The sequence below is a fragment of the Microbacterium sp. ZW T5_45 genome (assembly GCF_044987415.1).
Classification (GTDB): Bacteria; Actinomycetota; Actinomycetes; order Actinomycetales; family Microbacteriaceae; genus Microbacterium.
The window spans coordinates 1-44,436 of record NZ_JBJDRJ010000034.1; the positions used below are offsets into that span (position 1 = coordinate 1).

At 68.9% G+C, this 44,436-nt stretch carries 46 protein-coding genes; 30 read left to right on the forward strand and 16 right to left on the reverse strand.

Translation table 11 applies throughout. The annotated features are described in order from the left end of the window. Positions 1-431 (reverse strand): low molecular weight protein-tyrosine-phosphatase (locus tag ACI3KS_RS15330; RefSeq protein WP_404919450.1); only part of this gene is annotated, 431 nt, incomplete at its 3' end. A gap of 200 nt (positions 432-631) precedes the next feature. Between ACI3KS_RS15330 and ACI3KS_RS15335 the strand changes: the two genes are divergently transcribed. Together ACI3KS_RS15335 and ACI3KS_RS15340 are read left to right on the forward strand one after the other, a co-directional pair. Further along, on the forward strand, positions 632-895 hold the full coding sequence (locus ACI3KS_RS15335) for a hypothetical protein (RefSeq protein WP_404919408.1): 264 nt from the start codon (positions 632-634) through the stop codon (positions 893-895). Then, positions 892-2,178, forward strand: a complete 1,287-nt coding sequence (locus ACI3KS_RS15340) for a hypothetical protein (protein WP_404919409.1) — start codon at positions 892-894, stop codon at positions 2,176-2,178. Before ACI3KS_RS15335 ends, ACI3KS_RS15340 begins: the two co-directional genes overlap by 4 nt. A 21-nt stretch (positions 2,179-2,199) precedes the next feature. Here ACI3KS_RS15340 and ACI3KS_RS15345 read toward each other — a convergent pair whose 3' ends face one another. After that, on the reverse strand, positions 2,200-2,604 hold the full coding sequence (locus ACI3KS_RS15345; protein WP_404919410.1) for a phage holin family protein: 405 nt from the start codon (positions 2,602-2,604) through the stop codon (positions 2,200-2,202). Between the two features lie 185 nt (positions 2,605-2,789). On the opposite strand from ACI3KS_RS15345, the gene ACI3KS_RS15350 reads away from it, so the two are divergent. The 8 genes from ACI3KS_RS15350 to ACI3KS_RS15385 all read left to right on the forward strand — a co-directional run bounded on the left by ACI3KS_RS15350 (position 2,790) and on the right by ACI3KS_RS15385 (position 11,160). Then, positions 2,790-3,857 (forward strand): histidinol-phosphate transaminase, encoded by a 1,068-nt coding sequence (locus ACI3KS_RS15350; protein ID WP_404919411.1) that lies wholly within the window; start codon positions 2,790-2,792, stop codon positions 3,855-3,857. Positions 3,858-4,043: 186 nt separating this feature from the next. After that, positions 4,044-5,255: an MFS transporter gene (locus tag ACI3KS_RS15355; RefSeq protein ID WP_404919412.1), complete on the forward strand. Its 1,212-nt coding sequence runs from the start codon at positions 4,044-4,046 to the stop codon at positions 5,253-5,255. Positions 5,256-5,396: 141 nt separating this feature from the next. Continuing rightward, a complete protein-coding gene (locus tag ACI3KS_RS15360; RefSeq protein WP_404919413.1) occupies positions 5,397-5,807 on the forward strand; it encodes a GntR family transcriptional regulator in 411 nt (136 codons plus the stop codon). Continuing rightward, positions 5,804-6,508, forward strand: coding sequence for an ABC transporter ATP-binding protein (locus ACI3KS_RS15365; protein WP_404919414.1), 705 nt, complete (start codon positions 5,804-5,806; stop codon positions 6,506-6,508). The genes ACI3KS_RS15360 and ACI3KS_RS15365 overlap by 4 nt, the downstream gene beginning before the upstream one ends. Next, complete coding sequence (locus tag ACI3KS_RS15370) at positions 6,505-7,338, forward strand: hypothetical protein (protein ID WP_404919415.1); 834 nt, start codon at positions 6,505-6,507, stop codon at positions 7,336-7,338. The genes ACI3KS_RS15365 and ACI3KS_RS15370 overlap by 4 nt, the downstream gene beginning before the upstream one ends. Before the next feature lie 76 nt (positions 7,339-7,414). Then, on the forward strand, positions 7,415-8,578 hold the full coding sequence (gene pdhA, locus ACI3KS_RS15375; protein WP_404919416.1) for a pyruvate dehydrogenase (acetyl-transferring) E1 component subunit alpha: 1,164 nt from the start codon (positions 7,415-7,417) through the stop codon (positions 8,576-8,578). A gap of 133 nt (positions 8,579-8,711) precedes the next feature. After that, a complete protein-coding gene (locus ACI3KS_RS15380) occupies positions 8,712-9,692 on the forward strand; it encodes an alpha-ketoacid dehydrogenase subunit beta (RefSeq protein ID WP_404919417.1) in 981 nt (326 codons plus the stop codon). A gap of 112 nt (positions 9,693-9,804) precedes the next feature. After that, entirely contained in the window at positions 9,805-11,160 is a 1,356-nt protein-coding gene (locus tag ACI3KS_RS15385; RefSeq protein WP_404919418.1) for a dihydrolipoamide acetyltransferase family protein, read from the forward strand. Between the two features lie 25 nt (positions 11,161-11,185). Here ACI3KS_RS15385 and ACI3KS_RS15390 read toward each other — a convergent pair whose 3' ends face one another. The 10 genes from ACI3KS_RS15390 to ACI3KS_RS15435 all read right to left on the reverse strand — a co-directional run bounded on the left by ACI3KS_RS15390 (position 11,186) and on the right by ACI3KS_RS15435 (position 21,023). Further along, positions 11,186-11,725: a GNAT family N-acetyltransferase gene (locus ACI3KS_RS15390; protein ID WP_404919419.1), complete on the reverse strand. Its 540-nt coding sequence runs from the start codon at positions 11,723-11,725 to the stop codon at positions 11,186-11,188. Positions 11,726-11,747: 22 nt separating this feature from the next. Beyond that, positions 11,748-12,599, reverse strand: coding sequence for a siderophore-interacting protein (locus tag ACI3KS_RS15395; protein WP_404919420.1), 852 nt, complete (start codon positions 12,597-12,599; stop codon positions 11,748-11,750). Further along, the gene (locus ACI3KS_RS15400) at positions 12,596-13,414 is read right to left on the reverse strand and encodes an ABC transporter ATP-binding protein (protein ID WP_404919421.1); all 819 of its coding nucleotides are present in this window, start codon (positions 13,412-13,414) and stop codon (positions 12,596-12,598) included. Before ACI3KS_RS15400 ends, ACI3KS_RS15395 begins: the two co-directional genes overlap by 4 nt. Next, complete coding sequence (locus ACI3KS_RS15405) at positions 13,407-14,447, reverse strand: FecCD family ABC transporter permease (protein WP_404919422.1); 1,041 nt, start codon at positions 14,445-14,447, stop codon at positions 13,407-13,409. Before ACI3KS_RS15405 ends, ACI3KS_RS15400 begins: the two co-directional genes overlap by 8 nt. Then, on the reverse strand, positions 14,444-15,490 hold the full coding sequence (locus ACI3KS_RS15410) for a FecCD family ABC transporter permease (RefSeq protein WP_404919423.1): 1,047 nt from the start codon (positions 15,488-15,490) through the stop codon (positions 14,444-14,446). Before ACI3KS_RS15410 ends, ACI3KS_RS15405 begins: the two co-directional genes overlap by 4 nt. Beyond that, positions 15,487-16,425 (reverse strand): ABC transporter substrate-binding protein, encoded by a 939-nt coding sequence (locus ACI3KS_RS15415; RefSeq protein WP_404919424.1) that lies wholly within the window; start codon positions 16,423-16,425, stop codon positions 15,487-15,489. Before ACI3KS_RS15415 ends, ACI3KS_RS15410 begins: the two co-directional genes overlap by 4 nt. Before the next feature lie 122 nt (positions 16,426-16,547). Beyond that, a complete protein-coding gene (locus ACI3KS_RS15420) occupies positions 16,548-17,402 on the reverse strand; it encodes a fumarylacetoacetate hydrolase family protein (protein WP_404919425.1) in 855 nt (284 codons plus the stop codon). 25 nt (positions 17,403-17,427) lie between these two features. After that, positions 17,428-18,606, reverse strand: a complete 1,179-nt coding sequence (gene rhmD / locus ACI3KS_RS15425) for an L-rhamnonate dehydratase (RefSeq protein ID WP_404919426.1) — start codon at positions 18,604-18,606, stop codon at positions 17,428-17,430. Next, a complete protein-coding gene (locus tag ACI3KS_RS15430; RefSeq protein WP_404919427.1) occupies positions 18,603-19,640 on the reverse strand; it encodes a zinc-binding dehydrogenase in 1,038 nt (345 codons plus the stop codon). Before ACI3KS_RS15430 ends, rhmD begins: the two co-directional genes overlap by 4 nt. Before the next feature lie 39 nt (positions 19,641-19,679). Next, complete coding sequence (locus ACI3KS_RS15435) at positions 19,680-21,023, reverse strand: MFS transporter (protein ID WP_404919428.1); 1,344 nt, start codon at positions 21,021-21,023, stop codon at positions 19,680-19,682. Between the two features lie 122 nt (positions 21,024-21,145). Here ACI3KS_RS15435 and ACI3KS_RS15440 point away from each other — a divergent pair, with 122 nt between their 5' ends. Then, positions 21,146-21,943, forward strand: a complete 798-nt coding sequence (locus ACI3KS_RS15440; RefSeq protein WP_404919429.1) for an IclR family transcriptional regulator — start codon at positions 21,146-21,148, stop codon at positions 21,941-21,943. A gap of 43 nt (positions 21,944-21,986) precedes the next feature. Here the strand turns inward: ACI3KS_RS15440 and ACI3KS_RS15445 are convergent, their stop codons facing one another. The 3 genes from ACI3KS_RS15445 to ACI3KS_RS15455 all read right to left on the reverse strand — a co-directional run bounded on the left by ACI3KS_RS15445 (position 21,987) and on the right by ACI3KS_RS15455 (position 24,855). Continuing rightward, on the reverse strand, positions 21,987-22,583 hold the full coding sequence (locus ACI3KS_RS15445) for a TetR/AcrR family transcriptional regulator (protein ID WP_404919430.1): 597 nt from the start codon (positions 22,581-22,583) through the stop codon (positions 21,987-21,989). 67 nt (positions 22,584-22,650) lie between these two features. Beyond that, positions 22,651-23,406, reverse strand: a complete 756-nt coding sequence (locus tag ACI3KS_RS15450; RefSeq protein ID WP_404919431.1) for an SDR family NAD(P)-dependent oxidoreductase — start codon at positions 23,404-23,406, stop codon at positions 22,651-22,653. Positions 23,407-23,631: 225 nt separating this feature from the next. After that, a complete protein-coding gene (locus tag ACI3KS_RS15455; RefSeq protein WP_404919432.1) occupies positions 23,632-24,855 on the reverse strand; it encodes an ROK family protein in 1,224 nt (407 codons plus the stop codon). A 79-nt stretch (positions 24,856-24,934) separates the two neighbouring features. Between ACI3KS_RS15455 and ACI3KS_RS15460 the strand changes: the two genes are divergently transcribed. The 16 genes from ACI3KS_RS15460 to ACI3KS_RS15535 all read left to right on the forward strand — a co-directional run bounded on the left by ACI3KS_RS15460 (position 24,935) and on the right by ACI3KS_RS15535 (position 39,964). After that, complete coding sequence (locus ACI3KS_RS15460; protein WP_404919433.1) at positions 24,935-26,242, forward strand: ABC transporter substrate-binding protein; 1,308 nt, start codon at positions 24,935-24,937, stop codon at positions 26,240-26,242. After that, positions 26,239-27,150 (forward strand): carbohydrate ABC transporter permease, encoded by a 912-nt coding sequence (locus ACI3KS_RS15465; protein ID WP_404919434.1) that lies wholly within the window; start codon positions 26,239-26,241, stop codon positions 27,148-27,150. Before ACI3KS_RS15460 ends, ACI3KS_RS15465 begins: the two co-directional genes overlap by 4 nt. Next, positions 27,150-28,028: a carbohydrate ABC transporter permease gene (locus ACI3KS_RS15470; RefSeq protein ID WP_404919435.1), complete on the forward strand. Its 879-nt coding sequence runs from the start codon at positions 27,150-27,152 to the stop codon at positions 28,026-28,028. The genes ACI3KS_RS15465 and ACI3KS_RS15470 overlap by 1 nt, the downstream gene beginning before the upstream one ends. Positions 28,029-28,102: 74 nt before the next feature. Then, positions 28,103-29,833, forward strand: coding sequence for a glycoside hydrolase family 13 protein (locus tag ACI3KS_RS15475; protein WP_404919436.1), 1,731 nt, complete (start codon positions 28,103-28,105; stop codon positions 29,831-29,833). Between the two features lie 328 nt (positions 29,834-30,161). After that, positions 30,162-31,136 carry a metal ABC transporter solute-binding protein, Zn/Mn family gene (locus ACI3KS_RS15480; protein ID WP_404919437.1) on the forward strand — a complete coding sequence of 325 codons (975 nt, stop codon included), beginning with the start codon at positions 30,162-30,164 and terminating at the stop codon, positions 31,134-31,136. Next, a complete protein-coding gene (locus ACI3KS_RS15485) occupies positions 31,133-31,963 on the forward strand; it encodes a metal ABC transporter ATP-binding protein (RefSeq protein ID WP_404919438.1) in 831 nt (276 codons plus the stop codon). The genes ACI3KS_RS15480 and ACI3KS_RS15485 overlap by 4 nt, the downstream gene beginning before the upstream one ends. 217 nt (positions 31,964-32,180) lie before the next feature. Then, on the forward strand, positions 32,181-33,074 hold the full coding sequence (locus ACI3KS_RS15490) for a metal ABC transporter permease (protein ID WP_404919439.1): 894 nt from the start codon (positions 32,181-32,183) through the stop codon (positions 33,072-33,074). Positions 33,075-33,286: 212 nt separating this feature from the next. Beyond that, positions 33,287-33,700 (forward strand): Fur family transcriptional regulator, encoded by a 414-nt coding sequence (locus tag ACI3KS_RS15495; RefSeq protein WP_404919440.1) that lies wholly within the window; start codon positions 33,287-33,289, stop codon positions 33,698-33,700. Further along, positions 33,697-34,722, forward strand: a complete 1,026-nt coding sequence (locus ACI3KS_RS15500; protein WP_404919441.1) for a permease — start codon at positions 33,697-33,699, stop codon at positions 34,720-34,722. The genes ACI3KS_RS15495 and ACI3KS_RS15500 overlap by 4 nt, the downstream gene beginning before the upstream one ends. Further along, positions 34,715-35,485, forward strand: a complete 771-nt coding sequence (locus ACI3KS_RS15505) for a TIGR03943 family putative permease subunit (protein ID WP_404919442.1) — start codon at positions 34,715-34,717, stop codon at positions 35,483-35,485. Before ACI3KS_RS15500 ends, ACI3KS_RS15505 begins: the two co-directional genes overlap by 8 nt. Beyond that, complete coding sequence (locus tag ACI3KS_RS15510) at positions 35,475-37,241, forward strand: Ig-like domain-containing protein (RefSeq protein WP_404919443.1); 1,767 nt, start codon at positions 35,475-35,477, stop codon at positions 37,239-37,241. Before ACI3KS_RS15505 ends, ACI3KS_RS15510 begins: the two co-directional genes overlap by 11 nt. Before the next feature lie 23 nt (positions 37,242-37,264). Further along, complete coding sequence (locus ACI3KS_RS15515) at positions 37,265-37,948, forward strand: DNA-3-methyladenine glycosylase (protein WP_404919444.1); 684 nt, start codon at positions 37,265-37,267, stop codon at positions 37,946-37,948. 214 nt (positions 37,949-38,162) lie between these two features. Further along, positions 38,163-38,399, forward strand: a complete 237-nt coding sequence (rpmB, locus tag ACI3KS_RS15520; protein WP_404919445.1) for a 50S ribosomal protein L28 — start codon at positions 38,163-38,165, stop codon at positions 38,397-38,399. Continuing rightward, positions 38,399-38,569, forward strand: coding sequence for a 50S ribosomal protein L33 (gene rpmG / locus ACI3KS_RS15525; RefSeq protein WP_045257250.1), 171 nt, complete (start codon positions 38,399-38,401; stop codon positions 38,567-38,569). Before rpmB ends, rpmG begins: the two co-directional genes overlap by 1 nt. A 3-nt stretch (positions 38,570-38,572) precedes the next feature. Beyond that, positions 38,573-38,878 carry a 30S ribosomal protein S14 gene (gene rpsN, locus ACI3KS_RS15530; protein ID WP_017829734.1) on the forward strand — a complete coding sequence of 102 codons (306 nt, stop codon included), beginning with the start codon at positions 38,573-38,575 and terminating at the stop codon, positions 38,876-38,878. A gap of 261 nt (positions 38,879-39,139) precedes the next feature. Beyond that, a complete protein-coding gene (locus ACI3KS_RS15535; RefSeq protein ID WP_404919446.1) occupies positions 39,140-39,964 on the forward strand; it encodes a DUF559 domain-containing protein in 825 nt (274 codons plus the stop codon). Between the two features lie 133 nt (positions 39,965-40,097). Here ACI3KS_RS15535 and ACI3KS_RS15540 read toward each other — a convergent pair whose 3' ends face one another. Further along, positions 40,098-40,925 (reverse strand): alpha/beta hydrolase, encoded by an 828-nt coding sequence (locus tag ACI3KS_RS15540; RefSeq protein WP_404919447.1) that lies wholly within the window; start codon positions 40,923-40,925, stop codon positions 40,098-40,100. A gap of 164 nt (positions 40,926-41,089) precedes the next feature. On the opposite strand from ACI3KS_RS15540, the gene ACI3KS_RS15545 reads away from it, so the two are divergent. From ACI3KS_RS15545 to ACI3KS_RS15555, 3 genes are all read left to right on the forward strand, one after another. Continuing rightward, positions 41,090-41,674, forward strand: coding sequence for a TetR/AcrR family transcriptional regulator (locus tag ACI3KS_RS15545; protein WP_404919448.1), 585 nt, complete (start codon positions 41,090-41,092; stop codon positions 41,672-41,674). Positions 41,675-41,990: 316 nt separating this feature from the next. Further along, positions 41,991-42,278 (forward strand): HU family DNA-binding protein, encoded by a 288-nt coding sequence (locus tag ACI3KS_RS15550; RefSeq protein ID WP_017203554.1) that lies wholly within the window; start codon positions 41,991-41,993, stop codon positions 42,276-42,278. 119 nt (positions 42,279-42,397) lie between these two features. Then, on the forward strand, positions 42,398-44,416 hold the full coding sequence (locus ACI3KS_RS15555) for a cytochrome c oxidase assembly protein (protein WP_404919449.1): 2,019 nt from the start codon (positions 42,398-42,400) through the stop codon (positions 44,414-44,416). The last annotated feature ends 20 nt before the right edge of the window (positions 44,417-44,436 follow it).

Below are 44,436 nucleotides of genomic sequence, written 5' to 3' on the forward strand. Positions count from 1 at the left end.
GACGGGCGGAGAGCCGGTTCGAGCTGGCCGAACAGGCCGTGAGTCGCCGTCTCGATCATAGCGAGCACGGCATCGAACATCTCGGGGCCGGCGTAGTAGGGGTCGGGCACGTCCTGCGTGCTCGCGTCCGGGTCGAAGGCGAGCAGGAGGGTGACCTTGCCCTCCTCGTCCTCGTCGCGCGCCCACTCGCGAAGGATGCGCTCGTGCGTGCGGTCGAGCGCGACCACGAGGTCGTTCTCGGCGAAGGACGCGGTCGTGAACTGCTTCGCGCGATGGCTCGATCCGTCGTAGCCCCGTCGGGCCAGGGCGTCGAGAGTGCGTTCGTCCGCCCGTTCGCCGAGGTGCCAGTCACCGGTTCCGGCGCTGCGCGAGACGATCCGCGACCCCAGTCCCTGCCGCGCCGCGAGGTCGCGGAACACCACCTCCGCCATGGGAGAGCGGCAGATGTTCCCCGTGCAGACGAAGACCACGCGGAAGGGATCCGGGGATGTCACGATTCCATTGTGCCGGTCTGGGGGCCAGATCGCAGAGTCCTCCTGCACAGTGCGCCCCGGATTCCGACTCTCCACGGCTCCCGGCGCATGCGCCCGTCGGCGCCGCGCGGGGGTGTCGAAGAGCGGATGCTGTCGCCATGTCCTCCTTCATGACCACCGGTACCGGCTCCTTCGACGAGATGTGGGCGCGGTTCCACGCGCAACAGGCGCTGGCCGGCGCCATCGACTCGCTCGATGCGGCCGGTGCCGCCCTGGTCTCGCTGACGGCCGACACGCAGTGGTCGGCCGACGGTGTGCGGGCGCTGAATCAGAAGCTCGGCGACGCGCAGAGCGCGGCGGGCGCCGAGGCTGCGCTCCTGCGGACGAGATCGTGGGAGCTCGATCAGGCGGCCGCATCGTGAGCGGGATCGAGATCGACCACGGCGGAGCGATCTCGGTCGATCCCGAGGCGTTGCGGGACGTCGCGACGAGGATGACCGCCCTGGCGACGGACTTCGCCGAGGCCAGATCATCGATCGAGACCGCGTATCGGCGGATCGTCGACGCCCCGGGGCTCGCCGAGCACGTCGACACGTCCGCGCTGTGGTCCAGCGGTGTGCATACCGAGGCGTTGCGCGAGGACATCGAATCCGCGGTGGTCGGGGTGAGGCTCATGGCCGATGTGTTCGAGTACGTCGACCTCAAGGCCGAGGCCGACGCGCTCGCCCTGACGGATGCCGTCGCCGCGGACGAGCTCCGAGCGCGCATGGACGAGATCGCGCAGGGTGATCCGCGCGTCCCGGACATGGCGACGATGCTCGTGCAGTCGTGGGTCGACGACCGCTTCGCCGGTCTCGACAACCAGTACACCGCCGGAGGACTGCTGAGTCCGCTCTTCTTCGGCGCAGCGGCCATGGGCGCGCACGCCGGACTCGGCAAGATCTGGCCGGGTATGACGCTCTCCGGTGCCGCCGACCCCGTCTCGGTGACCCCGGTCAAGACCTCGACACCGGCGACGGCACCGGGCAGCGCCTCGGAGGCGCTCGGACGGATGCCGAGCGGCTCGGGCGCGCAGATCGCGGTCGAGAAGTACACGATGCCCGACGGCTCGACGAAGTTCGTGACGTATCTCGTCGGCACGCAGAACTTCCTGCCGTGGCAGAGCGGCGGCAGCGAGCCGTGGGACATGAAGTCCAACGTCGAGCTCTACGGAGGCACGACATCGGCGTCGTATCAGGCGACGCTCGACGCGCTCGCCGCAGCGGGGGCGAGGCCCGGTGACGAGGTCGACGTCGTCGCGCACTCGCAGTCGGGCATGATCGCCGCCCACCTCGCGATGGAGAGCGAGTACGACGTGCAGGTACAGGTCACGGCGGGCAGCCCCGTCGAGCCGACGCTCGAGGACGACCAGACGCTGATCCAATTCCGGCACACCGACGATCTCGTCTCTGGCCTCGCCGGCGGGGGCGCGCCGGGTGGGACCGGTTCACCCGACAGTGTGACCGTGTCGCGGGAGGGCGACCCGGTGTCGGGGATCCAGGACGTGTGGCTGCAGACCCACCACCTCGACACCTACATCGAGACGGCGGAGCTCGCCGAAGAGTCGGGAGACCCCCGCATGGAATCCCTCGACGACTTCTGGGACGGCCTGGACGACGCGGTCGAGATCGAGCGCACCGAGTTCCACGCGGAGCGGGAGAAGTGACGCCGCTATCGACCGCGTGGATCAGTCGCGGCGCGACTTCTTCGACTGCGGTCGCAGGATGAAGCCGAAGATCCCGTTGATGATCGAGATCAGCAGTGCGGCGAGCACGCCCCACCAGAAGTTCCCGATCGTGAGCCCCCATCCGAACGGCTGCGTGATCACCGCGGTCAGCCACAGCAGGAAGCCGTTGATCACGAAACCGATCAGGCCGAAGGTGAGGATGTACAGCGGGAAGGCGACGATCTTGACCACGGTGCCCACGATCGTGTTCACGACGGCGAAGATCGCACCGATCGCGAGCAGCGTCAGCACGAGCTGCAGGGTCTCGCCGGGGGCGAAGGCGGTGACGACGACCTGCAGCGCGGGGATCAGCGTCACCACCCAGATGGCGAACGCATTCACGACGACTCTGATGACGAAGCGCATAGTCCCTTCAGTCTCACACGGCAGCCGCGGAGATATCAGCCGCACGCGTGAAGTTGTGTACATCGCCGACGGGGTGACGAGGCCCGCCGTCCGCAGGCCGATGGGCTGCGGGAGGTTCCCAGTTGTCGCAAGATCTGCGACAACTGCGCGGACGGCATGATCGCGGAATCCATAGACTCGGACTCGTGACCGACCCGATCCTGCCGCGCATCCGCCCCGCCATCGCCGCCCTCGCTCCGTACCGCCAGGGCAAGCAGGCAGGACCCGACGCGTTCAAGCTGTCGAGCAACGAGAACCCGTTCGACCCACTGCCCTCGGTCGTCGCCGCTCTCGAGCACACGACGCCGATCAACCGGTACCCCGACGCCACGGCGACCCGCCTGCGCGAGCGCCTCGGCGCGAAGTACGGCGTCGACACCGACCAGGTCCACGTGGCCGCCGGCAGCGTGTCGATCCTGCACCAGCTGATCCTCGCCACGTCATCTGTCGGCGACGAGGTGATCTACGCGTGGCGTTCCTTCGAGGCGTACCCGAGCCTGCCGCTCGTCGCCGGTGCGACCGGAGTGCAGGTGCCGCTCGCGCCCGGCTCCCGTCATGACCTCGACGCCATGGCGGATGCCGTCACCGAGCGCACGCGCGCGATCATCGTCTGCACCCCGAACAACCCGACCGGGCCGATCGTCACCTCGTCCGAGTTCGCGGCTTTCGTCGCCCGAGTGCCCTCCGACGTGCTGATCATCCTCGACGAGGCCTACGCCGAGTTCGTGACCGCGCCCGACGCCGTCGACGGACTCGCGGAGCGCGTGTTCGACACGCATCCGAACGTCGTGGTGCTGCGCACCTTCTCGAAGGCGTACGGCCTGGCGGGCCTGCGCATCGGCTACGCGATCGGGCACGAGAAGGTGCTCGACGCGGCACGTGCGACCGGCATCCCGCTGTCGGTCACCTCCTCCGCCGAGAACGCCGCGATCGCGAGCCTCGACGCCGAGGCGGAACTGCTCGAACGGGTCTCGGTGATCGTCGAGCGCCGCACCCGCCTCATCGGCGGTCTCCGCGCACAGGGCTGGAACGTCCCCGACTCGCAGGCCAACTTCGTGTGGCTCCCGACGGGCGGGAACACGGATGCCGCGGCGGCGACCTTCGTCGAGAACGACCTCATCGTGCGTCCGTTCTCGGGTGACGGCATCCGCATCTCCGTCGGCGAGGAGCAGTCGATCGATCGGGTTCTCGAGGTCGCCTCGCGACTGCGCTGACGGTCCCGCTCACGCCGGCGGCCCTGCCTGGTCCGTCTCATGGTCCGCGCGCGTTCCCGGATCGCCTAGAGTGTGCTCATGCTTCATGCCTGTGACTGATCGGTAGCTGCGACTTTCTGGTCGCGTCACCTCACCGATCCCTATTCACCAGCACGCTTCGCGTGCTCTTCAGCATGAGGTCTTTCCATGCCATCCACTTCGGAGGCACGTTACTTCGACGTGCTCACATTGCCCAGAGTCCCGGTCACGTTCGGGAGTGCACTCATCGGACGTGCGGCATACGCCCTCGTCTTTCTTCCCCTGTTGTACGCCGTAACCGACGCGACAGGCTCCATTGCTCAAGCCGGTGCCGCGATCGCGCTCTACGGTGCCGGTGCGAGTTTCCTCGCACCGGCACGAGCGTGGTTCATTGATCGATTCGGCGCCCGCAGGATCTTGACGATCTTGGTCGTCCTCTTCGCGACGGCGATCAGCGCGGTCGCCGTAGCGACTCTGTTCTCGGCGGGTGGGATCCTGCTGTTGGCGCTGAGCGCCGTGGCGGGAGTGGTCGCGCCGCCGCTCGGGCCGACGATGAGAGTCGCCTGGCCTTCGCTCGTCCCTGAAGGGGAGCTTCTCAAACGCGCCATGAGCCTGGACGCGGTCGTCGAAGAGCTGCTCTACCTGGCAGGCCCCGCAGTGGCGGGTGTCGCGCTGACTGTCGCGAGCCCGGGGGCTGTGTTGCTCGGCCCTGCCGTGCTGGTTCTCGTCGGAGGGCTGCTCTTCGTCTCCACCTCAGCAGTAGGTGAGATGGGGACGCGGACGAGGGCGGGGACGAGTGGCCGGGGCCAGCGTCCGCTGATCCTGGAGAGACGGTTCCTCGCGATCGTGCTCCCGGTGCTGATCGCGGGTGGCTTGTCCGGTGCGGTGGGCGTCGCCGTACCTGACATCCTCGCGGGGGACGGGGGCGCGACGGCAGCGGGTGTCGCGCTGGGTTGTTTCGCGGGCGGAAGCGCGATCGGCGGCCTGATCTTCGGGCGCCTTCGTCTGTCAGCGAGTCCCTTCCGTCAGCTCGCTGCACTCACGCTGTTGATGGCATCGGTGCTCATGGGGCTGGCCATCTTCTCCGGCGCGGTCGCCGTGGTGGTGATTCTGGTCGTCGCAGGTCTGTTCCTCTCACCGATCATGATCGTCGGATACATGACCGCTGGCACGATGGGTGGCGAGCATCGCCAGAACTCGGCGACGACCTGGGTGAATACCGGCCACAACCTCGGCTCAGCCGCCGGGAGCGCACTCATCGGCGTCGGACTGCAGTTGGCCGGCGCTCCACCCGCAATCGTCTGGAGCATCGCAGGCGCCGCTCTGCTTCTTCTCGTGGCGGGAGCGCTGAACGCGGGGCGGGACGAGGCCGTCGCCTAGTCAGCCGACATGGGCATGGAGCCGTCCACGATCGCAGGGCGGCTCCATGTCCGAGCGCCTGGAACAGCAAGCGCGTGAGGAACGCGACCACGATCGAACCCGCCTGGACATCTGTGTCACTGTTGTAATACAGTGATACGCATGCAGATCGATGACTCCCGTCCCATCTGGGCGCAGCTCGTAGACGAGTTCCGTCGGCGCATCGTCGCGGGCGAGTGGCCGGCCGGGGCGCGCGTGCCCTCTGTGCGCGAACTCGCCCTCGACCTCGGGGTCAACCCCAACACCGTGCAGAAGGCGCTCGGCGAGATCGACAGACTGGGCCTCACCGCGACCGAGCGCACAGCCGGTCGCTTCGTCACCGCCGACGACGGCACCGTCGCGGGCGGCCGTGCAGCCCTCGCCGAGTCCGCAGCGGATCGGTTCGCCGCCGAGGCGCACGGCATCGGAATGACCCTCGTCGAGGCGACGGAGCTGCTGTCCACGCGCTGGGCGACACACGGATACGCCGCACCCGCGGCCCCGCACGACATGACCGGAAAGGAAGCGCAATGACCACCCCGCTCGCGATCGAGGTCACCGGCCTCACCAAGTCCTATCGCGGACGCACCGTCCTGCACGGACTCGACCTGCGCCTGGCGCCCGGCCAGATCGTCGGCCTGATGGGCGACAACGGCTCGGGCAAGACCACGCTGCTGAAGATCCTCGCGGGTGTCCTCGCCGAGTGGGAGGGGGCGGTGCGCATTTCCGGACACGAACCGGGGCCGGAATCGAAGGCGCTGGTTTCGTTCCTGCCTGACGCGTCGTTCCTGCCGGACGCGCACCGCCCGGCTGACTCGATCGCTCTGTACTCGCGCTTCTTCGCCGACTTCGACGAGGCGAAGGCCCAGCAGATGGTGGACTTCTTCGGTCTGCCCTGGGATCGCACCCTGAAGGAGATGTCGAAGGGCATGCGCGAGAAGCTCCAGATCTCGCTCGCGATGTCCCGGCGGGCTCAGGTCTATCTGCTCGACGAGCCGATCTCCGGCGTCGACCCCGCCTCGCGCGACGTGATCCTGCGCGGCATCCTGTCGAACTTCGACGAAGACGCCCTGCTCCTCATCTCCACCCATCTCATCCAGGACGTCGAGCAGATCCTCGACTCCGTGCTGTTCCTCCGCGGCGGCGAGGTGCTGCTGCACGGCGGCGCCGACGAGCTCCGCGCCGAGCACGGCGCCAGCCTCGATGCCCTGTTCCGAAAGGTGTACAAGTCATGATCGGCACGCTCATCGCACAGGACTACCGTGCGACTAAGAAGGCCCTCGGTGCCACGATCGGCATCGCGCTGCTCGTCGCCGCCGTATCGCTGATGACCGCCGCGCTGCGTGTGCCGATCGTCGGCAGCATCGGGCTCGTCGTCGGGGTGATCGCCGCCGTGTCGATCGTCGTCGTCGCGTTCGGGGTGCTCGTGGGGTACTACTGGCGCACCATGTACGGGCGCGAGGGCTACTTCACGATGACCATCCCCGTGCCGGGGCGCACGCTGTTCGCCGCGAAGGTGCTGTACGCGTTGGCCGCAGCCGCGGTCGCCGCGCTGTTCACCGCCCTCGCGCTGGTGGGAGCGGCGATCGCCTTCTCGATCTCGCAGCACCATGATCCCCTCGACCTGCTGCGCACGGGCCTGGGCATGGTCGACCCGTGGATGGCCTGGCTGGCCGTCGCCTCCCTGCTGCTGCAGACCGTGTTCCTCGTCGTGGTCGGAGCGGCCGTGATGTCGATCGGAGCGCAGGCCCGCTTCAACCACCTGGGCTTCGGGGCGGCGGTGATCGGCGCGGTGATCGTCTACGTCGTCATGCAGGTGGTGACCTTCGCCGCCATCATGTTCGTCCCCGTCGGGCTGGTGCTTACAGGGCCGGATGCCGGCACCCTCGTCCCCCGGGGGATGCTGCCGGAGTTCATCGCCGCCCTCAGCAGGGGCGCGCAGGGCACGACGCCGGCGGCCACCGGCGTCCTCGGGCTCGGCTTCGTGCTCACCACCGTCCTGACGATCGGGATCGCCGCCTGGTGGGGAGCGCGCAGCGTCGAGCGGCGCACCTCGCTGCGCTGAAAGCTCCTGCTCTGAAACCTGCAACTGCCCGGATTCCTGCGGATTCCGGGCAGTTGCATGGACGTCCTAGGTATGCATGACGGGGCATGCGGGCGCGGGTAGCGTGGAGCGCGTGACTTCTCCTGAGACCCCTCTCGTGCGCGTCCTCGACGCAGATGGACGATACGCACCCACCCCCGCGGCCGAGCAGTACCTGCCCCTGATCGAGGCCATCGGTGACACCGAGCTCGAGCAGCTCTACCGGGACATGGTCGCCATCCGCGCGATCGACACCCAGGCGACGAACCTGCAGCGTCAGGGCCAGCTGGCGCTGTGGCCGCCGTCGCGCGGACAGGAGGCGGCGCAGGTCGGCTCCGGGCGCGCCGTCCGCGCCCAGGACACGATCTTCCCCTCGTACCGCGAGCACGTCGTCGCCCGCATCCGCGGCGTCGATCCCGTCGACATCATCAAGCTCATGCGCGGGGTCTCGCACGGCGGCTGGGATCCGACCGACCCGAAGAACGGCAACACCCGTCTGTACACCCTCGTGCTCGGATCGCAGACCCTGCACGCGGCGGGGTACGCGATGGGCCTGTCGTTCGACGGCCGCACCGGCACCGGTGACCCCGAGCGCGACGAGGCCGTCATCGTCTACTACGGCGACGGCGCGTCCAGCCAGGGCGACGTGCACGAGGCGATGGTCTTCGCCGCCAGCTACCAGGCGCCGACCGTCTTCTTCCTGCAGAACAACCACTGGGCGATCTCGGTGCCCGTGTCGACCCAGTCCCGCGTCCCGCTCGTCGAGCGCAGCGCCGGCTACGGCATCCCCAGCATCCGCGTCGACGGCAACGACGTGCTTGCCAGTTATGCCGTGTCGCGCGTCGCGCTCGACGAGGCACGGGCCGGCGGTGGACCACGCGCGATCGAGGCGGTCACCTACCGTCTCGGCGCGCACACCACGAGCGACGACCCGACCAAGTACCGCGGCTCCGACGAGGAGCAGTCCTGGGCCGAGCGCGACCCGATCGTGCGCATGCGTGCGTTCCTCGCGGGCAAGGGGGCCTCGGATGCCTTCTTCGCGGACGTCGATGCGGAGGCGGCGGATGCCGCGGAGGATCTGCGTGCACGCACCGTTGAGCTCGGCCCGCCCACGGCGGACAAGATCTTCGACCACGTGTACAGCGAGCCGCATCCGCTGATCGCCGAGCAGAAGGCGTGGCGCGAGCGCTACGAGGCGTCGTTCGAGGGAGGCCAGGCATGATGCGGCGGGTGAAGGCTCCGCGGGCGGCTCAGGTTCCGCGGGCGATCGCAGGTTCTGCGGCCGATTCAGCAGAACATGGCCGCAGAAGGTGCGGATGGCCGCAGAAGTTCGAGACCGATGGGAGGGCGCAGGCATGACGCTCGAGACGATGCCGTTCAGCAAGGCGCTGAACGCCGGTCTGCGCAAGGCCATGGAGGACGACGCCAAGGTCCTGCTCATGGGCGAGGACATCGGCAAGCTCGGCGGAGTCTTCCGCGTGACCGAGCACCTGCAGCGCGACTTCGGCGAGAGGCGCGTGCTCGACACCCCGCTCGCCGAGTCGGGCATCGTCGGCACCGCGATCGGTCTGGCGATGACGGGCTTCCGTCCCGTCATCGAGATCCAGTTCGACGGGTTCGTGTTCCCGGCCTTCGACCAGATCACGACGCAGCTCGCGAAGCTCACGAACCGGCACGAGGGCTCGCTGAGCCTGCCGATCGTCATCCGCATCCCCTACGGCGGTCACATCGGCGCCGTCGAGCACCACCAGGAGAGCCCGGAGGCGTACTTCGCGCACACCCCTGGTCTGCGCGTGGTCTCGCCGTCAACGCCGAACGACGCCTACTGGATGATCCAGGAGGCGATCCGCTCGAACGACCCCGTGATCTTCATGGAGCCCAAGAGTCGCTACTGGCCCAAGGGCGAGGTCGAGCTCGACGCATCCGCCCTTCCGCTGCACGCGTCGCGCGTCGTCCGCACCGGCACCGACGTGACCCTCGTCGGCCACGGAGCCATGGTGACGACGCTGCTGCAGGCGGCCGCGCTCGCCGAGGCCGAGGGCACGAGCTGCGAGGTCGTCGACGTGCGCTCGCTGTCGCCGATCGACTACGAGCCCATCCTCGGCTCCGTGCGCAAGACCGGGCGCATGGTCTACGCGCAGGAGGCGCAGGGGTTCGCGAGCCTCGGCAGTGAGGTCGCGGCGACCGTCATGGAGCGCGCGTTCTACGCTCTCGAAGCACCGGTGCTGCGGGTGTCGGGCTATGACACCCCGTTCCCGCCCGCGAAGCTCGAGGGCGCGTATCTCCCGGATGCCGACCGCATCCTCGAGGCCGTCGACCGCTCGCTGGCCTACTGATGTACAACTGGTCGTTGAGCGAGCGAAGCGAGACGAAACGCGCTCGGATGGATACGCATTTCGTCTCGTCGCTTCGCTCCTCGCTCAATGACCGGAATGGAAAGGACTCGCAATGAGCACGCAGAACTTCACCCTTCCCGATGTCGGCGAGGGCCTGACCGAGGCCGAGATCGTGACGTGGAAGGTCGCCCCGGGCGACACCGTCGCGATCAACGACGTGATCTGCGAGATCGAGACGGCCAAGTCGCTCGTCGAGCTGCCGTCGCCGCACGCCGGCGTGGTCGGCGAGCTGCTCGTCGCCGAGGGGACGACCGTCGAGGTCGGCTCGCCGATCATCACGTTCGTGACGGATGCGCGGGACGATGCCGGCGCCGGACACGTCGCGACCGCTGAGGCGCCCGCGCCCGAGGAGGGCGGCGGCTCGGTGCTCGTCGGTTACGGCAGCGGCGGCGGTGCGACCTCTCGTCGCAAGCGCCCTGCGGAGCGCCCCGTGCGCTCCTCGGTGGGCGTGATCGCGAAGCCGCCGATCCGCAAGCTCGCCCGGGATCTGGGCGTCGACCTCACCGCCGTGACCCCGACCGGCGCCGACGGCGAGGTCACCCGTGACGACGTCATGACCCATGCCTCGCAGGCGAGCGTCTTCCGCAACATCCAGACGCCCGAGTGGGGCGCCGTCCGTGAGGAGACCGTGCCCGCACCGCAGGCTGCGCCGGTCGGCCTCGCGCGCGGAGTCGCGCCGGCACCGGCATCCGCCTCGAACGACGCGGACCGCACCGAGTCGATCCCCGTCAAGGGCGTCCGCAAGGCGACGTCGTCGGCGATGGTGCAGAGCGCGTACTCGGCGCCGCATGTCACGGTGTGGAAGGAGGTCGATGCGAGCCGCACGATGGAGCTCGTCAAGCGCCTCAAGGCGGCTCCGGAGTACGCCGACATCCGTGTCTCGCCGCTGCTGATCATGGCGCGCGCCGTGATCTGGGCCGCCCGCCGCACTCCGATGATCAATGCCGCTTGGGTGGAGACCGAGAACGGCGCCGAGATCCGCGTGCGTCACTATGTGAACCTCGGCATCGCGGCGGCGACGCCGCGCGGCCTGCTCGTCCCGAACATCAAGGACGCCCAGGACCTCGGCATGAAGGACCTCGCCCGGGCGCTGAACCGCCTCACTCTGACGGCGCGCGAGGGCAAGACGAGCCCGGCCGATCAGCAGGGCGGCACGATCACGATCACCAACATCGGCGTGTTCGGGATGGATGCCGGCACCCCGATCATCAACCCCGGTGAGGCCGGCATCATCGCGATGGGCACGATCAGCCAGAAGCCGTGGGTCGTCGACGGCGAGGTGCGTCCGCGCTGGGTGACGACGGTGGCCGGATCGTTCGACCATCGCGTGGTCGACGGCGACGCCATGAGCCGCTTCGTCGCCGATGTCGCGAGCGTGCTGGAGGAGCCTGCGCTGCTCGTCGACTGACGCGCGCCGCACCGGCGACGGCGAATTAAGTCCACTCCGAGCGCAGCAGCGCCCAGACGTCGAGCGTCGACCACTCGCCCTTGAACCAGTCGGCATCCCGGTGCCGGGCCTCGTGGCGGAAGCCGAGAGCCTCGAAGAGGCGGGCCGATGCGAGGTTGCGGGCGTCCGCTTGGGCCATCACCCGGTGGGCGCCTTTCGCGAAGAGTGCTCCGACCACAGCCCGCACGGCTTCTCGGGCGAAGCCGTGACCCTGGTGGGAGCTCGCGAGCGTGACCCCGATCTCGAAGGTGTCGGGCTGGTCGGCGAGGGAGTGCACCGCGACGTCGCCCACGAGTCCACCGTCCTGCGCTCGCACCCCGATCTGGAGCCACTGCCCGTCCTCCGACACGAGCTCGGCGGGCTGACCCGCGAGCAGCGCATCGGCCTGTTCGGCGCTGTAGTCCGGTGTCCAGGACTGCCAGCGGGCCACCTCCGGGTCTTGTCGGTACGCGAGGAACGCCTCCCGATCGTCGGGCGCGAGCGGGCTCAGGACGAGTCGCGCGGTGCGCAGCGGGAAATCGATCACCTCAGGACGCTAGCAGGGGACCTCACCCGGTGAGCGGCCCGCCGACGCGCCAATAGCCGAGGAACGAGACGCGGTCCTTCGGGATGCCGATCTCTGAAGTGAGCATGCGGCGGATGCGCGTGGTCGTGCCGGTCTCCCCGGCGATCCAGGCGTAGAAGCACGGGTCGTCGCGCACCTCGGATCCGTGCCCGGCTGCCCAGTCGGCGACGGCCCGCTCGGCACCGGTCGGCACGGAACCTCCGCGCGGAACGACGCGGATGCCGACATCGGGGCCGGCGTCGGCCGAGACCGTGTCGTCGGCGGGGTCCTCGCACTCGAGGATGACGTCGGCGCGCGCGCCCTCCGGCAGCGCGCGGAGGATGTTGCGCACCGCGGGGAACGCCGTCTCATCCCCGATGAGCAGGAAGCGCGTCGCCTCTCCGGGAATCCAGTGCAGGCCGTATCCGGTCCATCCCATCCGTCGATCCGGCCCGTTGATCACGGCGGTATCGCCGGGACGCGCCGCCGCGGCCCAGGCGGATGCGGGACCGGCCGGATCGTGCAGATAGAAGTCGACGTCGACCTCCCGCGCCTCTGGGCGGATGCCGGAGGGCGTGTAGGTGCGCAGGACGTTGCGCTCGTTCTCGGGGAGCGCCTTCCACCGCGTGTACCAGTCGGAGGGGTGAGGCGTCGGCTCGTCGAGCAGGCCGAAGTCGGCGAACGTTCCGTCGGCGAGCGGAAGGACGAGCTTGATGCGCTGATCGGCACCCCACGGGGCGAAGTGCACGAGGTCGTGTCCCGCGAAGGTGAGGCGGATGAAGCCGGGGCTCAGCACCCTGCGGGCAGCGACGGTCACGCGGAAGGCGCTGTACGCCCATGGCCGTTCGAGGGTCACATGTTCTCCGTCCGTGCGGTGCCGCGCAGCGGCACGACGAGGGGGCCTCCGGTCACCGGGTCCTCGATCACGACGTTCGCCAGGCCGAAGACCTCGTGCACCCGCTCGCTCGTGATCACCTCGGCGGGCGGCCCCTCCGCGACGATGCGACCGGCGCGCATCGCGATGATGTGCGTCGCATAGCGAGCTGCGTGATTCAGGTCGTGCAGGACGGCGACGATGGTGCGTCCTCGACTGTTCAGGTCTGCGAACAGCTCCATCAGGTCGACCTGATGAGCGACGTCGAGGTAGGTGGTCGGCTCGTCGAGCAGCAGCAGATCCGTGTCCTGCGCGAGAGCCATCGACACCCAGACCCGCTGTCGCTGGCCGCCCGACAGCTCATCGACCGTGCGCCCGCTCAGCTCGGTCGACCCGGTCCAGGCGAGGGCCTCCTGCACGGCATCCTCGTCCTTCGTCGACCACTGCCGGAACATCGTCTGGTGCGGATATCGCCCACGGGCGACGAGGTCGGCGACGGTGATGCCGTCGGGCGCGATCGCGGTCTGCGGCAGCAGCCCCAGCCGACGGGCGAGCTCTTTCGCCGGAAGCGCCGAGATATCCGCCCCGTCGAGGATGACTGTCCCCGTGGTCGGGCGCAGCAGCCGTGACAGGCCCCGGAGCAGCGTCGACTTGCCGCAGGCGTTGGCGCCGATGATCACGGTGAACGACCCCGGCGGGATCTCCGTCGTGAGGTCGTGCACGATCTCGGTGCGGTCGTACGACAGGCTGATGCTCTCGGCCCGCAGGCGGGCGGCGGAAGGGATGACGTCAGGCACGGCGGCGGATCTCCAGGACGATCATGAGGACGAGGTAGGCGCCGCCGACCGAGACGGTGACGACGCCGACGGGAAGCACGACGGGGAGCAGATGCTGCGCGACGATGTCGGACGCGAGCAGGAGCACGGCTCCGACAAGCGCCGACAGCCCGGACGACAGGGATGCGGTGCGCGCGAGGAGCCGCGCGACCTGGGGTGCCGCGAGCGCGACGAAGGCCACGGGGCCTGCGACCGTCGTCGCGGCGGCCACGAGGACCACCCCGATGACGATCGCCCCGGTGCGGACCGCGGCGGGTCTCGCCCCGGTCGCCGCGGCGACGTCGTCGCCGAGATCGAGCTGGCGCAGCCGCGGTCCCAGCCCTGCGGAGGCGAGCACTGCGGGCGCCGCGCACAGGAGCGCGATGACGAGGGTCTGCGCCGTGACGCCGTTCAGCGACCCTGCGCCCCAGGCTGAGGCGAACATCGCCGTCTCGAGCTCGATCTGCAGCAGCATCCAGGTGTTCAGGGACGCGAGCATCGCCGAGACGCCGATGCCGACGATGATCAGCCGGAACCCCTGCACCCCGCCGCGGGCGGCGAGCAGCCAGATCAGGGCCGCGGCCACCAGCGCGCCGAGCAGGGCGCCGATCGTGCGTGCGGACGGGCTGGGCGAGACGAGCACGAGTGCGACGAGCATTCCGGTGAAGGCGCCGTTCGACAGCCCCAGGATGTCGGGACTGGCGAGCGGGTTGCGGGTGACGCTCTGGAACAGCGACCCGGCGATCGCCAGCATGGCGCCGACCGAGATCGCGGCGAGGGCGCGCGGCAGCCGCCACTCCAGGACGACGGTGCGGTCGAGGTCATCGCCGCCGCCGAGCAGGATGTCGACGACGGCTCCGGGGCTCAGGGGGAACGACCCCATCCCGAGCGAGATGACCAGCAGGACGATCAACGCGGCGATGCTCACGGCTGTGACCACGAGGCTGCGTGTGCGCACCGGCATCCGGATCGGGCCGACGCCCACGAGGATGCGGCCGGGGTGGGTGGCGCTCACAGCGAGCTCGCCTTCCGTCGACGTGCCAGCGCGATGAGCACCGGGGCGCCGATGAGCGCCGTCACGATGCCCACGGGTACCTCGGCGGGGGCGATGATCACCCGGCCGAGCACGTCGGCGAGCAGCACGATGACGGGTGCGAGCACGGCGGAGAGCGCGATGATGGTCCGCTGATCGACCCCGAAGACCCAGCGGATGGCGTGCGGCACCATGAGGCCGATGAACGAGATCGGGCCCGCGATCGCGGTGGCCCCTCCCGCGAGCAGGGTGACGGCCACGATGACGCCGATACGGATGCCGACGACGTTCGCCCCGTGACTGCGGGCGATGTCCTCGCCGAGGCTTACGGAGTTCAGGCCAGGGGCGAGGAATGCTGCCAGGATGACGCCCACGGCCAGGAGCAGCAGCACCGGGACCATCTCGGCGATGCCCGTGGACAGGAGGGATCCGGCGTTCCAACTGCGCATCGAGTCGAAGGCGTCGGGGTTGCTCAGGGTGAGTCCGGTCGTGATCCCCGACAGCACCGCGCCCAGCGCCACGCCGGCGAGTGTCAGGCGGATGGGGTCGGCGGCGCCGCGCCCCGACGATCCGACGAGGTAGACCGCCACGGTCACGACGACCGCGCCGAGGAACGCCAGCCAGACGTACTCCTGGGGGCCGTGCAATCCCAGCAGCGCGACGCCGAGGGCCACTGCCAGGGCGGCGCCCGCGTTGACGCCGAGGATCCCGGGGTCCGCGAGCGGGTTGCGGGTGTACGCCTGCACGAGGGCGCCGGCGACGCCGAGGGCGACCCCCGCCGCGATCCCTGCCACGGTGCGGGGGATGCGCAGTTCGACGAGAACGAAGCGCGTCTCGGAGGTGCCGCCCCCAGTGACCGCGCGCCACAGCTCGTCGAGGGGCAGCGGATTCGCGCCGATCGTGAGAGAGAGCGTGACCGCAAGGAGAAGAGCGACGCCGAGCGCGAGGATGCCGACGGCCGGCAGGCCGCGGCGACGCCGTCGAGGCGGAGCCGTGGCCGGCCCCGCCTCGGTGGTGACCGTCATCGCCTCTTTTCGAGGTGCTTCTCGATGTCGTCGAGCACGGCGTGGGCGCCCTTGGGCCCGACGCCTGAGACCCAGTAGCTCGTGTCGACGAGGGTCACCTGCGGGAATGCGGCGGCGTTCTGGGTGAGCGCCGCGGGAATCGTGCCGGCGTCGTCGACATCGGCGGTCGTGACGAAGACCTCGTCGGCCTGCGCGTCGAGGACGTTCTCGGGGGAGATGTCGGCCTGCAGACCGTCGGCCCAGTCCTGATCGGGGATCGTGTAGCCGACGCACTCCAGCAGGCTGCCGGCGAACGAGACCGGTCCGTAGAGGCTCAGCGTCGTCTCGTCGCGCGGACGGATGAGCTGCGCCGTCTGACCGTCCACACCGTACTCGTCGGCGATGCTCGCGCAGCGCTCGTCGACCGAGGTCAGCAGATCGGCGACCTCGTCCTCCTTGTTCAGCGCCTCGCCGATCAGCAGGGCGTTGTCGCGCCAGGGGTCGGCCTGGGTCTCGATGAAGACGGTCGGTGCGATCGCGGAGAGCTGCTCGTAGAGCGCGGAGTGGCGCGCCTCGGTGCCGAGGATCAGGTCGGGCTTCAGCGCCGCGATGGCCTCGAGATCCGGCTCGGGGACTGTGCCGACGGCCTCGACCCCATCCGCATCGAGATAGGCGGGGGTGGTGCTGACGTTCGAGGCCACGGCCGCTCCGACCGGTGTGATGCCCACCGCGACGGCGGTGTCGAGCTCGAGCGGCTCGAGGGTGACGACGCGCTCCACATCGGTGGGCACCTCTGTGGTGCCTCGGGCATGCGTCACCTCACGGACGGCGGCCGTGTCGTCGGCGACGTCGGCCGACGGGGCCTCGGTGCCGGTCGAGCATCCGCTCAGGAGCAGGATCGCGGATGCCGTGAGAGCGAGCAGGGGGAACGGGGAGCGTCGAGCGCGTGCGGGCACGATGAGGGCCTTTCGAGGACGGGGTGTTAGGTAATGCTAACCAATCCTCGGATCCCGGTGCCACTTGCGTAGAAGGGCGGGCCGGGCTGCGCAGCCTCGGCCCGCCCTCGATCCGCGAACGATCAGACGACCGCGGGAACCAGTGTCTGACGCTGCGCGCCGAGCCCGTCGATCCCGATCTCCACCACGTCTCCGGCACGGAGGTAGGGGAACCGGCCGGAGAGGGCGACGCCCTGGGGCGTGCCGGTGTTGATGAGGTCGCCCGGCTCGAGCACGAGATACTGCGAGAGGTGATGCACGATCTGCGCGACGGTGAAGATCATGTCCGCCGTGTTCGAGTCCTGACGGGACTCGCCGTTGACGGTCGACCACAAACGCAGGTTCTGCGGGTCGACCTCGTCGGCGGGCACGAGCGCCGGGCCGAGCGGGTTGAAGGTCTCGGCGTTCTTGCCCTTCGACCACTGTCCGCCGGACTGCTCCACCTGGAAGGCGCGCTCCGAGACGTCGTGCGACACGACATAGCCGGCGACGTGCTCGAGCGCCTCCTCAGGGCTGGACAGATAGCGGGCGCGGGTGCCGATGACGACGCCGAGCTCGACCTCCCAGTCGACTTTCTCGGCACCCGGCGGGATCAGCACGTCGTCGAACGCGCCGACCACGGTATTCGGATGCTTGTGGAAGAGGATCGGCACCGATGGCGGGGCGTCGCCCGATTCGGCGGCGTGCGCGGCGTAGTTCTGGCCGATGCAGAGCACGGCCTGCGGGCGGGCGATGGGAACGCCCACCCGCAGCAGATCGGCGCCCTCGAACACGGGCAGCTCGCCGGCGTCCAGCGCGGAACGCGTGCGACCGATGCCGTCATCGGCGAGGAAGGCGCCGTCGATGTCGGCGGTCAGACCGTCGAGGCGGAGGATGCGGCCGTTGTGGCGCACCGCGGGGGTTTCGGCGCCGGCATCGCCGAGTCGGAGGAATTCCATGTGTCGTGCTCCTGGTCAGTGCGGATCAGTGGGTGTAAGGGCGGTGCTTCTGGATGGCATCCGACAGCTCGACGCCGAATCCGGGCGTCTCCGGCACTTTCAGGCGTCCGTCGACCGGAACCGGCTCGCCGACGAGCATCGGCGAGAACATCGGCACGACCTCCTCGGCTGTCGGGTGCATCATGAGGAACTCCGCGAACGGGCTATTCGTGCGGGTCACCACGAAATGGTACGAGTACACCGAGGAGCCGTGCGGCACGACCATGGTGCCGTGCGCGTCGGCCAGGGCCGAGATCTTGATGAGCTCGGTGATGCCGCCGCACCAGCCGACGTCGGGCTGGATCAGGTCGACCCCGGTCTCCAGCAGTTGGCGGAAGCCCCATCGGGTGGCCTCGTGCTCGCCCGTGGTGATCATCATCGACGAGGGCGCGCGCTTGCGGAGCTCGGCGTAACCCCAGTAGTCGTCGGGGATCAGCGCCTCTTCGAGCCACTTCAGGCCGTAGTCGGATGCCGCGTGCGCGAGGCGGGTGGCGTAGTCGACGTCGAGCGCCATCCAGCAGTCGTACATCAGCCAGAAGTCGTCGCCGACCTTCTCGCGCATGTCGGCGAGCATCGCGATGTTCTTCCGCAGGCCCTCCTCGCCCTCGGCGGGGCCGTGGTGCAGCGGCATCTTGCCGCCGATGAAGCCGAGCTCCTTGGCCCTGTCGGGGCGGGCGCCCGTGGCGTAGAACTGCAGCTCATCGCGCACAGGGCCGCCCAGCAGCTCGAACACGGGCACCTGGCGGATGCGGCCGAGCAGGTCGTAGAGGGCGAGGTCGACGCCGCTGATCGCGTTGAGCACGACTCCCCGGCGTCCGTAGTAGAGCGTCGACTTGTACATCTGGTCCCAGATGCGCTCGATATCGGTGACCGCGCGACCCTCGAGGAAGCGCGCGAGGTGCTTCTCGACGATGAAGGCTCCGATCTCGCCGGCCGTCGTGACGGAGAAGCCGACGGTGCCGTCGCTGGCCTCGATCTCGACGACGAGCGTGCCGAGCACGTTGATCCCGAAGCTCTGACGTGACTGCCGGTACTCCGGATACACGCTCATCGGCGTCGCGATGTGGTCGTCGATCCAGTGCTCAGCGCCCTGGTCGTGATAGTCCGCTCCGCCGCCGCGCACCGTGTAGGCGCGGACCTCGCGGATCGTGGGGGTGCCGGTCATCGTGTGAGTTCCTCTCGGTCGAACCGGACAAGGACCTTGCCCGGGGTGCCGTCGCCGGCGGCGAGTGCGGCGAAGGCGGAGTCCGCCTCGGTGACGTCGATCTCGCGGCTGATGAGAGCGCGGTACGTGTCGGGGTCGCCGCCGATGATCCGGGCGGCGTGCGTGAAGTCCGCGGATCCGTAGGTGAAGCTGCCGATCAGCGACCGCTCCTCGGTGCTGACGAGGAACGCGTCGAGGGCGATCTGTGGCGATCCCATCCCGACGAGGCAGATCGGAGCGCCGAGCACGGTGCTCGTGAGCGCATCGCGCACGGTCGGGGTGATGCCGACCGCGTCGATCGCCGCGTCGGCGAGTCCGCCGCGCTCGTGCAGCTGGTCGACGACCGAGCCCAGGGAGGGATCGACGACCTCGGCGCCGAGCTTCTGCACGAGCTCTCGGCGCGCGGCATCCGTCTCGCTGACGATGATCGCCCGGGCGCCGGCGTCGCGCAGAGCGATGACCACGGACTGTCCGATGGGCCCGCCGCCGATCACGAGTACGCGGCCGAGGCTGTCGGCGGGCAGGCGCCGCACGGCGTGGACGGCGACCGCCAGAGGCTCGATCAGCGCGCCGAGCTCGATGGGCAGGTCGGCGGGAAGCGTGACGACGTTGCGCGCGGGGACCACGACGTAGTCGGCGAAGGACGCGGGGATCTCCGCCGCGACGCCGATCACGTACTTGCCGGGGTGGTGCTGTTCTCGGCCTGCGTAGGCCTCGGCATCCTCGGCGGGGATGACGACGGGGTTGAACGTCACGGGTGCGCCGACCGCGAGTCCCTCGACACCGGCGCCGAGAGCGGCGATCGTGCCGCTCGACTCGTGGCCCATCACCTGGCCAGGATGGCGCCGGCCGTTCTCGCCGGTGTAGCCGTGCACGTCGGATCCGCAGATCCCCGTGGCGACGACCCTGATGACCACCTCGTCCGGTCCGGGGGAGGGCACGGGGGCGTCGCGGACGTCGAGGCGTCCGATCTCGGTGAGTACCAGCTCGCGCATGGTGGGTCTCCTTGTCTGTGCGGAAGTCTGTGCAGCGGGTCAGCGTCGCCCGGCGGGCGCTGCAGCGTCGAGTCCGACGCCGTCGTTCTCGCGGACGGCGGGGCTGACGATGCGGCTGAGCGCGATCAGTGCTGCGCCGATCAGGGCGATCGAGGCGAGCACGATGAGCCCGGCGCTGTCGCCGAAGGTCGCGTCCGCCCAGTTCTTGAGGATCGGGGCGAGGAATCCGCCGAGGCTGCCGAGCGAGTTGATGAGCGCGATGCCGCTCGCGGCGGCGGCGCCGAGCAGGAACGACGTGGGAAGCGTCCAGAACACGGGCTGCACGGAGATGAACCCGGCTGCGCCGACGCTGAGCGCGGCGAGGGCGACGATCGGGTCCTGGATGACGGCGGAGAGCACGATGCCGAGGCCGGCCGCCGCGAGCGCGCAGGTGGCGACCAGCCGGCGCTGGCCGGTGCTGTCGGCGAGGCGCGAGAGCACGAAGGTGATGATCAGGGCGAAGGTCCACGGGACGGCCGTGAGGAGGCCGACCTCGAGACCGACGGGCTTGCCGACGATCGTGGCGATCTGGGTGGGCAGGTAGAAGGTCACGCCGTAGACGCTCATCTGGATCGTGAGGTAGATGGCGGCGAAGTAGAGCACGACGGGGTTTCCGAGAGCGCGCAGGGCGCCGCGCGGCGAGTGGTTCTGCTTGGCGCTGTCCTCCTCCTCGAGGGCACCGAGAAGGGTGGAGCGCTCGCTCTCGCTGAGCCACTTCGCATCCTTCGGGCCGTTGTCGAGGTAGAAGAACGCGAGGATGCCGACGAGCACGGTGAGGATTCCGGTGATGAGGAACATCAGCTGCCAGCCGTGGATGCCGACCTTGCCGTCGAGGTCGAGCAGGACGCCGGACAGCGGGCCGCCGAAGATGAAGGCGAGCGGCGCGCCGAAGTAGAACAGGCCGTTGACGCGGGCGCGGAACCTCAGCGGGATCCAGTACGTGAGGAAGAGGATGACGCCGGGGAAGAAGCCGGCCTCGGTGATGCCGAGGAGCACGCGGAGGGCGTAGAAGATCCACTCGTTGGTGGCGAAGACCATGAGGGCGGAGACGATGCCCCAGGACACCATGATGCGGGCGAGCCAGATCTTGGCGCCGACCCGGCGCATGATGAGGTTCGAGGGGACCTCGAAGAGGGCGTAGCCGAGGAAGAAGATCCCCGCGCCCAGGGCGTAGGCGGCATCGGAGATGCCGGTGTCGGCCTGCCAGGCGACCTTGGCGAAGCCGAGATTGGCGCGGTCGAGGAACGCGAGGATGTACATGAGCAGAAGGATCGGGATCAGCCGGAGCGTGACCTTGCGGACGATCGCGGCGAGCTCGGGCCGCGCGGGGGACTGAGTGGACATCGGGCATCTCCATTGACGAGGGGGTATCCAATGCGTTCACGTATGTGAACTGAGTGTCCCAGACCTGAACGCGCGATAGTGTGACACATCGCATCTGGCCGCACAACCCATCTGGAGGGCGCATGACGGAACCCGAGACCGGCGCGGTGAAGTCCGCAGGGCGCGCGCTGGAGATCATCGAGCACCTGGCGGATGCCGAGGGGCTGACCTTCCCCGAGCTCGTCACGGCGCTATCGCTGCCCCGGTCGAGCGCGCACGGACTGCTACGGACGCTCGTCGCCGCCGGGTGGGTGGAGTTCGATCCTGCGCGCAAGCGCTACTCGCTGGGCCTGAAGGCCTGGCAGATCGGGCAGCGCTACGACGGTCACCGTCTGCTGCTCGACAACGGTCCGGCGCTCATGGCCGAGCTCACGGACGAGACCGGTGAGACGGTGCAGATGGCGCGCCTCGAAGGCGTCGAGAACGTGTACATCGCGATCAGTCCCTCGCCGAATCCGATGCGGCTCGCCTCGAACGTCGGCATGCGTCTGCACGCGCACGCCACCGGCATCGGCAAGGCGCTGCTGAGCACCTTGAGCGACGAGGACGCCCGTCGGCGCCTGCAGCAGGTGGCGATCCCGCGGCTGACCGCCAGGACGATCACGGATCCGGACGAGATCCTCGCGGCGATCTCGCGGGGGCGAAATCTGGGGTTCTTCGTGGACGACGAGGAGTTCATCGACGGATGCCGGTGCGTGGCCATGCCACTCACCTGGCCGGAGGAGACGGGTGTCGCGGCGGCGCTGAGCATCACGATGCCCACGAGCCGGACCGATGAGACGTGGCCGCACTCGATGGCCGAACCGCTGCGCCGGGTCGTCGTGCGGATGCGCCGTGACATGGGGCTCGTCGCCGAGAGGTCGCCGCACACTTCCGACTGATGCGGGGCACGGCATCCCCTGTGGGTGCCGAGAGAACCGGCGGCTACGCCCCGCGTGGAAAGGCGCGCAGCGCGCGCTCCGCGACCCGCCGGAGCTCCTCGCGCCCGGTCCCGGCCGCCGCCTGGACGGCGAGACCGGCCGAGACCGTCGTGAGGTAGCGCGCGAGCTCCTGCGGATCCTCGTCGGCGCCGAGGTCGCCGGCGCGGACAGCGGCCTCGAAGCGGGCGGCGAAGGCCGCCGTGCCGTCCGCCCGACGCTCCTCGAGGTAGCGGACGATCTCCGCATCATCGGGTGACACCGCCAGGCCGCCCTGGATCGACAGGCATCCGGGCGGCCGCCCCGGCATGGTGATGGCGTCGACGTTGTCGAGCAGGTAGCGCCTCGCCGTGCCGTATGCCGTGGGCTCGGCGAGGGCGTCGGCGACGTAGGCCATATCGACCCTGGCGTATCGGTCGACGGCCAGCTTGAAGGTCTCCTCCTTGCTGCCGAAGGCCCGGTAGAGGCTCGGACGGTTGATGCCCATCGCCTCGGTGAGATCGGTCAGGCTCGTGCCCTCGTACCCCTGGCGCCAGAACACCTCGATGGCTCTGTCGAGCGCCTCGTCCGCGTCGAAGCCGCGGGGCCTGCCCCTCGTCGCCATCCGTCGCCTCCATCTGCCGATCTCCACGTCCTCCGCCGATCTCCAACTTAGGCGAGTCGGCGAGCGGTCAGACCTGGCTGGCCCCGCCGTCGACGTACAGGTCGGTGCCCGTCACGTACGAACTCCGCGGCGACGCGAGGTAGAGCACGGCCTCGGCGATCTCCTCGGGCGAGCCCAGTCGACGCATCGGCACGCCAGCGGCCAGTCCGCCCAGCAGCGCATCGGCCTGCTCGGGTTCTGCGGCGAGACCGCTGAGTCCGGGCGTCGCGATGGGGCCGGGGGCGACGGAGTTCACCCGGATGCCGCGATCGACGAGCTCTGCGGCCCAGCTGCGCGCGAAGCTGCGGATCGCGGCCTTGGACGCGGCGTAGACGCTGAACGCGGGGCTTGCCTTGACGTCGATGTTCGACGAGGTGAGCACGATCGCCGCGTTCGCGTTCGCGTTCAGGTGCGGCAGGGCCGTCTGCACGGTGAGGATCACGCCGCCGACGTTCGACTCGAAGGTCGTGGTGAAGTGCTCCCAGGTGATGTCCTCGATCGCTGCGAACTCGCCCCCTCCGGCGTTCGCGAACACGGCGTCCAGTCCTGCACCGCGCTCGGCGATCGCCTGGAACACGGCGTCGAGCCCGCCCGGTCGCGACACATCGCCCTGCACGGCCGTGACGTCGACGCCGAGCTCATCCGATACGGCCGCCAGCTTGTCCGACGAGCGACCGGCCACGAACACGTGCGCGCCCTCCGCCACGAAGCGGCGCACCACCGCGAGTCCGATGCCCGAAGTGCCCCCGGTCACGAGTGCGGTCTTGTTCTGGAGGTCTCCCATGATGTCTTCCTTTCAATTCTGTACCGTTCGGTACGCAATGAAAGGAGGAACGGCGAGGGTGAGTGTCTTATTCCGTACTGATCGATAAATAATTCGTTCGCGCGACGATTCCCGGACGGCATGACGATTCCCGGATGCTGTCGCGCGAGAGCATCCGCGATTCGTCATCGCTTCCGCATCTCGTCGACGTCGCCCGCGCGGCGACGTCAACGGATACGCCGGGTGTCAGCTTCTGCGACGCAGGCGCCCCTCGGCGAGCATCGGCACCGAGCGCTCACGCGCGGCGCGACGTGCGCTGGCGACCGCGCCCAGCGAGACGACCTCGACGCCCAGCGAGGACGCGATCAGATCCGGCGCCGGCAGATGGAGCTGCTCTGGGAGCACGGCGCGCGCGGCGGCCAGCACCGGCTCGATGCTCGCCGCGACCCCGCCGCAGACGATGACCTTCGCGGGGTCGTACATGCTGCCGAGCACGCCGACGATGCGGGCCACCGACGCTCCGACGCGCGTGCTCACGAGCACAGCATCCGCATCTCCCTCCGAGGCGAGCGCCAGCACCGCACGCGGATCGATGGGCTCGGCATCCGCCATCCGCCCGACCGCGCCGGTCGCCGGGATCGACCCGTCGGCGACGCCGTCGCGCACCGCGTCCTGCAGTGCATAGCCGAGGCCGACCGCCGACTCGACGCCCACGACGTGATCGAACACGACACCCTCTCCGACGCCGCCGTGCGCGCCGTGCAGCAGATGCCCGTCGACGACGACTCCGCCGCCGAACCGCTCCCCGGCGAGCAGGGCCACGTAGTCACGGCATCCGATCGCCGCGCCCTGCGCGCCCTCTGCGACCGCCGCCAGGAGGGCGTCGTTCTTGACCTCGACGATCGGCGCCCACTCTCGCAGCGCCTCGGCGAGTCCGGGGTTCGTCCGCTCCCAGAACCCGTCGGGGTGCGGGGGCGAGACGCCTTTGCGGTTCACCGGGGCAGCGACCCCGGCGCATATCGACAGCACGTCGTCGCGCGTGCGATCCGCCTCGTCGAGTGCCCGCTGCAGCTCCGCGAGGATGACCGTGCGCCGTTCCTGCGGACTGTGCGCACTGTCGAGATCGGTGCGCCGATGCACGAGCGTGGTCTCGAGAGGATCGGCCACGGTGATCGCCAGATGCGTGTCGCCGGCGTCGATGCCGACCACGACACCGAGCTCCGGCGAGAGCGAGAAGCGTCGGGCGGGCCTGCCGGATCGATAGGAGCCGACGGCGCGGGCGTTGGGATGCTCGACGAGGATGCCGGCGTCGAGCAGGATGTCGACCGCATCGATCGCGGTCGAGCGGGTCAGCGAGGTCGCCGACATCGCGTCGGTCGCCGTGAACACCCCGGCCGTCCAGGCGAACTCGAGCATGGAGCCGACGCTCGCGCGCCCCGTGCCGAGACCGGCCGACGTTTCTGTCACCACGCTTGACCTGACCTCTCCTCGAATGAGAGAGTACCGCTGAGCGGAGTAAATTCGCTCACTAGATTTAGTCTACGGATCTATGACTCGGAGGACGACGGTGTCTGTGAAACCCCTACGTCTCGCTGCGGGCGCGACCGCACTGCTGCTGGTGGGTGCGCTCGCCGGCTGCGCGGGCGGCGACGGTCGCGAGACCATCCGCTTCACGTTCAGCAAACGCGAGGCCATCGCGTTCATGAACGACCTCGTGGCGGAGTACAACGCCTCGCAGGACGACGTCCGCGTCGAGATCGACACCTCGGGCGTCGACGTCGTCTCCGCGAGCTTCGTCCGCGGCAACCCGCCCGACATCATGCTCGCCAACTACAACTTCGAGGTGGCGCGCTTCGTGCAGCGCTGCGCGCTGACCGATCTCTCCGAGACGGATGCCGCCGCATCGGTCCGTGAGGACCTGCAGCCGCTCATGGACCAGTACGGATCCTGCGAGGGGCGCACGAGCGCGCTGCCGTACTCGGTGATGGCGGCATCCGTCATCTACAACCAGGAGATCTTCGACCAGCAGGGTCTCGACGTCCCGCAGACCTGGGATGAGCTGATCGCCGTGTGCGAGCAGCTGCAGGCAGCGGGCATCACGCCGTTCTACGGCACCTTCAAGGACGACTGGACCGTCGGTCAGGGCTGGTACGACTATGCGATCGGCGGGTCGGTCGACATCATCGACTTCTTCGATGAGATGAACGCCGAGGGCACCGAGGTCGGCGCGGACTCCGCCGTCTCGTTCCAGAAGGACTTCGCCGAGCCGCTCGACCGGATGACCGAGCTCGCCTCGACGTATGTGAACGAGGATGCCGCGAGTCGCGGCTACGGAGACGGCAACCTCGCCTTCTCGAAGGGCGAGGCGGCGATGTACCTGCAAGGACCGTGGGCGTTCAGCGAGATCGCCAAGACGGCTCCCGATCTGCAGCTCGGCACGTTCCCGCTGCCGATGACCGACGACGCCTCCGACCTCGCGGTGCGCGTCAACATGGACCTCGCCGCGATGATCCCCGAGGGCTCGCGTCACCAGGACGCCGCGCGGGACTTCCTCGAGTTCCTCTACGAGCCCGAGAACATCGAGGCGTACAACGAGTCCCAGCTCGGATTCACCCCGACGACGGATGCTCCGACGCCCAGCGACCCTCGGATCGCCGGCATGACCGAGTACTACGACAGCGGGCAGATCTACCAGGGGCCGTCGGTGCTGGTGCCCAAGACGCTGCCGGTCTTCAACTACGCCCAGGCGATCGTGCTGGGTGCCGACGCGCAGTCGACGCTGCGGACCATGGATGCCGACTGGGCGCGGATCGCGTTCCGCGCACCGGTCGTGAAGTCAGAGGAGTCGGGCGAATGAGCACCACATCCACGATCGTCACCTCGGGTGACCGCACGGTGCGCCGCAGTTCGCGTCGCGTCGAGCCGATCTACTACCTGTTCCTGCTGCCCACCCTGGTGCTGTTCACGCTGGCGATCACCGTGCCGGGTGTCATGGGCATCTTCTTCAGCTTCACCGACTCGATCGGCATCGGCGATTGGAGCTTCAACGGGCTGACGAACTACATCGCGATGTTCAGCGACCCGGCGATCCTGCAGAGCTACCTCTTCACCTTCGGGTTCTCGATCGCGACCGTGATCGTCGTGAACGTGATCGCCTTCCTGCTCGCGGTGGGTCTCACCTCGCGCATCCGCTTCAAGACCGGCCTCCGCACGATCTTCGTGATCCCGATGGTGATCTCGGGCATCATCATCGCCTACGTCTTCAACTTCCTCTTCTCGAACTCCATCCCCGCCGCGGGTGCCGCCACCGGGATCCCGTGGCTCGAGACGAGCCTGCTCGCCAACCCCGATCTCGCCTGGGTCGCGATCGTGATCGTGACGGCCTGGCAAGCCGTGCCCGGCACGCTGCTGATCTACATCGCGGGCCTGCTGTCAGTGCCGGGCGAGGTCTACGAAGCGGCGTCGATCGACGGCGCGAACAAGGCCCAGCAGCTCACCCGCATCACGGTGCCGCTGGTCGCCGGGTACGTGGTGATCAACATCATCCTGGGGTTCAAGGGCTTCCTGAACGCCTACGACATCATCATCGGCCTCACCAACGGCGGCCCCGGCACCGCCACCCGCAGCGTCGCGATGACGATCATCGCGGGCTTCAACGGCGGCGACTACGCCTACCAGATGGCGAACGCGACGATCTTCTTCATCGTCGCCATCCTCATCGCCCTGCTCCAGCTGTCCGTGAATCGCGGAAGGAACGCACTCTGATGTCGACGGAGACACTCACCACCATCCCGGCCTCCGGCCGCCGGCGCCACGTGCGCATGGAGCGCGTGAACTGGTCGGGGACGATCATCCTCATCCTGTGCGCCGTGACGGTGCTGCTGCCGCTGTACGTCACGATCTCGATGGCGTTCAAGACCACGAACCAGGCGGTCGACGGCAACGCGTTCTCCCTGCCGTCGCCGTTCAGCATCGAGGGCTTCGTCGAGGCCTGGAACCTCACGAAGTTCCCGGTCGGTGCGGGCATCTCTCTGCTCGTCACGGCGGGCACCGTGATCGCCACGATCGTGCTCGCGGCCTTCGCGTCGTACGCGATCGTGCGGAACTGGGACAGGAAGCTCTTCCGCTGGTCGTTCTTCTACCTGCTCGCGGCCATGTTCATCCCGTTCCCGGTGGTCGCCCTGCCGCAGATCCAGCTCACCGGACGCGTCGGACTCGATAACCCGTTCGGCGTCATCATCCTCGCGACGATGTTCCAGCTGAGCTTCAGCGTGCTGCTGTTCACCGCGTTCCTGCGATCGATCCCGCTCGAGCTCGAGGAGAGCGCCCGCATCGACGGTGCGACGACGTGGCAGACGTTCTGGCAGCTGATCTTCCCGCTGCTCGCGCCGATGAGCGCCACGGTCGGCATCTTCGCGTTCCTCTACGCGTGGAACGACTTCATGATGCCGTCGCTCATCATCTCCGATCCGGCGCTGCAGACCCTGCCGGTGCGCCAGAACCTGTTCCAGACCCAGTTCAGCAACAACTACAACGTCTCGTTCGCCTCGTACCTCATGGCGATGGCTCCCGCGATCGTGGCCTACCTGTTCACGCAGCGCTGGGTCATGGAGGGCGTGACGCAGGGAGCCGTCAAGGGGTGACCCCGCCTCAGTCCCTGAGCGAGACGAAGGGCCCCGCAAAGATCATCAACGGAGAAGAAGGAGCAGTACCCCTCATGACCGACGTGACCACGGTCGAGAACAGCGCCGAGAACAGCGCCGAGAACAGCGCCGTCGAGAACCGCACGGATGCCGACATCGCCGCTGCCGACGCGGCCTGGTGGCGCCAGGCCGCCGTCTACCAGATCTATCCGCGCAGCTTCGCGGACGCGGACGGCGACGGCATCGGCGACATCCCCGGCATCGTGTCGCGCGCCGACTACCTCGCCGAGCTCGGCATCGACGCGGTGTGGCTGAGCCCGTTCTACCCCTCGGCCCTCGCCGACGGCGGCTACGACGTCGCCGACTACCGCGACGTCGACCCCCGACTGGGAACGCTGGCGGACTTCGACGAGATGGTCACGGCGCTGCACCAGCGCGGCATCCGGGTCGTCGTCGACATCGTCCCCAACCACACCTCGAATCTGCACGCGTGGTTCCAGGAGGCGCTCGCCGCGGGGCGCGGATCCGCCGCACGCGAGCGGTACATCTTCCGCGAGGGGACCGGGCCCGAGGGCGCCGAGCCGCCCACCGACTGGGTGTCGGTGTTCGGAGGGTCTGCATGGGAGCGCGTCGAGGACGGCCAGTGGTACTTCCACAATTTCGCCGTCGAGCAGCCCGACCTCAATTGGGACAACCCCGAGGTGCGCGAGGACTTCCTCACCACTCTGCGGTTCTGGTCGGACCGCGGTGTCGACGGCTTCCGCATCGACGTCGCCCACATGCTGACGAAGGATCTGTCCGAGCCGCTGCCGAGTCGCGCCGAGCTCGACGCGCTGCCCCACGACGGCAACCATCCGCTGATCGACCGCGACGACGTGCACGAGATCTACGCCGAGTGGCGTCGGGTCTTCAACTCCTACGACCCGCCCCGCACCGCCGTCGCCGAGGCCTGGGTCAGCACGCCCGAGCGCCGTGCGCGGTACGCCTCGGCCGAGGGGCTGGGGCAGGCCTTCAACTTCGATCTGCTCGTCGCGGACTTCGATGCGCCGTCGTTCCGGGAGATCATCTCCGACAACCTGGCCCAGGCGGCGAACACAGGATCGTCGACGACGTGGGTGCTGTCGAACCACGACGTCACCCGCCACGCGACCCGCTACGGTCTCGAGCCGCTGAACGGCCGCGCCGTCAAGCAGGGCACCGAGTGGGTCGAGGCCGGCGGTCCCGAGGACCAGCTCGATCGCGAGGGCGGGCTGCGCCGCGCGCACGCGGCGACCCTGCTGATGCTGGGCCTTCCCGGCAGCGCCTACCTGTACCAGGGTGAGGAGCTCGGCCTGCACGAGGTGGCCGAGATCGCACCAGAGCAACGGCAGGATCCCGGCTTCTTCCGCGGCTCCGAGTTCGACCGCCTGGGGCGCGACGGATGCCGCGTGCCGCTGCCGTGGACGGCATCCGGCCCCTCGTTCGGATTCGGCGCGGGCGGCGCGCATCTGCCCCAGCCCGCCTGGTTCGCCGAGTACGCGGTCGAGACCGAGGCGGCGGATGCCGGTTCGACGCTGTCGCTCTACCGGGAGGCTCTGCGGCTGCGCCGTGCGCTGCAGGCGGAGGAGTCGCTCGAGTGGATCGAGACCGGCCGCGCCGACGTACTGCGCTTCGCGCGCCCGAACGGCTGGCAGATCGTGACGAACTTCGGCACCGAGCCCTTCGACCTGGGGGCGGATGCTGCGGACGTCGTGCTCGGCCACGTCGACGGCTCCTCGCTTCCCGGTGAGACCACGGTCTGGATCGCGCCCGCCTCGGCGGCCTGACGGGGCCAGTGCGTGAGCGGGTGACGACCCCCGCCTGACCTGACGAATCGCGGATGCTTCGCCCGAAGGCATCCGCGATTCGTCATCCTTTCCGCGTTTCGTCATCCTTTCCGCGTTTCGTCCTCCTTTCCGCGTTTCGTCTCGGCTGGTCCCGCGGGGCTGCGGCGCGGGCCCGTTCGAAACCACCACTTCGGGGGCCGACACGCCAGTTCGAGGCCCGGTTCGCCGACGCCGTCCTGCTTCTGGCGTGTCGGCACCCAAAGTGGGGTGGGGACAGGAACAGGCCTCGGTTTGATAATGGTTCTCATTAGCGCGTAGAGTGTCTCTCATGAAGAAGCCCGTGATCGCTCTCGCCCTCGCATCCGCCGCCGCCCTCGCGCTGGCCGGATGCTCGTCCACTCCCGCGGCGGGAGAGGGCGACGACAGCGGCCTGATCACGGTCGTCGCGAGCACCAACGTCTACGGCGCGCTCGCCGCTCAGATCGGCGGAGACCGCGTCGAGGTCACCTCGATCATCGACAACGCCGCCAAGGACCCGCACTCCTACGAGGCCACGGCGCGCGACCGCCTGACCGTGCAGGGTGCCGACCTCGTGATCGAGAACGGCGGCGGATACGACTCGTTCATCGACTCGCTGCTCGCCGATGCGCAGGACCCCGCCGTCATCACGGCCGTGGAGTACTCGCACGACTACCCCGAGAACGAGGGTCACGACGAGGAAGAAGGCGAGGATCACGCTCACGACCACACCGAAGAAGAGGGTCACGACCACCTCGAGGGCTTCAACGAGCACGTCTGGTTCGACCCGCACACGGTGAGCCACGTCGTCGAGGCGATCGCCGCCGAGCTCACCGAGCTCGACCCCGACGGCCAGGCCGACTTCGAGGCCGCAGCCGCCGCGCTGAACACCGAGATCGAGGGCTTCGAGGGTGATCTCGAGACCCTCAAGGCCGAGGCGGCCGGTGCGAACGTGATCATCACCGAGCCGCTGCCCGGCTACCTCGCCGAGGCCGCCGGCCTCACCGATGTGACCCCGGAGGGCTTCGCGGAGTCCGTCGAGGAGGGCACCGATGTCGCCCCCGCGACCCTGCTCGAGACACTGAACGTCGTCGAGTCCGGCGATGTCGCCGCCGTGCTCACGACCGCCCAGACCGCGGGGGCCGAGACGCAGAAGGTGCAGGATGCTGCGGAGGACGCCGGCATCCCCGTCGTCGCCTTCTCGGAGCTGCTCGACGACGGATCGTCGTACTCTGAGTGGATGAGTGACGCGATCCAGAGCCTCGCCGCCGCCGTCGCCCCGTGACCGGCGGGAAGGTCCCCGTCCTCGAGGTGACCGGCGCCGCCCTGCAGCGCGGCAACCGCGAACTGTGGTCCGGTCTCGATCTGCGGGTCGAGGCCGGAGAGTTCATCGCCGTGCTCGGTCCGTCGGGATCGGGCAAGACCACGTTGCTGCGCAGCATCCTGGGCCTCCAGCCGCTGTCGGCCGGCAGCATCCGCGTCGACGGCGAACCGGTCCGGCGGGGCAACCGTCGCATCGGGTACATCCCGCAGCAGCGCGCGATCGCCCCCGACACGAGCATGCGAGCGCGCGATCTCGTCGCCCTGGGCGTGCAGGGCAGCCGCTTCGGCCTTCCTCTGCCGCACCGCGGGGATCGCGCGAAGGTCGACCGGCTGCTCGACGCGGTCGGCGCCTCGCACTATGCCGACCGCCGGGTCGGGCTTCTCTCGGGGGGCGAGCAGCAGCGGCTCCGGGTGGGGCAAGCCCTCGCCGATGAGCCCTCGCTGCTGCTCTGCGATGAGCCGCTCTCGGCGCTCGACCTCGCCAACCAGGTCGCGGTGACCGACATCATCGACCGGCAGCGCCGCGAGCGTGACGCCGCGGTGCTGTTCGTCACCCACGACATCAACCCGATCCTCGGCCGTGTCGACCGGATCCTCTACATCGCCAATGGGCGGTTCCTGCTCGGCACGCCCGACGAGGTGCTGCAGACCCGAGTGCTCACCGACCTGTATGGCACGCCCGTGTTCGTGCTGCGCGCCGGCGACCGGCTCGTGGTGGTCGGAGTGCCCGACACCGAGCCCCACCATCATCACGATGACGAGGAGCACGAGCACGGGAGCGCCGCATGAGTGGCGAGCGGGTGCTGATGGCAGCCGGAGCTGCGGGGCACGACGAGCGGATGCTGTCGGCCGCAGCTCGATTCGGGTGGCAGAGGCCGCGGATGCTGTCGGCCGCAGCCGGGATCGCGGCGCAAGAACTGCGGATGCTGTCGATTTCTGCGGCCTTGATCGCGGATTCTGGCCGCAGAAGTCGGGAATCACCGCAATTCGTGAAAGGCGCAGCCGCATGAGCCCCGCGATCGGCCTCGTCTCGACCGGCATCGTCTCGGCCGTGGACTGGAGCGACGTCTTCTCCTTCCAGGACTACGGCGCCCTCGTGGCCCTGCTCGCGAACTCGATCATCGCCGGAGCGGTGCTCGGACTCGTCGGAGGCCTGATCGGCGTGTTCGTGATGCAGCGCGACCTCGCCTTCGCCGTGCACGGAGTGAGCGAGTTGTCGTTCGCCGGTGCGGCGGCGGCGCTGCTGTTCGGCGGCAGCGTCGTGGCCGGATCGCTCGGCGGCGCCCTCGTCGCCGCCATACTCATCGGCGTGCTCGGGGCGAAGGCCCGCGATCGCAACTCGATCGTCGGCGTGCTCATGCCGTTCGGCCTCGGTCTCGGCATCCTGTTCCTGTCTCTGTACGAGGGCCGCAGCGCCAACCGATTCAGCCTGCTCACCGGCCAGATCGTGTCGGTGTCGAGCCCCGACCTCGGCTGGCTGATCGGCATCAGCGTCGTCGTGCTGCTCGGACTGCTGCTCATGTGGAACCCGCTCCGATTCGACTCGCTCGACCCGGAGTCCGCCGCCGCACGAGGCGTGCCGACACGCCTCGTGAGCCTCGTGTTCATGGTGCTGCTGGGGCTGATCGTCGCGGTCGCGGTGCACATCATCGGCGCCCTGCTCGTGATGGCCCTGCTCGTGACGCCCGCCGCTGCGGCGATGCGGGTGGCAGCAGGGCCGGTCGTGGTGCCGGTGCTCGCTGCGCTGTTCGGCTTCACGGCCGCGGTCGGCGGCATCCTGCTGGCTCTCGCCGGCACGCTGCCGGTGAGCCCCTACATCACCACGCTGTCGTTCCTCATCTACGGGATCTGCTGGCTGGTCCAGCGCGCGCGGGGCGGCGTGCGGCGCGTGCGGGCATAGCGCTCGCCCTTGTCGACTTCGCGTGCACTCGGCGAGTGCACGGCGTATTGGCGTCAGGATGCTGTGCACTCGGTGGGTTCCCGTGCACTCGGTGCGTGGATGTCCTGCGGAGCGCGAAGATCCCGTGCGCTCGGTGCGCGCACGCGAGTGAAAGAAGCGGCCGGCGGAGGCTCCCAGCGCCGAATAAGCCCTGACGAACTAGGATTCTTTACATGGCTCAGCGGAACACCTGGCAGCGCGAACGCGTGCGCGAAGCGCTAGCCGACGCCCGCGGATTCGTCAGCGCGCAGAGCCTGCACGCCGGCCTCCGTGAGGAGAACACCGGCATCGGCCTCGCGACCGTGTATCGCGCGCTCGCCGGGCTCGCCGCATCCGGCGACGCCGACTCGTTGCAGAGTCCCGAGGGTGAGGCCCTCTACCGTGCCTGCACCACGCAGGGCCACCACCACCACCTGATCTGCCGCAACTGCGGACTCACGGTCGAGATCGAGGCCACCGACGTCGAGCAGTGGGCGCATCGCACCGCCGCACTGCACGGATTCACGGATGCCGCGCACGTCGTCGACATCTTCGGACTCTGCGCTCCCTGCACCAACAAGGCCGCGGCCGCGAAAGCCACCGCGTGAGCACGGCGACCGCGCCGCGCGCACAGCGCCTGAGCCGTCCACCGCGGTCTCCGTGGATCGGCATCGGACTCGGTGCCGCGATCGTCATCGCCCTGTTCCTCGTCGACGGCTTCCTGCCCACGCTCTACACGGCCTCGCTGCCGAACCGCGTGCAGGACGGTCTGACGCTCGCGATGAGCGTGCTCATCGAGGCGCTGCCGTTCGTCGTGCTCGGCGTGCTGCTCTCGATCGTCGTGCAGGTCTGGCTGCCGGCCGACGTCATCCACCGCTGGCTGCCGAAGCGGGCCTGGGCCCGCCGCGCGGTGCTCTCGCTGCTCGGGATGCTGATCCCCGTGTGCGAGTGCGGCAACGTGCCCTTCGCCCGCGGTCTGATGATGCGCGGCCTCGCTCCCAGCGAAGCGATGACGTTCCTCATCGCCGCGCCGATCGTGAACCCGATCGTGATCCTCACGACGCACGCCGCGTTCGGCTTCGATGACGGCATCCTCGTCGCCCGACTCGTCGGCGGCTACCTGATCGCGAACCTCATCGGCTGGCTCTACAGCCGCCACCCCTCGCCCGACGCCATGCTCACGCAGCGCTTCATCGACACCTGCGAGCGCGTGTCGCACGAGCCGGGGACACCGGTGCGACGCAGCCTCACCCAGTTCCTCGTCGAGCTGCGCGCCGTCATGCCGGCCCTCGTGATCGGCTCGGCTCTCGCCGGCGCCGTGCAGGTGCTCATCCCGCGCGACGTGCTGCTGGCCATCGGGTCGAACCCCGTGCTGTCGATCATCGCGATGATGGCGCTCGCGATCACGGTCGCGATCTGCTCGAACGTCGACTCCTTCTTCGTCCTCTCGTTCGCCTCGACCTTCTCCGCGGGGGCGATCGTCGCCTTCCTGCTCGTCGGACCCCTCGTCGACGTGAAGATGCTCGCGCTCATGCGCACGACCTTCACGACCCGCACGCTCGCCGGCATCGTCGCCGTGGTCGTGCTCGCGGCCTTCGCGATCGGGATCGGGGTGAACGTCTTTGTCTGACCACGTCCACGATCACGACCACGCACCCTCGCGCGCCCGCCTGCTGGGCGCTCGCTGGCTCGGCATCGGTCTCGCCGCCGTGCTCTCGGTCGTCACGCTCGGGCTCGGCGTCACCGGCCGTCTCACGCTCTACATCAGCCCCGAGTCGGTCTGGTTCGCCTGCGCGGCCGCCGTCGTCACGCTCATCGGCGCGGTGTGGTCGTTCACCCTGCCGCTCGGCGAGGAGGACGGGCACGACCACGGGCACGATCACGGGTCGAGCAGCGCGATCGGTACCACGGCGACCGTCACCGGCGGCGTGATCGCCTCGGGCGTCGTCGTCGCCGCGCTCGTGCTGCCGCCGGCATCCCTCTCGGTCGAACTGGCGATGTCGCGCGCGGGGGAGTCCTCCGCCCTGTTCGCCGGAGCCGACGACGTCACTCTCGGCGTCGCCGACACGAGCACGTTCGGCATCGGCGACTGGGCCAGCGTCTTCGCCACCTCGACGAACACCGCGTCATACGACGGGACGACCGTCACTCTGACGGGCTTCATCACTCCCGCGGACGGCGACGGCGTGAACCTCACGCGCCTGGTCATCACGCACTGCGTGATCGACGCCCAGCCCGCGAACGTGCCGGTCACGATCGAGGCGGGCGAGTACGACACCGGCCAGTGGGTGCAGGTCACGGGCACCGTCAAGGAGGGCGCCGACGGCGCACTGCACGTCGACCCGACCTCGGTCGAGGCGATCGACGAGCCGGAGGAGCCCTATGAGTACTGACGACGAGCGCCCCGAGGCGCCCGCCGTTCCGCGCACGCGTGCCGAGATGCGCGCCGCGCGCGAGGCGGCCGCGGCGGCGGAAGCGGATGCCGTCGCGCCGGCGACCGCAGACGCCGAGCCCCTTTCTCCGGTCCCTGAGCGCCCTTCGTCTCGCTTCGCTCGCTCAGGAACCGGTGGCGGCGAGACCGCTCGCTCAGCAACCGGTGGGGAAGTGCCCGGTGCGGAAGCTTCTTCCTCGTCGGTTCTGGACGAGGGGGGCGTTTCGTCTCGCTTCGCTCGCTCAACGACCGGTGGGGAAGAGACCGGTGCGGAAGCTTCTTCCTCGTCGGTTCTGGACGAGGGGGGCGTTTCGTCTCGCTCCGCTCGCTCAACGACCGGGGGAGAGGCCCCGCGGAACCGGCGGTTCCTCATCGCGCTCGGCGCGGTACTCGGCATCCTCGTCCTCGTCGGCGCCGGACTCGGGGTCGTCAGCCTCACGCAGGGACCGCGCATCTCCGAGGTGCAGGTCGACGCGCAGCATGCGATCGAATCCAGCGGCAGCCGGCTGATCCTCACCGCGAACCAGTCGCTCTCCGCGATCGACGAGTCGCAGGTCACGATCGACCCGGCCGTTCCCTTCACGCTCGATGCGGCGGGCCGCGGCGTCGGCATCCGCTTCACCGTCCCGCTCGACGACTCCACGACCTACACCGTCACCGTCGCCGACGTGACGTCCACCGGCGGCGGCCCGAGCGCCACCCTCTCGACGAGCTTCACCACGCCCGAGTCCTCCCTCTTCATCCTGAACCGCGATCCCGATGGCGAGGACAAGATCTTCCGCACCGACCTCGCCGGTGAGGGCGTGCCCGTGTTCGCGGCCGACAAGATCGACGATTTCCGTGCGACGGCCACCCAGCTCGTGGTCTCGGTCGAGGAGGACGACCTCTCCAAGCTCTACGTCATGAAGCGCGACGGCAGCGACGAGCGCGAGCTCGAGCTTCCGGGCAAGGGCTACATCGGCTCGATCCAGGTCTCGGAACGCGGCGGATTGGTCGGCTACACCTACTCCGATGAGGATCTCAGCGATACGCAGGGCCGAGCGAGCGTGCTCGTGACGCAGTCGCTGTCGGGCGAGGGCGAGCCCGAGATCGCCGAGGTCGGCGACACCGAGGCGAACATCCTCGTGTGGCAGTTCGTGCCCGACTCTGCCGCCATGCTGTTCATCGACTTCGACGGCGCGCTGTCGCTGATCGACCACTCCAGCGATGCGGGCGTGCAGTCCCTGGGGCTCGCCTCCGACATCCTGGGGGTCTCGCGCGGCACGTACACCGCGCTGGTCCAGCGCCTCGACCTCTCGATCGTCGAGCTCAATCTCGCCGACGGCTCCGAGGCGCCGCTCGAGGCCTCGAACCCCGACTTCGGCACCGCGAGCTCGATCGTTCCCTTCCCCGGCGGTACGCTGCGGCACGTCGCCTCCTACGGCGCCGACGGTCTCCCGGAGGGGCAGGCGATCGTCCGCGTCGACGACGACGGCACCGCCACGAAGATCGCCGAGGTCGCCGGCACCGACACGATCCTGCAGGCGTGCGCCTCGCCGAGCGGGCAGTACGCGGCGGTCTCGATCGCACCGGATCTCACCACCAACCGCTACGACCAGATGCTTCTGCCCCTGCCGCAGACGATCGAGACGCACATCATCGATCTGCGGTCGGGTGACGAGCTCGTCGCTCTCACCGGCTTCGACGCCTCCTGGTGCGCGACCGCGCCCCAGTACTGATGCGCGACCGCGCCCCAGTACTGATGCGCCGCGCCGTTCGCGAAGACCTCGCGGGGCTCCCGATCGAGGTCGCGCCCCTGCTGCTCGGCGGAGAGCTGCGCACGTTCGTCGCCGGCGAGGAGGTGCGCCTGCGCATCACCGAGGTCGAGGCCTATCACGGCAGCGGCACGGGCGCGGTGCCCGACCCGGGATCGCACGCCCGGATGGGCCGCACGGCCCGCAATGCGACCATGTGGGGCGAGCCCGGTCACCTCTACGTGTATCTGAGCCACGGCATCCACTCCTGTGTGAACGTCGTCTCGGGGCCGGAGGGACAGGCCGGCGGAATCCTGCTGCGGGCGGGCGAGGTGGTGCACGGAGCGGATGCCGCCGCGCGTCGGCGCCGTGCAGAGCCGCCCCTGAGCACCACGGCCCGGAGGGATCTCGCCCGCGGACCTGGGCGTTTCGGTCAGGCTTCGGGGCTGCGGCATCCGCTGCACGACGGCATCGATGCGATCACCGGCGCCGAGTGGCACGGCGCGACCGCAGAACTCTGGCTGGGGCATCCGCTCTCCGACATCGCGTCGGGCCCGCGGGTGGGCGTCGCGGGGCTCGCCGGCACGGATGCCTTCCCTTGGCGTTTCTGGATCGCGGGCGACCCGAGCGTCTCGCCGTTCCGCTGGGGGCGCGGCGCGCAGGCGGCTCAGGCCGAGCTCGACGGCGTCTGACGGGGCGCGCGCCCCCGTGGCGGCATCCGAGCGGGAGGCCGTGCGGGTCTGAACACCGATCCGTGCTAGGCTGACTCTTTGTCTGCGCACACTCCTGTGCGTAGTTCGTGTGCCTCCCTCTTCGTATCCGAGAAATCGGCTGGTGGTGGGTGGCGCGCAGACAAGGGATCTTGGGTGAGGCCGTCCGGCCTCACGGTAGAGAAGGAGTCACATCATGGCCGCAGTGTGCCAGGTGACCGGTGCTGTTCCCGGCTTCGGTCACAACGTTTCGCACTCGCACCGCCGGACGAAGCGCCGCTTCGACCCGAACGTGCAGAAGAAGACGTATTTCGTTCCGTCGCTCGGTCGTAAGATCACGCTCAACGTGTCCGCCAAGGGCATCAAGGTGATCGACGTCCGCGGCATCGAGAACGTGGTCAAGGACCTCCAGGCGAAGGGTATGAAGCTCTAATGGCCAAAAAGGCTCAGGACATCCGTCCGATCATCAAGCTGCGTTCGACCGCGGGCACGGGTTACACCTACGTCACGAAGAAGAACCGCCGCAACACCCCCGACCGCCTCGTGCTGAAGAAGTACGACCCGGTCATCCGTCAGCACGTCGAATTCCGAGAGGAGCGTTGATCAATGGCTAAGAAGAGCAAGATCGCTCGCAACGAGCAGCGCAAGGTCATCGTCGAGCGTTACGCCGAGCGTCGCGCCGAGCTGAAGAAGACCCTGGTCGACCCGAACGCCACCGACGAGGCCCGCGAGGCCGCTCGCGTCGGCCTGCAGAAGCTGCCGCGCAACGCGTCGCCGGCTCGCGTGCGTTCGCGCGACGTCATCGACGGCCGCCCCCGCGGTGTCCTCACGAAGTTCGGCATCTCGCGTGTCCGCTTCCGTGACATGGCACACCGTGGCGAGCTGCCCGGTGTGACCAAGTCGAGCTGGTAAGCATCGCACTCTGAAAGGGGCGAGGATCTTCGGATCCTCGCCCCTTTCTGTGTGCGGGGTATGCCGCTGCAGCGGGCTCACGTTCGGGAGGAGAACTCGCGTTCGGGCTGAGGAAAGTGAGGGATGCTTCAGCCCGAGTGCGAGTTTCCCTCCCGTGGTGCGGGCGACACCATTCGTGCACAAATCGGCATTCCGGGTTTCTGTCCCCGGAGTCCGCGTTCCGGGGGCGAGGGGGATGCGCGCAGCGAGCATCATCGACGCATGGATCCGGTCGCTGCGTTGATGGTTCGTGAAGGGGTCGCGCGTGTCGAAGCACTTCGCCGCGCCGGAGTCTCGGTCCACGCGCTGCGCAGAGCGCGGGAGCAGGGTCGAATCGTCTCCGTGCGGCGGGGATGGGTCGCTTTGCCCGGCGCTGATCCGCACCTGGTGGCGGCTGCTCGTCGAGGCGTCGTGCTCAGCTGTGTGACCCTCGCCGCACGGCGAGGTCTCTGGGTGCTCGACGCGAGTGAGCCGCATGTCGCCGCGCCTCCGACCGCCGGTCATGTGACGACGACGCGAGGTGTCATCCATTGGAACGCCCCACTCGTCGAGCGTGACCCCGACTCCTGCGAGGACTCGCTCGAGAATGCGCTGGTCATCATCTCGAAGTGCCAGCCGTACGAGAGCGCGTTGGCCACGTGGGAATCCGCGCTGCGTGGCGGAGCGGTGGATCCCGGCATCCTGGCGCGCCTTCCGCTCCCGCCGACGGCCAGGCGGCTGCTCGACGACGCCCGCCCGTTCGCGGATGCCGGTACCGAGACGATTCTCCGGACGAGACTGCGCTGGCTGAAGGTTCCGATCACCCCGCAGGTGTGGATACTCGGCCACACCGTCGACTTCCTCATCGGCGAAAGGCTCGTGATCCAGATCGACGGCGGTCATCATGTCGGTCCTCAGCGGACCAGCGACATCACCCACGATGCGTTGCTGAAGCTCCATGGATTTCACGTCATCCGCATCGGGTATGACCAGCTCATGAACCAGTGGCCCGAGGTGCAGCGCATCATCCTCGCCGCCATCGGACAGCGTCTTCACCTCGCGGCGTGAGCCGTCGAGGCCGGCAGCACCTGTTCGGGAGGAAGACTCCCGCTCGGGCTGAGGATTCCCGCTGCAATCTCAGCCCGAACGCGAGTTTCCCTCCCGAACGGAGGATCGCCGACCGCAGAACCGCACACGCGAGTCACGCGACTGCGGCGCCTGCATGGGAGACGGACCAGTTCAGCGCAGCATCCGCGATCTCCTCCCAGCCGTCCTGACTGACGAGACGGTGGGTGCGACCGGGGTACTCGATGCGCTCGACGACCGAGGGGCTGCCGGTCGCGCGGTACTTCTTCTCGATGGCCCGCACGATGGCCGGCGGCACGACGTGGTCGATCTCGCCGGCGATCAGCAGCAGGGGAGCACGATCGGCCCTGGCATAGTCGACGTGCGTCACTCCGCCCTTCTCGTTCAGCACCGAGGTCACGCCCTCGAAGAACACCCGGTTGTAGGAGTTCACGGCGTACTGCTCCCACAGCTCGTCGGATGCCGCACGCGACAGGTCGTTGCCGAAGGTGAAGTGGAAGTGCCGCTTCGACAGCGGCTTCGCACCGTTGCGGCCGAAGGGGTTCGACAGGATCGGGGTGCCGGTCCACAGGGTCGAGAGCGGGAGGGCGGTGACTCCTGCGGTCTGCCCGGGTGCGACGCCCACGTAGGCGGACCCGAGTCCGCGGTCGGCGAGCATCTGCGTGATCACGCCGCCGAAGGAGTGGCCCATGATGATCGGCTTCACAGGCAAGGCTCGGATGATCCGCTCGTAGTGGTCGGCGATCTCCTTCAGACCGATGCCCTTCAGGGCCGACGGGTCGCGGCGGATGTCGGCGACGGTGCGGTCATCGATCCCGGGCCAACCGGGGACGATCACCTCGTGGCCCTTCGCGCGGAACCGCTCTGCCCAGGTGTCCCAGCTCTTCGGCGTCATCCACAGTCCGTGGATCAGGACGATCGGGGTCTTCTCGGTGCTGCTCATGTGTTCTTCTCCTTCGGTTCCGAACCCGCCGTGTGCGGGTGCTGTATGCTGATAGTAGACCGAACGTTCTATCTATCGCAATCATTCCGAGAAGAAATCTCACGGACCACGAAAAGCCGCGCGCGGATGCCGCGGGTCGATGCCACGATGAGAGAGGACCGATCATGAACGCCACGACCTCGAAGCGCCCCAGCCCTGCCAGAGCCCGCCTCATCGACGCCGCCACGCGCCTGTTCTACGAGGAGGGCATCCATGCGGTCGGCGTCGACCGCATCATCGGCGAGGCGGAGGTGACCAGGGCGACTCTCTACAAGCAGTTCGGCGGCAAGGAGGAGCTCGTGCTCGCCTACCTCCGAAACGAGGACGAGATGCTCCGGATGCTGTTCGCCGAGGCGGGATCGGCGGTGTCCGACCCGGATCAGCTGTTGGACGCCGTGATCGAGGGGATCGCCTCGGACATCCGCGAGCACCACACCCGCGGCTGCCCGTTCATCAACGCTGCCGCCGAGTACCCGGACGCCACAGGCCCGGTGCGCGAGCTCATCGCCGAGCATCGCGAATGGTTCCGTGCCACGCTCGAGGAGGTCTCGGAGGCGGCAGGGCTGGAGAGCCCTGCGGATGCTGCAGCATCGCTCGTCCTTCTGCGCGACGCAGCGCTCGCCGGTGGATATCTCGATGGCGACGCCCGCGTCGCGCCCGCCTTCGAGCGCACCGCGCGCTCGGTGATCGAGGCGCACCGGGCGCGCTGAGCCCTCTCACGTTCGGGAGGAGAACTCACGTTCAGGCTGAGGTTCTGGGGGGATTCCTCCGCCCGAGTGCGGGTTCTCCTCCCGACGTGCGGGCGCACGAGCCGGGTGTCCTCCCCGCGGAAGGACCGTCCGGAACCCCCGAATCCTGTGACTGAAGTGGCAAAAGTGGCGCGACACGCCTTGAATTCGGGCAAAATCCGCGAAATGACGCGGAAAAGTCCGTGGTGGTTGGTACATTCAAGGCGGTCACTCGACCAGGAGCATCCGCTCCACCACACACAACGATGCGACGGGATCCTCGTCGCTGGAGGATGACATGGCTGACAAGTCCATCACCAAGACCGAGCTCGTCGCGAGCATCGCTTCCGCCACGGGCCAGAGCCAGGCCACCGTCTCCGGTGTCCTCGACTCCCTCTTCGCCACGGTCTCCGACGCTGTCGCCAAGGGCAGCAAGGTCTCCATCCCGGGCTGGATCTCGTTCGAGCAGGTCGACACGGCCGCTCGCACGGGCCGCAACCCGCAGACCGGCGCCGAGATCAAGATCCCCGCTGGCAAGCGCGTCAAGGTGACCGCCGGCTCCAAGCTGAAGGCAGCCGTCAAGTAAGACCGCTTCTTCTGCGAAGGCCGTCGCCCCTCGGGCGGCGGCCTTCGCGCGTTCGGGGAGCGGGTCCCGGCGGCCGGATGCCGGTCGGTCACCGCCCTTGCGCGGCTTAGGCTGGAAGGATGAGCACCCGACCCGCGCAGACAGTGCCTTCGGCGTACCGTCTGGCAGGCCTCGGCATCCTCACGATCGCCGCGATCGTCGGCGTGCTGATCGCCCTCGCCTACGGCGGCGGCGCGGATCCTCTTCTCATCGGCGGGGGCACGCCGTTCGTCCGCTGGTCGTTGCCGATCGTGAAGCTCGTCATGAACGTCGCAGCGGCAGCGATGCTGGGATCCCTCGTGCTCGCGCTGTTCGCCCTGCGCAGCGGCGAGAAGTCCTTCGACACCGCGCTGAACGTGTCGTCGGCGGGCGCCGCCCTCTTCACCGTCTCGGCGGGGGCGACCGGGTTCCTCACCTTCATGGACGCCTTCAACCCGAAGCTGAGCGCCGATCCGCTGTTCGGCGCCCAACTCGGCGACTTCCTGCTGAAGGTCCCCCTCGGCCAGTCCTGGCTCATCACGACCGTGATGGGATCCGTCATCACGGTGCTCGTGTTCGCCTGGCGCTCGTGGACCGCGACGCTGCTCACGGCGATCCTCGCCGCGGCATCGTTCCTTCCCCTCGCCACGCAGGGGCACTCCGGCTCGCTCGCCGGGCACAACATCGCGGTCAATTCGATCCTGCTGCACACGGTGGGCGCCGCCGTCTGGCTGGGCGGTCTGCTGCTGCTCGTGCTCGTACGCGGTCTCCGCGATGTGCCGATCGCCGATCTCGTGCGGCGCTATTCGACCCTCGCGATCGCGGCGTTCGCCGTCGTCGCCTTCTCCGGCCTGACGCGGTCGATCGTCGCGCTGGGCAGCTGGGACGCCCTGTGGACCCCCTACGGCGGCATCCTTCTCGCGAAGGCCGTGCTGCTGATCGGGATGGGGATGCTCGGCGCCTGGTACCGCGTCCGTCTCATCCCGAGACTCGAGAGCGCGCAGCCGGCCCGCTGGTTCTGGATGCTCGTGCTGTGCGAGGTCGCCCTCATGGGGCTCGCCTCCGGTGCGGCATCCGCGCTCGCGCGCACCGCGCCTCCCGCCGGCGACGAGGCCGACGTCTTCGTCCAGACGCCGGCACAGAACCTCACCGGCACGCAGCTGCCGCCGGAGTTCACGATCGACCGCTGGTTCACGCAGTGGAACGTCGACGTGCTGTGGCTCGTCGCCGCCGCACTCGGCCTGTTCTTCTACCTCGCGGGCGTCTGGCGCATGCACCGGCGGGGAGACCGCTGGCCGATTCACCGCACGGTGTTCTGGGTGCTCGGGATGCTGCTGCTGGTCTGGGTCACCTGCGGTCCGATCAACGCGTACCAGGAGTTCCTGTTCAGCGTGCACATGCTCGGACACATGGTGCTGTCGATGGCCATCCCGCTGCTGCTCGTCTCGGGCGCTCCGATCACGCTCGCGCTGCGAGCGATCCACAAGCGCGACGACGGCACCCGCGGCGGCCGCGAGTGGATCATGTGGGCCGTGCACTCGCCGTTCGCGCGTGTCGTCACGCATCCGTTCGTCGCCGCCGCGATCTTCATCCTGTCGCTGTGGGCGTTCTACTTCACCGACCTGGTCCGCTGGTCGATGTACGAGCATCTCGGACACGAGTGGATGACCATCCACTTCCTCATCTCGGGATATCTGTTCGTGATGAGCCTCGTCGGCGTCGACCCGGTGCCGTACCGACTGCCCTACCCCGGGCGACTGATCACGCTCATCGCCGTGATGGCGATGCACGCGTTCTTCGGCATGGCGATCATGATGCAGGAGGGGCTGATGGTCGCCGACTGGTTCGGGTCGATGGGGCGCGCCTGGGGGCCCGCCCCGATGGATGATCAGTACATCGGCGGAGGCATCGCCTGGTCGATCGGCGAGATCCCGACCCTGATCCTCGCGATCACCGTCGCGATCCAATGGAGCCGCAACGACACCAAGCTGCAGAAGCGGGCGGACCGGCACGCGGATCGGACGGGGGATGCCGAGCTCGAGGAGTACAACGCGCGCCTCGCCCGTCTCGCGGAGCGCGACCGTCGCGAGGCCGCGCGCGAGGCCGGCTCCCGATCCTGACGCGCGACCCGCCCTGAGCG

Coding starts and splice junctions, on each gene's coding strand:
- ACI3KS_RS15385 (WP_404919418.1), top strand. CDS start 9,805: ATGAGCACGCAGAACTTCACCCTTCCCGATGTCGGCGAGGGCCTGACC.
- ACI3KS_RS15550 (WP_017203554.1), top strand. CDS start 41,991: ATGGCTGACAAGTCCATCACCAAGACCGAGCTCGTCGCGAGCATCGCT.
- ACI3KS_RS15370 (WP_404919415.1), top strand. CDS start 6,505: ATGATCGGCACGCTCATCGCACAGGACTACCGTGCGACTAAGAAGGCC.
- ACI3KS_RS15470 (WP_404919435.1), top strand. CDS start 27,150: ATGTCGACGGAGACACTCACCACCATCCCGGCCTCCGGCCGCCGGCGC.
- ACI3KS_RS15515 (WP_404919444.1), top strand. CDS start 37,265: ATGCGCCGCGCCGTTCGCGAAGACCTCGCGGGGCTCCCGATCGAGGTC.
- ACI3KS_RS15420 (WP_404919425.1), bottom strand. CDS start 17,402: ATGGAATTCCTCCGACTCGGCGATGCCGGCGCCGAAACCCCCGCGGTG.
- ACI3KS_RS15445 (WP_404919430.1), bottom strand. CDS start 22,583: ATGGCGACGAGGGGCAGGCCCCGCGGCTTCGACGCGGACGAGGCGCTC.
- ACI3KS_RS15430 (WP_404919427.1), bottom strand. CDS start 19,640: ATGCGCGAGCTGGTACTCACCGAGATCGGACGCCTCGACGTCCGCGAC.
- ACI3KS_RS15545 (WP_404919448.1), top strand. CDS start 41,090: ATGAACGCCACGACCTCGAAGCGCCCCAGCCCTGCCAGAGCCCGCCTC.
- ACI3KS_RS15535 (WP_404919446.1), top strand. CDS start 39,140: ATGGATCCGGTCGCTGCGTTGATGGTTCGTGAAGGGGTCGCGCGTGTC.
- ACI3KS_RS15460 (WP_404919433.1), top strand. CDS start 24,935: ATGACTCGGAGGACGACGGTGTCTGTGAAACCCCTACGTCTCGCTGCG.
- ACI3KS_RS15345 (WP_404919410.1), bottom strand. CDS start 2,604: ATGCGCTTCGTCATCAGAGTCGTCGTGAATGCGTTCGCCATCTGGGTG.
- rpsN (WP_017829734.1), top strand. CDS start 38,573: ATGGCTAAGAAGAGCAAGATCGCTCGCAACGAGCAGCGCAAGGTCATC.
- ACI3KS_RS15555 (WP_404919449.1), top strand. CDS start 42,398: ATGAGCACCCGACCCGCGCAGACAGTGCCTTCGGCGTACCGTCTGGCA.
- ACI3KS_RS15360 (WP_404919413.1), top strand. CDS start 5,397: ATGCAGATCGATGACTCCCGTCCCATCTGGGCGCAGCTCGTAGACGAG.
- ACI3KS_RS15435 (WP_404919428.1), bottom strand. CDS start 21,023: ATGTCCACTCAGTCCCCCGCGCGGCCCGAGCTCGCCGCGATCGTCCGC.
- ACI3KS_RS15355 (WP_404919412.1), top strand. CDS start 4,044: ATGCCATCCACTTCGGAGGCACGTTACTTCGACGTGCTCACATTGCCC.
- ACI3KS_RS15450 (WP_404919431.1), bottom strand. CDS start 23,406: ATGGGAGACCTCCAGAACAAGACCGCACTCGTGACCGGGGGCACTTCG.
- rpmB (WP_404919445.1), top strand. CDS start 38,163: ATGGCCGCAGTGTGCCAGGTGACCGGTGCTGTTCCCGGCTTCGGTCAC.
- ACI3KS_RS15475 (WP_404919436.1), top strand. CDS start 28,103: ATGACCGACGTGACCACGGTCGAGAACAGCGCCGAGAACAGCGCCGAG.
- pdhA (WP_404919416.1), top strand. CDS start 7,415: ATGACGGGGCATGCGGGCGCGGGTAGCGTGGAGCGCGTGACTTCTCCT.
- ACI3KS_RS15490 (WP_404919439.1), top strand. CDS start 32,181: ATGAGCCCCGCGATCGGCCTCGTCTCGACCGGCATCGTCTCGGCCGTG.
- ACI3KS_RS15510 (WP_404919443.1), top strand. CDS start 35,475: ATGAGTACTGACGACGAGCGCCCCGAGGCGCCCGCCGTTCCGCGCACG.
- ACI3KS_RS15440 (WP_404919429.1), top strand. CDS start 21,146: ATGACGGAACCCGAGACCGGCGCGGTGAAGTCCGCAGGGCGCGCGCTG.
- ACI3KS_RS15335 (WP_404919408.1), top strand. CDS start 632: ATGTCCTCCTTCATGACCACCGGTACCGGCTCCTTCGACGAGATGTGG.
- ACI3KS_RS15495 (WP_404919440.1), top strand. CDS start 33,287: ATGGCTCAGCGGAACACCTGGCAGCGCGAACGCGTGCGCGAAGCGCTA.
- rpmG (WP_045257250.1), top strand. CDS start 38,399: ATGGCCAAAAAGGCTCAGGACATCCGTCCGATCATCAAGCTGCGTTCG.
- ACI3KS_RS15540 (WP_404919447.1), bottom strand. CDS start 40,925: ATGAGCAGCACCGAGAAGACCCCGATCGTCCTGATCCACGGACTGTGG.
- rhmD (WP_404919426.1), bottom strand. CDS start 18,606: ATGACCGGCACCCCCACGATCCGCGAGGTCCGCGCCTACACGGTGCGC.
- ACI3KS_RS15410 (WP_404919423.1), bottom strand. CDS start 15,490: ATGACGGTCACCACCGAGGCGGGGCCGGCCACGGCTCCGCCTCGACGG.
- ACI3KS_RS15365 (WP_404919414.1), top strand. CDS start 5,804: ATGACCACCCCGCTCGCGATCGAGGTCACCGGCCTCACCAAGTCCTAT.
- ACI3KS_RS15480 (WP_404919437.1), top strand. CDS start 30,162: ATGAAGAAGCCCGTGATCGCTCTCGCCCTCGCATCCGCCGCCGCCCTC.
- ACI3KS_RS15465 (WP_404919434.1), top strand. CDS start 26,239: ATGAGCACCACATCCACGATCGTCACCTCGGGTGACCGCACGGTGCGC.
- ACI3KS_RS15380 (WP_404919417.1), top strand. CDS start 8,712: ATGACGCTCGAGACGATGCCGTTCAGCAAGGCGCTGAACGCCGGTCTG.